Source organism: Pseudidiomarina halophila (assembly GCF_003987215.1).
GTDB lineage: Bacteria > Pseudomonadota > Gammaproteobacteria > Enterobacterales > Alteromonadaceae > Pseudidiomarina > Pseudidiomarina halophila.
Map to the genome: position 1 here is coordinate 744173 of NZ_PIPW01000001.1, position 57671 is coordinate 801843.

The following is a 57671-nucleotide window of genomic DNA, read 5'->3' on the forward strand; positions in this document are numbered from 1 at the left end:
CTTGCAGGAGCCACTATCGTCGCTGACCCTGCTGAGATCTTTGCCAAAGCGGATATGATTATCAAGGTAAAGGAACCGCAGCCAAATGAATGTATGCAGTTGCGTGAAGGCCAGATCCTGTACACCTATTTGCACTTAGCACCAGATCCAACGCAAACCGAATTATTAGCAAAATCTGGCGTAACAGCGATTGCTTACGAAACCGTTACTGACCGCAACGGTGGTTTACCGTTGTTGGCACCGATGAGTGAAGTGGCTGGCCGTATGTCAATTCAGGCCGGTGCGCACAATCTGGAAAAGGTTAATGGCGGCAGCGGCGTCTTATTAGGCGGCGTACCTGGCGTTGAGCCGGGTAAAGTTCTGGTGATCGGTGGTGGTGTTGTCGGTACTCAGGCTGCCAAAATGGCCGTTGGCATGGGCGCAGAAGTGACCATCCTTGATCGTTCTTTACCGCGTTTACGCCAGTTGGATGATATCTTTGCCGGTCGGGTTAAAACAATTTACTCCACTGTTGATGCGATCGATCATTTCTCACGCCAGGCTGATCTGGTTGTTGGTGCAGTCCTTATTCCAGGTGCCGCAGCACCTAAATTGCTGACTCGTGAACACCTGAAAAACATGAAGCCAGGCTCAGTTGTTGTCGATGTTGCCATCGACCAGGGTGGCTGCTTTGAAACTTCTAAAGCGACCACGCATCAGGAACCAACCTACATCGTTGACGACATTGTTCATTACTGTGTGGCAAACATGCCAGGTGGTGTGGCCCGCACTTCAACTATCGCGTTGAACAATGCCACCCTACCTTTTGGTATAGCACTTGCAAACCATGGTCTTGCTGCAATGGAGAACAACGAGCACCTGCGCAATGGTCTGAACATGCACAAAGGTAAGATCACCTATAAAGCAGTTCATGACGATCTGGGTGAGAAACTCGGCCTTGAGTATCAGGATCCGTCTGACGCCATTCGTGGCTAAGTCCTTCTGGTAGAAAATGGTTACAGTCAGAGACCCGCACAATGTTTGCGGGTCTCTTGTTTGTGGCCGTTGTAATCCATACAATCGTCCCCTATGTATATAAGCATGTCACAAACAAATTAAATAATAACGGAGTACATCGATTATGGCAGACGCCAAACATTGCCGCCTTCTTATTCTGGGCTCAGGCCCCGCCGGCTATACCGCAGCCGTATACGCTGCGCGCGCTAACCTTGATCCGGTGATGGTAACGGGAATGCAGCAAGGTGGTCAGTTAACCACCACCACCGACGTCGAAAACTGGCCGGGCGATGCTGAAGGACTAACCGGCCCCGATCTCATGGTGCGCATGCAGCAACACGCGGAAAAATTTAATACCGAAATCGTCTTTGACCATATCAACAAAGTCGACTTCAGCAGCAAACCGTTCCGTCTCTATGGTGATAGCCATGAATTTACCGCAGACGCGGTGGTCATCTCTACCGGAGCATCGGCGAAGTACCTTGGTCTGGACTCTGAAGAAGCCTTCATGGGTAAAGGCGTATCTGCCTGCGCGACCTGCGATGGTTTCTTTTACCGGAACCAGAAGGTATGTGTCGTTGGTGGTGGTAATACTGCGGTTGAAGAAGCGCTTTATCTGGCCAATATTGCCAGCGAAGTGCATGTGATCCACCGTCGCGAGCAATTCCGCGCTGAGAAAATTCTGGTCGACCGGTTGATGGATAAAGCGGCAAACGGCAATGTCACTCTGCATCTGAACAAGACGCTCGATGAAGTTTTAGGCGATGACAGCGGTGTAACCGGTGTGCGGATTCAGGATACCGAGGACGGCAGCTTGTCAGAGCTGGAGGTTATGGGTTGCTTTATTGCCATCGGGCATCAGCCTAATACTGGTATTTTTGACGGTCAGTTAGAAATGCATGACGGCTATATCGTAGTCCGCTCAGGTCTCACCGGGAATGCGACAGCGACCAGTGTACCCGGCGTATTCGCTGCCGGTGACGTCATGGATCATGTCTACCGTCAGGCGATCACCTCGGCAGGCACCGGCTGCATGGCGGCACTTGACGCAGAACGCTATCTCGACGCCCTGACTAAAGCCTGATCAGCAGATGTTTCGCTTAGCGGCGGATGATTTTAGTTTTCCACGTCCGGAACTGGCGTTACGCGATCCTAATGGTTTACTGGCGATCGGTGGTGACCTGCACCCCGATCGCCTGATAAACGCCTACCGTAACGGCATTTTCCCCTGGTTTGCCGATGACACGCCACCCTTATGGTGGAGCCCCGACCCACGTGCTGTCTTTAGCCCGCAGAGCTTGCATCAAAGTCGCAGTATGCTGCGCTTTCGGCAACGTACAGACTTTAACGTAACTCTGAACTACGACTTCACCCAGGTGATTAGCGCTTGTGCGCGCGCTCATGAGGCAGGTCCTGAAGGAACCTGGATCACTCCGGCACTGCAGCAGGCATTTATTGAGCTTCATCGCCTGGGACATGCTCATTCTGTTGAAGTTTGGGCGCAGGATGAGCTGGTCGGTGGCATGTACGGCGTCGCCGTTGGCAACCTGTTCTGCGGCGAAAGCATGTTCCATCAACGAAGTAATGCGTCAAAGCTCGCATTGCTGGTATTTGCCGAGCATTTTTTCGCTGCTGGTGGACAACTTATCGATGCTCAGGTTGAAAATCCGCATCTTAAACGCCTTGGAATGCGGGAAATCCCGCGCCAACAATTTCTCCATCAATTGCGTTTAAGTTTGCGTACAACTCCGGCTTTAACGGCAGAATTTTGGCAGGCGCGGCCATTGCCACATAAATCAAGTGGTAATTGTCGCTGAAAACAGCTAGAATTCTGACCACTTTTTCTAGAGCATTTGCTTTTAACTGAGAAATCGAGGATTTGAATGGCAAAAGAAGACAGTATTGAAATGCAAGGCACGGTTCTGGATACCCTGCCGAACACCATGTTCCGCGTTGAATTGGAAAACGGTCATGTGGTGACGGCGCATATTTCCGGGAAGATGCGCAAGCACTACATCCGTATTTTGACCGGTGATACCGTCACCGTGCAATTGACGCCCTACGACCTGACCAAAGGTCGCATTGTCTTCCGCGCGCGTTAATTATCGCCGCCGCCGTTAGCCCGTGGTTGAACCACGGGCTTCACGCTCGCTTACCTTCAATTTCAGCGCATCATTGACGACGCTAACGCGAACATTGCCACCGTTGGTAAGTTTGCCAAACAGGATTTCGTTCGCTAACGGTTTCTTCAGGTACTCCTGAATCACCCGCGCCATTGGCCGCGCACCCATCGCTTTGTCATAGCCTTTTGCTGCCAACCAGGCATAGGATGCATCGTCCAGCTCCAGACTGACTTGTTTACGGTCAAGCTGCGCCTGCAATTCGGTCACGAACTTATCGACCACCTGAGTAATAACTTCTGTGGAAAGGTGATTGAACCAAACCACAGCATCCAGGCGATTGCGAAACTCCGGACTGAAGGTGCGGTTGATTTCCAGCATCGCATCGGGCGCATGATCCTGTTGCTTGAAACCAATGGACTGACGCACTGTTTCCTGCACACCAGCATTGGTGGTCATCACCAGAATCACATTGCGGAAGTCTGCTTTGCGACCGTTATTGTCCGTTAAGGTACCGTGATCCATCACCTGCAATAAGATGTTATAGATATCACTGTGCGCTTTTTCGATCTCATCCAGCAGCACTACTGAGTGTGGGTGCTTGATCACCGCTTCCGTTAACAAGCCGCCCTGATCAAAACCAACGTAGCCTGGCGGCGCACCAATCAGCCGACTGACGGCATGACGTTCCATGTATTCCGACATGTCAAAACGTTGGAATTCAATGCCCAGAGCTTTCGCCAGTTGCTGGGTAATTTCCGTTTTACCTACGCCCGTTGGCCCGGCAAATAAGAATGAACCTATAGGTTTATGCTCTTCGCTCAGGCCTGAACGGGACAGGCGAATCGCTGACGTAAGCTGGTCAATGGCCTGATCCTGACCGAAAACCACAAGTTTCAGATTACGATCCAGCTGTTTCAGCAGTTGCTGATCAGAACGGGAAACGCTCTGCTCAGGAATTCGGGCAATTTTGGCAATAATCTGTTCAATATCGCCTACCCCAACGGTTTTTTTGCGTCGTGATGGTGTGACCAGGCGTTGGCTTGCTCCAGCTTCATCAATGACATCAATAGCTTTGTCCGGCAGGTGACGTTCATTTATGTAACGTGCCGACAGCTCTGCCGCAGCACGAATCGCATTCTGCGTGTAACGAATACCGTGATGCTCTTCGTAGCGTTCTTTCAAACCCATCAGGATTTTAGTGGTGTCGTCTACAGACGGCTCAACCACATCAATTTTCTGGAAACGCCGTACCAGCGCCCGATCCTTTTCGAAAATGTTTTTGTACTCACCGTAGGTGGTAGAACCGATACATTTCAGTTCACCACTACTTAGCAAAGGCTTGAGCAGATTGGAGGCATCTAATACCCCTCCACTTGCGGCTCCCGCCCCGACAATGGTGTGGATCTCATCGATAAATAAAATCGCATGTTCATGGGCCTGAACTTCTTTCAGTAACTGCTTGAACCGTTTTTCAAAATCGCCCCGGTATTTGGTACCGGCCAACAAGCCGCCCATATCCAGAGAATACAAAGTAGCGTCTTTCATCACCTCTGGCACATCACCCTGCACAATGCGATAGGCTAAACCTTCAGCGATTGCGGTTTTACCAACGCCTGCCTCGCCCACCAATAGTGGATTATTCTTGCGGCGACGGCAGAGCACCTGCACGCAGCGCTCAAGTTCGCTGTCACGGCCAATAAGGGGATCAATAAGTCCACTACGCGCCCGTGCATTAAGATTGGTGCAAAAACGTTTCAGGTAACTCTGTTGCTCTTCTCCGGCAGCTTCTTGCTGTTCTGTCTCATCCACATCCGGACGAATGATCGGATCGTCAACTTTTGAGAGTCCGTGCGACAGAAAGTGCACCAGATCAAGCCGGGTGATATCGTGTTTATTCAAGAGGAATACGGCGTGGGATTCTTGTTCACTAAAAATCGCCACCAATACGTTTGCCCCTGTGACTTCACTGTTTCCCGATGATTGCACGTGAAATACCGCGCGTTGCAACACGCGTTGAAATCCTAACGTAGGCTGGGTATCACTTTCCGAGGATTCCGTATCAAAACAGGGCGTACTGCGATCGATGTAAGACAACAGTTCCTGCTTTAGTTTGGTAAATTCCAGTCCGCACGCGCGCAAGGCTTTTGAAGCTTCAGGGTTATCAAGAAGTGCCAATAACAGATGTTCGACCGTCATCAATTCATGACGGCGGTCACGGGCGATGCGAAAGGCATCATTTAAAGTAATTTCTAACGCTTTATTTAGCATATAAGCACTCCTCGACTACGCCAGACGACTACGCATTCAGGCTTTATGCCTGTTCCATGGTGCACAGCAACGGATGCTGATGCTCACGTGCGTACTGGTTCACTTGTACTACTTTGGTCTCTGCGACTTCTGCAGAATAGACCCCGCATACCGCTTGGCCTTTATAATGAATGGTCAGCATCGTGTCGGTTGCACGTTCCTCATCCATTCGAAAAAATTTGATGAGCACCTCAATCACAAAATCCATCGGGGTGTAGTCATCGTTATTGAGAATGACCTTGTACATGGGCGGTGGCTGCAGTTTTTGCTTCTCGCTTTCACGGTCATGGACTGCGCCCTGCTGATGTTGGTCCATACTACTCATAACGTTTCTTTACCTATATATAGCCACAAAATTGGAATTTCGCTCACCGAAACTGAAATTAACGACTTGGTCGTACATTAAATAATCAAATTTCGACTTGACTCTGTACAGAACTCACCTAGAGTAAAACATGGCGTTAACAATTGGCTTTTTCAATGGCTCTGCTGTTGGCGCTATTCTAACAATAACTAAATAGTAAATGCAGAATAAAGGAAGTAGAAGTATGGCAACCGGTAAAGTGAAATGGTTCAATAATTCCAAAGGTTTTGGATTCATTGAAGCAGAAGACCGTGAAGGTGATATCTTCGCGCACTATTCAACAATTGAAATGGAAGGTTATCGTACCTTAAAAGCAGGACAAGATGTCGAGTTCCAACTCGAAGAAGGTCCTAAAGGTCTTCATGCCACGAATATCACCCCCGTGCAAAAGTAAGATCACGCAACGTTTCGTTGCAAAAACGCCAGCAACCGCTGGCGTTTTTTATTATTAACTATCTATACCATTAACTATCTATACCAAAGTAACGTCGCAACTGATCACGGAGATTTGGCGGCGTGCCGTGAATGGTAAGCTTATCGCTGTGCGGATCGTACTCGACCCGTTCACTTAACAAGTCCTGATCGAAGGAAACACTGAGTCCACCGCCCTGCCCCTGGAATTTCACCAGTTTGCGCATAGTTGAACGATCCGTTGGAAACTCATCAACTAATGCACGCTCCTGTTGGGCCTGATTGAAATCAGCGAAACTACGTTCGCGCGGCAGTGACTCACTAAGTTGTTCGGACAAGTCTTTTACCCGCACTGGCTCGCCTTGCTGCCACTGATTGTCACAGATCTCGTACACCGACTTACGTAATTGGCGCGCTTGTTCTTCCTCCAGCTGCTCTTCCTGCGCATATCGGGTAACGCTATCGACCAGCTGCTGCGACTGCTTCTTCGGATTTAGACCTTCGGCGCAGCCGAGGAAATCAAGAAAGAAATCGGACACTTTGCGTCCGGCACGACCTTTGATAAAGGAGATATAAGTAGTTGAGTCCGGTTCTTCATGCCACTCGCGTAAGTTAATCGATGCCGCCAGCTGAACTTTACTTATCGCCAGTTGTGAGGAGCGATCGACGCTTAGGTCGGGAGCAATAGTGACACCGTCCTGACTTGGCAGGAATGCAACCACCAGAAAATCCTCACCGCGCTCTGCATAGGTGGCCAACAGCAAGAAGCCTGGTTCCAGAATACCGTAGTGCTGTAACTGCTGATGCAGCAGTTTGGCGGCCTGTTGCGAGAAGTCTACAAACTCCAGCTCATCCTTGCGCCATTGCGCCAACAGCTCGGGGAAATCACTCTTTAAAGTGGTTTCCTGCTCGTCCTCGGCGGTCAGAAAGCGTGCATAGCCTTTGCTTGGCTTTGCCTGGTAAACCTCGGTTAGCTCGTCCAGCAACAAACCGACTTCGTCGTTGATAGCGAGCGTACTGGGTGCAACACGCAGTCCGATTTGCCCGTCGTTGGTGTAAAACTGGTGAATAATGCTGTGCTTAACATCTGCTTGCATGGTGCTACTACTGTCCTTCTGCAATCCCTGTGGTAAGATTGCGCTCATTCTAACATGTGAGGAAAGTTTTCGATGCCGATCGTTTCAAAATATGCCGTCGAGCAACAAGAGAAACTACTTAATGACGTTCTGGAAACGCTGCAAAACGAAGAAACTCCTGTTGATCTTGCCCTGATGACCCTGGGTAATGCAGTAACCCATATCATTGCTGAACACTACTCACCTCAGCAAGCACAGCAAGTCGCTGAACAATTTGGTAAAGTACTGCTACAATCTTTAGGGAAATCAGCATAAGCTGGTTTAACTTAAACGTTAAAGCTACTCGCTTAGGGCAACTATGATACAACGGAGACAGCGTCGCGATAAAATAGCTCGACTGATCAGTTGGGGCCATTGGTTCACCTTTTTCAATATCCTGATTGCTCTCGCTATTGGTACGCTGTACATCGAAGCAGCAGAGACACCAGCCACTTTTCTCGGTGGGGTTTATCTGATTATCAGCTGGCTCGGTCACTTTGCCTTTTTGCCCTTTATTCTGTTTATACTGCTCATCTTTCCGTTTTGCCTGATTATTCCGTACTCCCGTGTGTTACGCGGTATCGCGACACTGGTGGCGTCCTTTGGCCTGATTGCACTGGTCGCCGATGCATTGTTTTTCCGGCAGTACGGCTATCACCTCAACACCTACTCGTTATCGCAACTCGCATTAGACGCTGAGGCAGCCTTTGCGGGTGCCAGCTTTGTGCTACTTTTGAGTATGCTGTTATTGTTTGTAGTGTTGCTGGTGTTCGAACTGGCGCTGGCAAATCTCGCCTGGAAACGTTTGGATCGCTTACGCGCGCATCATTGGGGAGCCTCATTTAGCGCCGTCTTTGTGCTCTGCTTTTTAACCAGTCACAGTATCCATATTTGGGCTGATGCGGTGTTTTACACGCCCATTACTAAGCAAGATGACTTATTTCCGGTGTCCTATCCAACTACTGCCCGTACGCTGATGAGCAAACAGGGCTGGTTAACTGAAGAACGATTACAGGCGACCGATAAGTTATTACGTGAAACCTCAAGCATTGAACTTAATTACCCGCCCCGACCGCTGATGTGTGCGCGCCTGCCACAAGATCGCAATACCCTGTTCGTGGTCTTTAATCATTTGACCAAAGCACAGCAACAGCAACTGGAACTGAGCCTACCGGAGTTGCAGAGCTATGCCAGTCCGGTACTTGGCCAAACTAGTACTCAGGCCGGTATTTTTGAGCTGCTTTACGGCTTGGCGGATATCTACGCACCACCGGTGATCAAAGCAGAACAACCTCCTGCCTACTGGCGACAGTTAAGCGATTATCAGGTGCGCTTTGAAATCCAGGGTGATAGTGCAGCATTTGCCGTTCCTGACTTTCTGCTAGAAAGCGACAGCAGCGGCTACCGGACGCGTATCGATGTGGCGCTGAGTGCCAACGTCGATGCCGAGTTAGTGGCACAGATTAAGCAGGCGCTGGCAACCGAACAACAGGTGGTGATTACTGCGTTGACGCCTAATCAGGGACTCGACCATGACGCTGAGGGTTACGCAATGCACCGCCTGCAGGTGCCACTTTACCATTCGCCGGGATTGAATTTTCAGCCTCAGGATGTGGTGATTCTGACCGATCTCATGCCCACTATTGTCAACGGTTATATGCACTGCTCGGAAGGTGTCCGCGCTTACGCAACAGGGCGTAATATTGCTGAACCCGACGCCCGCGAGTTTCCGGTGATGACCAGTTTTGGCCGTGATTTAGTTATTTACGACCAGCAGACTACCTCTATTATTAACAGTAATGGCAGCATGCGCTCGTTTGATAACATAACCTTCGAACCGCGGCCTAATGTGTCGCCTGCGACCCCGGTGTTGGTTGACGGATTAAAACACCTGCAGCGCTTCAGCCGCAAATCTGATGAATAAATAGGCGTTCGTCTCCGGTTGTGCATCGGAGAGCTTGAGTAATTGCCAAAAACCAGTAATATAACGGCCTCGGTCGGCGTGTAGCGCAGCTTGGTAGCGCACTGTCATGGGGTGTCAGGGGTCGGAGGTTCAAATCCTCTCACGCCGACCACTAAATACAGAAAGGGGTATAGGTGCATGCCTATACCCCTTTTTTATCGATCAGTTCCAGGATATCCCTTCTGGCAACCGCCGCCAGCCTCCTAAAGTAAGCCAACGCCTTTAGTTCATCGGTATTCCCTATTGCATCATTCGTTTTATATCGCTTTTATCATCCAAACTAATCCTTAAGATGCGACGCAATTGAAATAGCGTCGTACGGATGATTGACTATACTTTATGTGTAGTAGTCATCTGAAGGAGAGAGAATGACAACTGAGTACGAAAAGGAACGTCTGGCCCGCTTACGCAAACTGGACTTATTGGATACCTTGCCGAGTGAAAGCTTTGATCGTATCACTCGCATGGCCAGCCAACTGTTTGAGCTGCCCATTGCTGCAGTTTCACTGACTGATCAGGATCGCCAGTGGTTTAAATCACGTGTTGGCGTTGAACACTGGGAAATTCCCCGTGAAAAAGCGCCTTGCGGTGAAGTTGCAGACTGCGCTGATGTCGTCATCATCAACGATATGTTGGCCTCGGATCATTACAAGGACAGTGTGCTGGCAGAGTCCGGCATTCGTTTCTACGCGGGGGCACCGCTGGTTACCCGTGATGGTTTCTCGCTGGGTGCAATGTGTGTACTAGGCACAGAGCCACGCGAAGTTACGGAGCAGGAATTAGCTGCTTTGCAGGATCTTTCAAGTATGGTCATGGCGCAAATCGAATTGCGTCACGCTGTCGGACGGGTGGACTCAGGTACCGGGCTGCCGAATTACCTGCAATTCGTTGAGGACCTTGAGGATTTGGCACGCGACTACCCGGATAAGGCCTATTTCGCACTCAGTACTGAGCTGGTTGATCTTAGTGAAGCCAGCACTTTGCAGCGGGTGATGGGTCCCTCCTACCTTGAAGATCTGTCCATTGCTGGCAGTCAATTAATGCAGGAAGTGCTCAACGATGAAACCCGTATTTACCATATCGGCCCTGGTCAATTTGCCTATATCGACTCCGGCTCACGCGACGCTGTACTCAAACAGGCGAAAGAGTTGCAGCAAGCGCTGCTGAGTATTCGTTTGCAAGACACGTCTCCGTTTATGCTGCGTCCGGTGGTTGGAGTTGCCCCGTTTAAACTCGGTGTAAATCCACCGGGGAACATCTTGCGTATTGCCCACAGTGCTTCTCGCGATGCGCGTAGCAAAGAAGAAGCCGTGGGCTGGTACAACAAAGCATCGGACCAATCCCATCAACGGCGGTTTGGTCTTATTGCTCATTTTGCCGAGGCGCTTAAAGCGGATGACCAGTTGTATCTGGTGTACCAGCCCCGACTCGATGCAGTCTCCGGTGAGTGTGTCGGGGTTGAGGCGTTAATCCGCTGGGACCATAATCAGCTGGGAGCGATTTCACCGGCCGAGTTCGTGCCCTTGGTTGAGAAGACACCTTTGGTCAGAGAGCTGACTGACTGGGTGCTACGTCAGGCCATCCACCAGGCTGCGCAGTGGCATCGGGAAGGTAAAAAACTGACTGTATCAGTGAATATTGCGGCAGCGAACCTCGATGAGAAAGGCTTCTGCGATCGGCTGCTGGGCTACCTCGAAAGTGCGAAATTGCCACGTTCTGCTATTGAACTTGAGCTGACCGAGAACAGCCTGATGAAAAATAGTCGGGCAGCCCGACAGCAACTCGAGTGTCTTGGCGCCAGTGGCATTTCACTGGCGATTGATGACTTTGGTACCGGTTACAGTAGTCTTGCGTATTTACAAAACATCCCGGCGCAAGTCGTCAAAATTGATCGCTCATTTATTGATGCGCTTGAAGAGGAAGAACGTAACCAGAAGCTGGTTAAATCAATGATCTCGATGACCCATGATCTCGGCTACCGGGTTGTCGCAGAAGGCGTTGAGACAGCAGCAGCCTATGAAATGCTGCAGCAGCTGGGTTGTGATGAGGTCCAAGGTTATTTCTTCGCTAAACCACTGCCGCAGCGGGACTTTCAGCATTGGTTGGACGCGCGTCGCTAGTGACGCGCGGTTCAACCATTAACCCTTAGCTTTATCAGTTACAGTTAACTGATGCAGGTAGCTGGCCAGATCCCGGGTGATCTGGTTTTTGTCCAGACCCGGTTGATCCTGTAGCACCGGGCTCAGAATTTCCTCAATCGTACGGAACGCGTCGCGTGACAAGCGGTGCTCTTGCGCTACGGTCACCGCATCGGTGGCGGCATGCCCACGCTGACTAAGTTGCTCGAGTAAATAAAGCTGACGCCCGGTAATTGTAGCTAAAGTGGCAGCATCCACCCCAAGTTCGCGCTCGCCCTGAATACGTTGTCTGAGTTTTTCGCCAAAATGGCGCCAACTCTGATACAAACCACCCGCCGCGGCGCCCAGCGCAGCGGCCAAGCCCAGACTCATACCGCCAACCATTAAATCTATTCCAGCGCCTGCTGCCGCGCCAGCGCCTACACCAAACCCGGTATCTTTGCTCCAGACCTTCAGCGTGTCACTGGCAAACAGATCGTCATGCCATTGACCGGAGCCAATATCAACTAACTCAAATACTGCGTCATCAGGTAAAAACGCAAACCGTGCCAGTAGATCCTGTACCGCAGCGTGCTCACGCTGCCGTACCCGTTCCTGCAACGCCAGAATTTCACGTTTTACAGCGTCTTCTGGCAGCTCTAAGGGCACTTTGTGCCGCATTGCCGCCACGTCTGTCAGTAACTCAGCAATGGCCAGCAACGCTCGTTGCCGACGTTCCTCACGTTCACGCTGGCGTTGCTCAATCAGTTGTTGCAATATCTTTTGTGCCGCGGGCAACACCACTGCCAGGCTTTGCAGCAATTGTTTCTCTCCGCCTTCCGGTGGCGTCACTGTGTCAAAAGCCACCACCACGTGCAGATTTAGTTTGGTTAAGGCAGCCTGCCAGTCCGCCTGACGATTATTCTGCGCCGCAGTAAAGTTCAGTACCGGCAACAGCGGCTTGCCACAGCGGGCCAGTACGTGTAACTCATCCTGATACTTCGGTAACACCGGGTCGCGGCAATCGATGACGTAAAAAGCGGCGTCCGACTGTAACAGTTGCCGTAATACTTTGGCCTCTTGCGCATACAGCGTCTCGGCCTGTGGGCTTTCCAGCAAGCGCCGGATCTGCGCCGGACCATCGTGGCGAAACTGGTCACCGTAGGTTTCAATTTCTGCATACAAATCCGAGCCTGACTCCAGTCCCGGTGTGTCAAAGAAACTCATAACCTGAGTTGAACCCAGCCATACCCCCTGCTCCAGCACACTGCGGGTGGTACTGGGACGTTGATCGACTTCGCCGAATTCACGGCTTTGCAATAAAGTCCGTAGCAATGAAGTTTTGCCGGCGTTGGTGTGGCCTACCACGGCAATATCTAAAATGGCGTCAGAGCGTGACATAGGGCACTCCATGTTGGTTCAACAAGCGTTGCCACTGGGTCAGATAGGTGTCACCTTCAAGGGCGATAAGCTGTACTGACAGCTGCATGGTAAAAGGTGCAATTTGCGCCAGGAAACGCAGACTGCTGCGATCCGGGGTTAAATTTGCGGCAATCCGAAGTTCAACCTGACGTCGTGCTTGCTTGGCTAACGCCGCCAGAAAAGCCTTTTTCTGTGCATGGCTGTCAAGCACACCAAAGTAATGATCCGGTGGTTGCTCAAGCCAGCGCGCGTTGGCCTCGTAATCAAGACTGGCGCTAATGCGTCCTTCACCGGTATCAGCGTAATTCATCACGACCGTCTCATGGGTGGTGCCCTGATCCGCGTCGACGACCTGTGGCCGATGGTTCTGCTTATGTATCGCCTGTAACACCGCGATATGCCCTGAGGCAGCGCAATCTAAATGCATGCGTTGCAACCTTAACTGATACCAAATCAGACTTGCCAGCACTAACAGCGCACGCGGCACTACCGCATAAATCAGCACACAGGCCGCCAGCCAGCGGCCGGCTAAATTGGCAAAATTGCCAGCGGAGTCGCTTTCGCCCGGCATCGGCACGGTTATGCCCAGTATTAAGTCAGGAAGAAAATTTAAGCTTTGGGCAATGGCTGCCAATTGGGGTTGTTGCAGAATGGTAGTGGCCCAATGGAACTGGTAGTCATTGAAACTCAGATAAAGTAATAAGGTCAGCCAACTGCTCAAACTTATCAGCAGCCAGAATCCATGGGAAGCGATCGCCATCAGTGGTGCTAACAACCGCTGTTGCTGCACATGCTGCAACCAGGCCTGGCCCAGTTGCTGGCGTTCACCAGGGGAACCATGGCTCGCCCCGGCCTTACCATTCAGCCACTGCATAACATGTAAGCCAATGGCAGTAATACCGTGAGGTTCGTTCGCGCGTAATGTGACCAGCAGCCAAAGCAACAACATGGCCAGATTAGGCAACAACAACAGCACCAGGGCAAACAATAAGGAGAGCGGTTGCGGTTGTGCCAGCACAGTTTGCGACGCAACAATGCCAAGCACCACTGCGATGAATGCAGCGATAACTGTTAACAGCCTGCGGCTGCGCTGCCACGCGGCCAGTTGTGAGGAGACCCCGCGACGTTCAGCGATCTTAACAGCGCGGGTCAGCAGCTGTTGCTGGTCGTTTTGATCGGATTCAAGCTCGCCCACATCAAACGCCTGCAACTGCCTGGGCAAGTCGTCCTGATCATGCATACGTTGGTATTCAGCCAACCAAAATTGTTCAAATCGCGAAAAAACCAAGGAGGTCCTTCCCTGTGCAATGGCGGAAGGTTTAAGATACTGGAGCGAACAAATCAGGTAAAGGGGCTTTTACGCTCTGTTACAATCGCGTACGTGCCTGACAGCTCGCTGTCTGTAGTTGCGGGTCGACGGCAACATAGTGGCCGTGAGGACATTCCAACTTAAGCTGGGTGGGATCTTTTTCCGTTGCTTTGCGTTTTAATTCACCTGCAACCTGGCCTAAATCCACATCGGGCATCAAGTGCGCACCGAACCCACCATAGAAGTATTGGTAAAATGCCGCCGCAAAAATTGCTAATATCAATAACTTGCGCATTTTCTTCTTAACTCCACTAAAAACAACGGGGATACCGGGTTATTGTACCTCCCGTTACTTTAATAGCAGTGAATAAAAAAAATACAAATTTATCCGTAAATTTTAAGTAAAGCCTGGCTTATAAGCTACTTTGCTCGCCGGGTTTCGAGGCACTGGAATCATCAGTAAGTTTTACCGCTGTTCCATAAACCAGCAACTCTGCAGCACCTTGCGCCAGTAAAGAAGTGGTAAACCTGCTGCTGACAATGGCGTCAGCGCCCAGCGCACGAGCTTCGTCGACCATTCGATCGAGCGCTTGCTCACGGCTTTCTGCCATGAGCTTGGTGTAATCATTAATCTCGCCACCAACAATATTACGAAACGCCGCAAGTATATCGCGACCAATGTGCCGGGCTCGAATGGTATTACCACGCACAATACCGCAGGTTTCGGTGATGATTTTGCCTGGAACGGTTTCCGTCGTCACAATAAGAATCGATTTCATAACTGTACCTTTTTATATTTGTCATTCTTCGCGATTACGTAGCGTTGCCGGGCGACATAAGCAAATAATACCAATAACCCGACGCTGGTGCTCACGATCGCAAGTTTCACCCAAAGCGGCAAGGTTTCATCAAGCATAAACTGATAAATCGCGTAAGCAATCAGCGGCAACACACCGGCTGCCAGCAATGCCCAGCCGAATAAAGGCCAGAATCGCGCGCCACTGGTCACTTCCCTGGATTGTAACGGGTGACTGATGGCACGACCTTTTTGCAGCTCAATTTGCACCGCCGCCAGTTCGTCAAAGATTTGGCGACACCTGTCACAGTGGTTTAAATGCTGTTGCAGATGCTGTTGCTGCTGCTGGGTTAGTTCACCGTCCAGTGCGCCGCTAATCAATGGTTCAAACACTGCACATGAATTGTCATTGGTGATCATTTAAATTCTCCCCACTACGCTTGTTAAATTCATCACGTAACGCCAGGCGGGCCTTATGCAAACGCGACATAACAGTGCCCTCAGGGATGCCCACAATTAACGCAATATCCTTATAGCTGCAGTCGTTTAATTCGCGTAATACGATTAAATCGCGAAGCTCAAACGGCAATGCTGCCAGCGCCTGATAAACACATCGGGTAGTTGCCGTGCCTGGTGCTTGCAAATGCTCTTCCGGCAACGTCAGTGCAGCTAACGGCGTGTCGTCGGTAAACTTCTGCTGTTGCCTTAACTGATCGATACACTTGTTCCGCACTACCTGAAAAAACCAGGCTTTCGTTTTGTCCGGCGCCGGAAAGTTGGCAGTGGTTAACGCAATTTCGAGTGCGTCCTGAACAACATCAGCAGCATTCTGCGGGCAGCGTAACAGCTGCTCGCCAAGTACCCGAGCGCCCGCGGTATGCGGCGCAACGCGCCGTAAACGGGTGGCCCTTTGTTGCGCTTTTTTCTTTGACACTAGCTCCGCCATGATCCCTACCTGATTACGTGTTCCTTTATTAAGACGAAGCAAGGCCATAATTTATTCTCAGTTTTTCGCATTAGTTTTTTACTCAGCGATAAAACCACCCGACTGCCGCGCCCAGAGACTTGCATACAAACCATCATGTGCCAGCAGCTCGGCATGGGTACCCTGTTCAACAATTCGTCCTTCGTCCATCACGACCAGGCGATCCATGGCAGCGATGGTGGACAAACGGTGGGCAATGGCAATAACGGTTTTACCTTCCATCAGACGGTACAGGTTTTCCTGAATGGCGGCTTCAACTTCTGAATCAAGTGCTGACGTTGCTTCGTCAAGGATCAGGATCGGCGCATCTTTAAGCATCACCCGCGCAATCGCGATACGTTGACGTTGCCCGCCGGAGAGTTTTACGCCCCGCTCACCAACATGCGCCTCATAACCCCGGCGACCGGCGGCATCCTCAAGATCGGCAATAAAGGTCGTTGCCTCCGCACGCCCTGCCGCTTGTTCTATCATGTCCTGATCCGCATCAGGTCGGCCATACGCAATGTTGCCGCTTACCGAGCGGTGCAACAAGGAGGTATCCTGGGTAACCATGCCGATTTGCGCGCGCAGACTATCCTGAGTGACTTTGGCTATGTCCTGGCCGTCGATAGCAATACTGCCTGAATTAAGCTCATAAAACCGCAGCAGCAAGTTGACCAGCGTTGATTTACCGGCTCCGGAGCGGCCCACCAGGCCAATCTTCTCACCGGGTTTAATGTGCAGGTTAAAATCACGAAGTACCGGTTTATCATCGGAGTAATGAAAATTGACCTGGTCAAACGTCACCTCCCCGTGGGTCACTTTCAAGGGAGCAGCTTGTTCGTCATCTTTGATCACCTGAGGCACCGATATCGTTTTAATACCATCCTGCACAGTGCCAATATTTTCAAATAACGCCGAAACTTCCCACATGATCCACTGGCTCATGCCCCACAGCCGCAACACCAGACTCAATGCCACAGCGATGGCACCGACCGTAATGAGCTCATCAACCCACAAGCTTATAGCGAGTGCCGCGACACTGAACAGAAGCAGTGAGTTCAGCACATACAAACAGGTGTACAGTTTGGTGACCAGACGCATTTGCCGGTGTACGGTGCCAAGAAATTCGTTCATGCCTGCTTTGGCAAAGGCACTCTCCCGCTGTGCATGAGAGAATAACTTTACCGTTTGAATATTGGTGTAACTATCAACGATACGTCCGGTCATGACAGAGCGGGCATCTGCCTGCGCAGCCGCCACTTTACCGAGCTTGGGCACAAAATAACGCAGCAACACCACATAACAGCCAAGCCAGGCCAGCAGCGGCAACGCCAGACGCCAGTCTGCGGTGGCAACAATAACCACGGTACCAATGAAGTACACGCTGACGTAATTGAGTACATCAAACAACTTGATAACGCTTTCACGTACCGCCAGTGCCGTTTGCATCACCTTGGTGGCAATGCGACCGGCAAACTCATCCTGATAGAACACCATGGATTGTTGCAACAGGTAGTTATGCACCAACCAGCGTATCCGCATGGGGTAATTACCAAGCAGTGACTGGAAGGTAACTAATGAATGCATCACCACTAATGCTGGCAGCAGAATTAACACTACCGCCGCCATGCCAATCAGGTACCACAACTGATCACCAACAAAGCTCTCGCGCGACTGTTCACTCAGCCAGTCGACAATATTGCCTATAAAGCTGAACAACCAGACCTCGGTGATGGCAATTGCCATCATTAACAGACCTGCAATAAAGATATAAAGCCAGGCACCCTGAGTGTAATACCGGCAAAACGCAATCAATCCCTTCGGCGGTTGTTCGTGCGAGGGAGGCGGGAATGGATTCAAACGGTTTTCAAACCAGCGAAACATAACTATCCTTTAGCTAAATGATCGAACAGCAACTCGACCTTGGTCGAATGTCATAACCGCGTCTGTCTGCCGTATCATGAAGCAGTTAATTTGTAAGCCTTTGACTTCATAATAAACGAAAAAGGTACCACATGAACGCTATTTTACTGATGTTGCTTGGTTTAGGTGGCATGTTTCTGGGCTATGTTTTCTACTCGAAATACGTCGCTGAAAAGATCTATAAGCTGGATCCGGACTTTCGTACCCCCGCCCATGAATTCGAAGATGGCATTGATTTTGTGCCAACTAATAAATATGTGCTTTGGGGGCACCACTTCACTTCCGTAGCAGGGGCTGCCCCTATCATTGGTCCCGCAATCGCGGTCATTTGGGGCTGGGTACCCGCATTTTTATGGGTCATTTTCGGTACCATTTTCTTTGCCGGTGTGCACGATGCTGGCGCTATCTGGGCCTCCAGCCGTAATCGCGCCCGCTCTATCGGTGCGCTAACCGGAGACGTTGTCGGTAAGCGTTCGCAATCGTTATTTATGATTGTTATTTTTTTAGTGCTTCTGATGGTCAATGCGGTCTTTGCCACAGCGATTTCAGGCTTACTTATTAACTTCCCCAGCTCCGTAGTCCCCGTTTGGGGCGCTATTTTTGTCGCACTGATTATCGGTCAGATTATTTTCCGCAAATGGATGGGGCTGGGAACAATATCCATACTCGGCGTGCTCGCTTTATATGCCATGATTTTCGTTGGCCCGGCAGTCCCCTTAGCCTTGCCGGAAACGGTGATGGGCCTGTCGGATAATGCCAGCTGGATCCTGATTCTGTTCTTCTACGCTGCGATTGCATCATTATTGCCGGTCTGGATGTTGTTGCAGCCGCGCGATTACATTAATGGTTTGCAGCTCTTTATCGGCTTGTTCCTCATCTACGGCGCGGTACTTATCAGTGGTCCGGAGCTGGTTGCTCCGGCATTTAATACCAACACACCCGAGGGTACGCCGTCGCTGGTTCCGTTACTTTTTGTCACCATTGCCTGCGGCGCGATTTCCGGATTTCACGGGCTGGTGGCCTCGGGCACGACTTCCAAACAACTCGACAAGGAAACGGACGCCCGCTTTGTCGGTTACTTTGGCGCTATTGGTGAAGGCTCGTTATCGCTGGCAACCATCATTGCCGTTACCGCGGGGTTTGCGACGCTTGCTGACTGGCAGGCGGTTTATCACAGCTTTGGTCAGGGCGGTGTTTCCGCTTTCGTCTCCGGTGGTGCGCAAATCCTGCAACAGGGTTTAAGTCTGGATGTGGAGATTTCTGAAACTCTGCTAACAGTGATGGCAGTATTATTTGCCGGCACGACGATGGACACCGGGATACGCCTGCAGCGCTATATTTTTCAGGAATGGGGTGGCATTTACAACATTAAATGGATGGAAAAAGCCGCGCCTGCAACGCTGCTGGCCGTGGGTTCATGTTTAATTCTTGCGTTCGGCGCTGGTGGTGCCGATGGTACGGGTGGACTGGCAATATGGCCACTTTTCGGTACCACCAATCAATTGTTGGCAGGACTAACTCTATTGGTTATAACGACTATGTTGGTGCGGCTCAAACGACCCATGTATGTCACCCTGCTACCCTTACTATTTTTGTTAGTGATGACCATTTATGCGCTGCTCATTCAGCTGAAAGGTTTCTATGACGACGCCAACTGGTTCCTGTTCAGCCTTGACCTGCTGGTGTTAATCGCAGCCATCTGGATTGCCCTCGAATCAGCCAGCGCTCTGACCCGCATTCGTCGCGAGAATGCAGCTGATCAGGCGGGAGAGAATGCAACCGAGAACAAAGCGAACCGCTCATGAAAATTACCGCCATACGTAACTGGCTCTCACGAGCGAATAAACTGGCTAATGAGTACTACAATGCCCCCTACCGCGCTGCGGTAGCGCGGGCAAAACGCGAGCAGGACGATCTCTTCATGCTCTACGTTTACGCCGAGATGATGGGCATTCCTAATCCCGCAAGTTACTACACCCTGGAGCTGCAGCCCCTATTGCTGGAACAATTTCACGAATGGCATTTGCGCATGGGCATGGAACATTCACCTTTTGATGAGTTCAGGTGCTGTTAATGGCGGCTCCAGAGTTTCTTGCGCAGCTCCCCCCCATTGTCTTTATCGGCGGTAAAGGCGGTGTCGGTAAAACCTCAGTTGCTTCTGCGCTGGCACTAAAGCTTGCCCGCAGTGGAAAACGTGTACTCATTGTTTCAACGGATCCGGCACACAGTTTAAGTGATGCGTTTGACATCGCTATCGGTGGCCAGACAACGTCCATTGAGACAGATCTTGATGCCCTGGAGATCGATCCGGATGAACAGGTAAACGCGCACATTGAAAATGTGCTTGCCAGCATGAAAGATCTGGTCAAGCCAACCTTATACCCGCAAATTGAAAAGCAGATGAAACTTACAGCGCAATCACCGGGAACCCAGGAAGCGGCATTACTTGAGTCAATCGCTAAAATCATCGATCAACGAACCGCAACGGGCTATGACCACGTACTCTTTGACACCGCGCCGACGGGCCATACCCTGCGTCTGTTGATCCTTCCTGAAGCGATGTCTGCATGGACGCAGGGATTGATGCAGCACAGTGAAAAAGCGCAGCAATTACAGGGCGTCGTCGATCATTTAGCATCCGCCCGGCAAACCGCCCCGCAGCACCCGATGGCCGAACCGCGACAACACGGAGTTGCCAACTTAAGTGATCGCAACGCGAAAATTGCTGAGCGATTGCGTGAGCGGCAACAGCTGTTTCAACGGGTGCGCAGCACCATCAAGAATACTGACGAAACGGCTATTCTTTTAGTTCTGACGCCAGAAAAGTTACCCATATTAGAAACACAGCGGGCGGTAAAACAACTGCATGAGCACAACCTGCCACTGGCAGCACTTATCGTGAACCGCAACCTGCCGGACTATCTGTCAGACCAGCGACAAGGTGAATTTCTGTTGCGACGCAAACAGCAGGAAAACATCTACCATGAAAAAATTGAGCAGTGCTTTGCGCGGGAGCTGAAAACTTACCTGCCGCTTTTCCCAACAGATCTTGATGGCATAAGTGGCTTAGAACAGTTGCTGCAAGCACTAAAAGACTGCAACTTCCACAGGTCAGTTTAAAACCACGAGCAGATAAATAGCGATACCCACAGCAAGTACGCCCCAGCCAAGCCGTTGCTGATGTTGCTCCCACCAGTTCAGAATACGCTCGCCAAGCCAGATCACCAGCAGTGCCAGACCGTAATAACGGATGCCGCGGGCGATGAGAGCTGCCAGAAAAAATAACAGATAAGGATAATTTGAACTACCAGCTGCGAGCATCCCTACCTGAAAGGGTATCGGCGTTATACCGACCAGCAGCAAAGTTGCAAAGCCATGTTCGCTAAAGTCCTGCTGAAACTCTGAGAACTCAGCGCTAACACCAAACCATTCAATTAACCATTGCCCGGCGGTATCGAAAAAGAACACGCCAATAGTGTAGCCAATAGTGGCGCCCACAAGACACCCGGCCAAAGCTACGGTCGCGATGGAAAACCAACGGTCACGCTCATGAATTAGCAGTGGGATCAGCACCAGCTCCAGTGGCACCGGCAAAATAATCGACTCCAACATCGAAAGCAGGAAAATCATCCAGAGGATATGATTGGAGTCGAGAATACGTGCCAACCACTTGTTGGCACGTTGGTCGTCAGGAGTGCGCATTATTCGCCGAATGCACCCGCCGGACCAGGAAATACCACAGGGCTTTCAAAGCCGTCTTTACTGACACTGGCAACGCCAAAGAAATAATTATCAATGACGATATTCTCAAGCGTGTATTCGTTTACCAGGCCAACATCACGACTAAACTCCCAGTTAGGCGCATCGGTATGACGCCAGTACACCCGATAACCGGCGATATGATCACCTTCATCGCCGGCAGCAGCCTGCCATTTCAGGGTCGTGCTGGGGCTGACGGCACCGGCAATGCTGACATCCGCTGGTGGACTTGGTGCCCAGGCCATACTGGCTAAAGAGACGGCATTAAGCGCAGTCAGTTTTGCCGCATAATCAAAATCAACACCATCCAGGGTATCGCCATATTCAATCCCGTCTTCGACTCTTAAATCCTGATGCTGGCGATTGTAATTCTCGTTGGTTTCCATGATCCGCACGCCCGGAAAGCCCAGATCATTAAACGGACGGTGATGGCCCCCGCGGCCAAATCGATCGAGGCGGTAAATCACCATGGTATCCAGGTTTGGAATATAACGGTCGGCCATCCAATCGATGTAGCGCGCCAGGTTACGACTTGGGGAATCAACTTCACCACCGGTGTAACGACGACGCCGCGCTTCTTCTTCGGTCTCATCCATGCGTGTGCCTTCAGCGAAAATACGCGCAGTGCTGTTGTTGATCACGCCATTGACACCTTCAATATTGCCAATCATATCGTTATTCAACACGGCTTTAATGCGCCAACCATCAGCCTGGGCCTGTTCCGCCATAATTTTACCACCGAACAAGCCTTGTTCTTCCCCCGCTAAGGCTGCATATACAATAGTGCCGGCGAACTCATATTGACTCAGAACCCGCGCTGCTTCGAGAGTACCCGCTACACCCGAGGCATTGTCATTGGCGCCCGGCGCATCAGAGGTGGCGTCCATAACATCAGAAACGCGTGAATCGATGTCACCGGACATAATGACATAACGGTTGGGATCAACGCTGCCCCGTTGCACGGCAATGACGCTCACAACTTCTGTGGCATTGGGGATCCGTGCTTCGCCACTAATCACGTCAGACTGGAAGTAGACTTCCAGGCAACCGCCGCAGGCCGCTGAAATTTCCTCGAACTCGGCTTTAATCCAGCGCCGTGCCGCACCAATTCCCCGGGTGTCAGATTCGGTTTCTGAAAGTGTATGGCGGGTACCAAAACTCACCAGTTTAGTAATATCCTGCTCAATACGCTCGGCAGAAACAGCCCCGGCAATCGCGTGCAGGCGTTCCTGATCGTTATAGGTTATTGTGTCTGCTTGTACGCTGCTTGCTAGCGTAAGCCCAAACACGGTCGATAGAACTATGGATTTCATAGGTGAACCTCTTATTCACAATCTTCTGGAGTAAAGCGCAAAGTAAACAGATTTAGTTCGTTCTGATCTAAATAACGGAACTCAACAAAATCAGCCTCTTCCCGATAGAATTTTAATGCCTCGCCCGTACAATACTCGCGCAGCATAGCGGGCCTGACCTGCTGTTCAAAATCATTTTCATCATGCACGAAGCGATCCACACGAATCAGTGTGTAGTAGAAACGCATACCATAATTTGCTACTTCAGCGCGATCAAAACGCGTTTGTTGATCGAGCATACGCGGTAAGTCACGGTTTAGCTTACCGGAAAGTTCCAGCAACTCCTGATAGAGTTTACTGCGTTGTTTCGAACCGTCCCGTTGCGCGGTGCTGTGCCATAGCCAACTTGCCAGACTACCGATAATTAATACGATAATTGCTGCAACCAGACTCTTTTTAAACGTTGCTGACATAAACTTTTACCCTTTAAAGCACGTAGCACTCAATGAAGTTGAGATTTCCACTTACAAACATTCATGTATGTATGTATAATTACGGCCATCTATACAAGCTCACTAAGCTTTACGCAAAAATTCAAAAAATGAGGTAGTCATTACATGCGTCAACGTACCCTATCACCACTGGCCATTGCAGTCTTTAGCAGCGCGATGCTGATTGCCGGTTGCAGTGATGCTGAACAGTCTGACCCGCAACAACAACAGCAACAGCAGACCGTCGGCGTGGTCACGCTTGAGACCCAATCTCTTGATTTAACAACAACGCTACCTGGCCGTGCCACTGCGTATCGTAGCGCAGAAGTTCGCCCGCAAGTAAGTGGTATTTTGGAACAACAACTGTTTACAGAAGGCAGCGACGTTGAAGCGGGCCAGTCACTCTATCGCATTGACCCGGCAATTTATAAAGCCGACCTGGCTGCAGCAGAAGCTGCGGTAGCGCAAGCGCAAGCCACTTTGAGTGCAGCAACCGCACGGTTCAAGCGGTTTCAGGACTTACTGGCTGACAACGCTATCAGTCAGCAGGAATTTGACGAAGCTGAAGCCGCCTACCTGGAAGCGCAGGCGCAACTCAAAGTTGCTGAAGCACAGCAACAACGTGCCGCTGTGAACCTTGAATACACAGCAGTTAAAGCTCCGATTAGTGGACGCATTGGACGCTCGGTCCTCACCGAGGGCGCACTAGTGAGCGTCGGTCAAAGCTTGCCATTAACCACCATTCACCAGCTGGACCCGATTTATGTTGATATTCAGCAAAGCAGCGAAGCGTACCTGGAGATGCAGGAAGCTATTGCCGCGGGTCGTATTCGGGTTGATGAGAATAATCAGGCAAAGGTAAAACTTTATGCCAACAACGGTACTGAAGCGATCGCCGAGGGCAAATTACTATTTAATGAGGTGACGGTCGACCCGTCGACCAGTTCGATTGCACTGCGTGCCCAGTTTGATAATCCACAACGCCGCATTCTGCCGGGTATGTTTGTCAACGCGGAGATCGCCACCGGTACTCTTACCGATGCCCTGCTCGCCCCGCAGACTGGCGTGTCCCGCGATCCGCGCGGGCGGGCTGTGGTGTTGCTGGTCACATCTGAAGGTAAAGTTGAGCAACGTTACATCGAGGTAACCGAGACGTCCGGCAGTCACTGGATTGTTCGGTCAGGACTTGAAGCGGGCGATAAAATCATTGTCGAGGGCCTGCAAAAGGTCCAACCCGGAGCGACAGTACAAACGGAAGAAGTGAAATAAGATATGGCTAAGTTTTTCATCGATCGTCCGATCTTCGCCTGGGTTATTGCCATTATTATTATGCTCGCTGGTAGCTTGGCGATAACGCAATTGCCAGTAGAGCAGTACCCACAGATTGCGCCACCATCGGTGCAGATCAATGCCACCTACCCGGGTGCGACTGCGGAAACACTGGAAGAAAGTGTTACTCAGATTATTGAGCAGAACCTTAATGGTATTGATAATTTGCAGTACTTCTCGTCGACCAGCGATTCAGCGGGCAATACCAGCATTACACTGACCTTTGCCGCCGGAACGGATCCCGATATAGCTCAGGTACAGGTGCAGAATAAAATACAGCTGGTGGTGCCATTATTGCCTCAGGCCGTGCAGGATCAGGGGATTATCGTCGCGAAATCCAATGATTCCTTTCTGATGGTTCTGGCATTAGTATCTGATAACCCGGAATTCAATCAAATCGATCTGGGCGACTATATTGCCAGCAATATTCAAGATCCCATTGCGCGTACACCGGGCGTTGGTAATGTGCAATTGTTCGGCTCTCCCTATGCCATGCGTATTTGGTTGGACCCACAAAAATTAACCCGATTTAGCCTGACCACTGAAGACGTTGTGTTAGCTTTACGCGAACAGAACAACCAGGTGGCTGCGGGTCGACTGGGGGGTACGCCAGCCGTTGAAGGGCAGCGCCTGACCGCGTCTATTATCGCGCAAACTCGACTCGAAAGCGTCGAGCAGTTCGAAGAAATCCTGCTGCGGGTAAACAACGATGGCTCAGCTGTGACCGTCGGTGACGTTGCTCATGTTGAGCTAGGGGGAGAAAATTACGGCACTATTGCCCGCTACAACCGTCAGGCAGCCTCAGGCATTGCCATCAATCTGGCGACGGGCGCTAATGCCCTAGATACTGCAGCAGCGGTGAAAGAAACTGTGGCTGAGCTGGAGCAATTCTTTCCTCCTGGTGTTGAACTCGTTATACCCTATGACACTACTCCTTTCGTCGAGATTTCCATTACTGAAGTGGTTAAGATCCTCTTTGAGGCTGTAGTTCTGGTATTCCTGCTGATGTTCATTTTTCTGCAGAACTTACGCGCTACGTTGATACCGGCACTTGCGATTCCAGTGGTATTGCTGGGTACCTTCGGCATTATGTCGGCGTTCGGTTTCACCATAAATACCCTGACCATGTTTGGTATCGTACTGGCGATAGGTTTGCTGGTTGATGACGCCATCGTGGTGGTCGAAAACGTCGAACGGCTGATGAGCGAAGAAAAACTCTCGCCCCGCAAAGCCACGATAAAATCGATGAAACAGATTACCGGGGCGCTGATCGCTATCGGCCTGGTCATGGCCGCGGTGTTTGTTCCTATGGCGTTCTTCGGTGGCTCAACCGGAGCAGTTTACCGGCAGTTTTCCATTACCATTATCTCGGCGATGGCACTGTCAGTCATGGTGGCAATTATCTTCAGCCCTGCTCTGTGCGCGACCATTCTCAAACCTGTTGATCATGAAAAACAGAATAAAGGGATCCTCGGCGCCTTTAACCGCGGTCTGAATCGACTGATCGAGCGTTATACCGATTCGGTACAAAGCATTATTAAGCGCAGTGTCCGTTTCATTTTCATTTACCTGGCGCTGGTCGTTGTGCTTGGCATTATGTTTGTGCGCATGCCAAGCTCCTTTATTCCTGACGAAGATCGTGGTGTATTTTTAACTCAGATGCAGTTACCAGCAGGTGCAACCCAGGAACAGTCATTTGAAACCATGCGCAAAATCGAGGATTACTACCTTGATCAAGCGGAAGGTATACGCTCGGTATTCTCCGTTGTTGGCTTCAGCTTTAGTGGCCAGGGACAGAATTCGGGTCTGGCGTTTGTACGCATGACGCCCTGGTCCGAGCGTACTACACCGGAATTACAGATAGATGCCATCATTGGTCGCGCTATGGGTCATTTGAGTCAAATCCGGGAAGCCATGATCTTTGCGTTTAATCTGCCTTCCATCCCTGCTCTTGGCAATGCAACAGGGTTTAATTTGTACCTGCAGGATCGCGGCGGGCTGGGTCATGAGGCGTTATTGGAAGCACGCAATGAATTGCTCGGGATGGCAGCACAACAGGAAGAGTTGACTGGCGTCCGACCCAATGGCCTGGAAGATACCTCACAATTTCGCATCGATGTAGATTTCCAAAAGGCCAAAGCACTGGGTCTGTCTATCAGCTCGATCAATGCCACACTTAGTTCGGCCTTTGGTTCGACCTACGTTAATGACTTTATTGATCGCGGCCGGGTGAAACAGGTTTATATTCAGGGTAAGGCTGAAAGTCGTATGGATCCTGAGGACCTTAAGCAATGGTACGTGCGCAACGATGAAGGCGAAATGGTTCCTTTCTCAGCCTTTGCCTCATCAAGCTGGACCTTTGGCCCACAACGACTGGAGCGTTATAACGGTGTGCCGGCCATGAATATTCAGGGGCAAGCAGCCGAGGGATACGCATCAGGTGCTGCCATGATGACCATGGAACGTCTTATCAGCCAACTGCCTGACGGTATCGGCTTTGAGTGGACCGGTATTTCACTTGAAGAAAGAAAGTCCGGTGATCAGGCGCCGTTGCTCTATGCCTTATCGCTCCTGATCGTGTTTCTCTGTTTAGCAGCATTGTACGAGAGTTGGTCGATTCCATTTGCGGTAATGCTGGTGGTGCCGCTCGGCATCCTGGGTGCAGTTATTGCTGCGACCATGCGTGGACTGGAGAATGACGTCTACTTCCAGGTAGGTCTGTTAACCACCGTCGGTGTGTCGTCCCGTAATGCCATCCTGATCGTTGAGTTTGCCAAAGATCTGCAGGCTCAGGGTAAGGAGTTGCTTGACGCGACACTCGAAGCCGTGCGTCTGCGGCTGCGTCCTATTCTGATGACCTCATTGGCATTTACCTTTGGTGTGCTGCCCCTGGCGTTATCAACCGGAGCTGGTGCGGTCAGCCGACAAGCCATAGGTACAGGTGTTATTGGCGGAATGCTGGGCGGAACCATTCTTGCGATCTTCTTCGTCCCACTCCTGTTCTATATTGTTCGGCGCACTTTCCCGCCGAAGGAGCGTGAAGAAGACTAGTTGCTGCAACCACTGTCATGCTATGGTTATCTCATGTTTACCGGGGTAGCCATAGCTTATGATTTATCGATACTTCATTCTTTGTCTTGCTGCCGGCGCCCTGCTTATTGGCATCCAGGCGCCCAATTTACTGACCCAGTATAAACAACGCCTCGCTGCACAATACGCAGAGGCCATGGTCTATTACCGCCAGTATCAGGCTATCGCCGATAAATATTATGATGGCGAGATAAGTGGTCTGATCGAGGATCATGAAGCGAGCCAACAACCGGCCTTTCAGGCCGAAGCTGCAATTATTCGCAATCTGGTGCAGCGCGTGCAAACCTTCGAACAGCAACAACGCTATTTCCAGACGGATTATCCACGCCAGCTATGGGCTTTAGCCTGGCGACATGATGAAGAATTAATGACTGGCACGCTGGAGCATTACAGTTTCAATGTGCCGCTAAATCAACAAGCCATAGCGACTGGGGCATTATTTGCGTTGGCGCTGGTGGTGCTGTTCGACACCTGCGGGGCGGCTTGCAAAGGGATGTGGCGGCGGCGCCGCCGGCATCGTTATACTAGTCGTCGTTCTTAACCGAATACTCGCCGTCAATGACTGAGCTGTCATTCTGGTTGTCCCGTTGTTCGCGCTGACGTTCATGGCGTTCGCGCGCGTCCCGCTGAGCCTGTTGTGCGGCTTTGTTAAATTGCCACATTTGCTTGATTTGACGCCGCTTCCGCCACAGTACCGGTAACAGTAGGATCCAACCGACCAATAGGAAGATAAGACCCAACCCCAGTGCTACCAGCAACATGATACCCAGCAGTAACCAACTCAACACCACCATAAAAGGATTGGCACCGGGTTGCGGTGTCATCTTGTTTTTCCATTGGCGAATATAAATCATCATAATAACGGACTACTCACTATTTCTGCTTCCTACTAGTTACTATTGAGGCGAGCAGCCAAAATTACAAGGTTCGGGCACGTTTATCCTGTAACAATTTAAGAATAATACTGGTCAAATTGACGATATTGAAAATCGTCCCAGACACACTACCAACAATGATCGCATAAATAAGCCCTAATGACTCCGCTAACAAAAACCAACGGCGGATCCGTTCGGGATCATTCAGTTTTATCGAGCCAACGGTGAAAATAATCGACGAGGTATAGGCGATCCAGATGGACCAGTGGCTCGGTTCAGTCGAAAAGGTAACAGCTACACCACTGGTCGAAAACTGTAGCGAAGCAATAGGAAACAGCCATTCTATAAAAAGAAAGACAATATTAAGGGCAACAAACCCCCACAGTACCCATGGCCCCTGCCAACGCAGTGCAATGAAGTTTCGCAGTACCGCGATACCGGTAACGATACCCCCTGCTATTGCATCCAGCATGAAGAAATGGATCGATAATGCGCCCAGTGCCAGAGCCGAAACGATGCGATAACGATCTGCAGTCGGTTGCCGGTAGGCAATAAAGTTAGTTATTAGCGCCATGAACCCAAAGAGTTCAGCTACAGAAATAAAGCTCAATTTCTAATCCCTTCTAAGCAAAAAAACGGCGGCCACCTTTGCAAGTCGCCGCCGTTTAACGCAATGAACTTAGCCGTTACTGGCGTTCTTCTGCAGTTGCGTCACGAATTGCACGGAACTCGTTACCTTCGTACCAGTTTGGCCAGGCTTCGGAGTTTGCTAACTCGTTACCAATCCAATAGTACAACCAGAGATCTTGTTGCACGCCGCGTAAATCCCACTCCGGATCATATTCATCCGCCGGTTTATGGTAAGCAACCTGTACGTATTCAGCGCGCTTTTCTTTACCGTATTCAACGCCAAATTCGACGTGATCATTACCGCCTTTTGCGTACAGCATGGGTACACCGCGTTTGGCCAGATTGAAATGATCTGAACGGTAAAATGAGCCGGCTTCAGGCGTAGGCTCAGGCGCAACATAACGATCCTGCTGCTCAACATAGCGAGCTAAATATTCTTCCAGCTCCGAGTTGCCATAGCCTACCACCACCATATCTTTCATCGGGCCGTAAACGTTTAGTACGTCCATGTTGATACCTGCAACAGCTTTACTTAGCGGTAGCATCGGATTGTTGGCATACCAGTTCGAACCAAGCAAGCCCCGCTCCTCTGCGGTAACCAACACGAACACCACAGAACGCTCGGGCTGTGGCTGACTGGCAAAGAACTCAGCCAGAGCCATAACTCCTGCTGTGCCGCTTGCGTTATCCTGAGCACCATTGTAAATCTGGTCATCACTGGTAATTGGATTCATGCCAAGATGATCCCAGTGCGCCATATAAATAATGTGCTCTTCAGGTCGTTCGCTGCCTTCGATGAAACCAATCAAGTTTGGTGAGCTGAGGTATTCAAAATCCGATTTCACGGTGATTGACATCGCCGTATTCAATGCTACCGGGGCAAAGTCTGGCTGTTGCGCTTGTTCTCGCATCTCCTCATAGGAAGACCCGACACGGGCAAACAATTTATCTGCTGCCTCCTGCGTGATCCAACCCTCAATTTGGGTGCGATCCATATTTTTATTGTCACGCGCTAAATCGAATCGAACCGGAGAACCACCAGCGATGACGCCCCAGCCATAGCCTGCCGGACCCGTCTCGTGAATAACGATAATTCCTGCAGCACCCTGACGGGCGGCTTCTTCAAATTTGTAGGTCCAACGACCGTAATAGGTCATTGCACGGCCATTGAAGACCTCTTCGTCACCTGAGTCGTAGCCTGGGTCATTGACCAGAACAACTACTGTCTTACCTTCGACATCAAGCCCCTGATAATCATCCCAACCAAACTCAGGTGCGACAATGCCGTAACCGGCGAATACCATCTCGCTGCCTTCAAGGCTAACTTCTTCCTGCACACGCGGTGACCAGGCCATCATATCCTGTTTATAAGAAAAAGCGCCCAGATCGCTGTCACTGAAGTTCATTTCAGACACGCTGTATGGTGTCATTTTCACTAATGGAACTTCCTGACGGTAACTATTGGCTTCCCCATCGTAGGGCTTTAAGCCCCAATTGCGGAATTTGTTTTCAATAAATGCGACGGTCAGTTCTTCACCTTTGCTCGCTGGCGCCCGTCCTTCAAACTCGTCAGAGCTTAAAGTTGCGAGATACTCACGATAGTTTTCGTTGAAACTATAAGGGTCGACTTCCATTTGTGGATGCATCGACGTTTCGGGTTCACTTGCGGGCGAGCATGCGACAATAAGCAAGCTGGCAGCAAGCACCGAGAATTTTCTCATCGGTCGTTCTCCTGTTTTTCGCATTGTTGTAATTGAGTTCCTTGCTGGATACCCTGTTCGGCAAAATATCCAGCGGGCATTTCAAGTGCGCCCCAATAACTCACACCGGGACGATAAGCTGGGCAATTACGCGGATTAACGCTTGTACACGGGCGCATCGTAAAGGTTTTTACGACCTTTAATGATTTGTCGAGATAAGCGATATCTAGTGGGATTTTAGTGTTAAACATCCAAAAGCCAGAATAGCCTGGTCGTTCCTGATCGTAGACAAACCACATACCCTGGTGTTCGGCCAGACTTTCACGGTGCATTAAGCCACGCTCACGTTTGGCGAAAGTATCGGCGATCTCGACAGTCATGGCTGGCTGTCCAGTTGCACCACAAAGCTTCACCACTTCATACTGACACACTGCGTCTTTATCGGTGGAACATTCCCCTTGCGCCAACGCCCGTGGTGAGACACTAAATAAAGCTGCAATGAGGCCGGCGAAAATGAAAGTTCGAATAAGCACGATCAGCAACCTTTTAAAACAAAACGGATATCAAGTATGGCCTGATTCGCAGGGAAAAAAAAGCCCCTTTCCGGGGCTTTAACGTACAAAGTAAAAAGATGCTATTCAATTAGCATTGATGCATGTTCAATCTATTAACTAATTTGCTTCGGAAATAGTTACATCAGTCACAGCTTCTTCGCCATCGACGTTCACGTTTACAGTTCCGTTGAAAGTTATATCATCATTAGCTTCTGGATCGTCTTCAGTTTGACAACTCCAGGCCGCAGTATAATCTCCAACAGCAACATAGCCGATAGAGAAATCGTATACCGAGACACCATCAAAATAAACCGCTGCAACAGCATAGGGCTCATTTGTTTCTGATCCACCCACATCTGCCAAAGTAGAGATATCCAAATCGCTTCCCTGGTACAAGTAAACAGCTGCCACAGGTTCTGTAACATCACCCGGAGCTACGGTACATGAATTTTGGATTAATAAAGCTTCTGCCACCGTACCTTCTATATGGCCAACCTCTAAATTATTAACTAAACGAACACCGCGAGGCTTTAAGAAATAGCCCGCCTGGCCGACAGGATTTACTAATGCCTGGCGTAAATCAAACTCCACCGTATAAGCTACGTTACCGCCGGCATCTAGGGTTAAGCTGTCAAACTTAAGTTCATTTGAAGGTACGCTTAACGGGATCTGCTCTTCGCCAACCTGGACATATGACCCTTGGGCCATAATTAAGCGTAATTGACCGTAAGTTCCAGCTTGAACCTCAGCGCCAGAAATCAACGCAGCAGAGTCTGAGCCCGTGTAACTCATTAAATCAACACCAAAGGTGTTAGGCACAACATCGCCATCGCCGTCTTTACATACATCGTTCGCTGCGACAGTATTGCCGGACTCACCCACTAAGAATGTTAATGGTTCTCCACCATTACCGACCAGCTCGACAGCACTAAAGCAAGCGATAACTGCATCGGCACTATCCACTGGAGCATCACTAACAGAGAGTGAAAATTGTGTTGGTTGATCATCTTCACTGGAACCACCGCAAGCTGCCAGAGATAAAAGCGCGGATCCCACCAAAATGTGGCGTAAACTATAGATGTGTTTCATCTTTCTGACCCTCATATTTGTTACAAATTAACGTTGACTACAAGTATGATCGATAGCCCTTGGTTTACAAGTCGCTTTACCCTTAACTTACAGTTTGGTTAAGTTTCTGATTACATGTGCGTTATCAACAAACGCAACAAAGTTAGCCTAAATTGATTAAATGCCCGCAGAAGCTTAAAGTAATCAATTAAAATATACATCAAGAACTCATGAAGGTACCACCAGAATGGCAGAGCAAGGGCCAGGTGCTCAATTAGCGGACCAGTGTCTGGTCAATCAACTTAAACGCGTGACAGCTATTGGCGGCGGCCACGGCTTAGGCCGCGTATTAGCGAGCTTGCAATTTCTGCAAAGCCGCCTGGTAGGTATAGTTGCGACCACCGACAACGGCGGTGCCAGCGGCTTGCTGCGCCGATCACATCAGACCATTGCCTGGGGCGATATTCGCAACTGTTTGTCACAATTAGTTGAACAGCCGCTGGCCGCTGACGTACTTAACTATCGCTTTACTGATGACCCTACCCTTGCCGGGCATAACTTCGGCAACCTGCTTCTGCATACCCTTAACCAACTGAGTGCGCGCCCCCTGGACGGCATTCAGCTGCTTAGCCGTCTGCTCAACGTCAACACCCGACTGTTACCTATGTCGGAGTCACCGGTCGATCTGGTGGCCGATACTCAGGAAGGACTGGAATGCTTTGGCGAACTGCTGGTCGACCAACTTCATCATATGCCGCAAATCCTGCGCTTGTCGGCACCGGTTACAGCAACCCCTGAAGCGTTACGTCAACTGCGCCGCAGTGATCTGATTATTATTGGTCCCGGCAGTTTTCTGACCTCGATCATGCCGCCGTTGTTGGTGGACAAAATTGTGGAAACCATCGCTTCTAGCAAGGCACCTGTCATATTTATTGATAATCTGCTACCTGAGTATAGTCCAGCGGGTGAATTGCCGTTGAGTCAGCGCTTAGACTGGTTAACGTCAACCATCGGGCATGACATTATTGATCTGGTGATCACCAATAATGCCGACGCAGGACTGACGACACCGCATATCAACAGTATTAAAGCGGCCGCGGATGCTCCGCAGCGACATGATAAAGAAAGTTTACGCAACGCGCTGAACCTTGCTCTAAAGCAACTCAACGCTGCCCGACCCCCAAACTAAGGGAATCAACAATGAAAAAAACCTTAATCGCCGCCTTGTTCGCCGTCGCCGGTCTTGGCACGGTGCAGGCTGATACCAACTCGCTCGGTCTTGACACGGATTACCGTTCAGCGACACCGAGTGTCGAAAGCGTCCTGGGTTATCCCATCGGCTCACGTATCTCCAGTCCTGCTGCAATGTACGACTATTTTAATGCGCTGCAACAAGCCCATCCTGACCAGGTTAAGCTTTTCAATTATGGCGAAACCTGGGAAGGCCGCCCGCTTTACTATGTAGCGATTTCCAGCCCAGAAAACGTAGCAACTCTGGGTGATTTTAAAGAAGGGATGCAGGCCCTGGCTAACCCGCAGAGAACCAGCGCAGATGAAGCTCAGCGCCTTATTAATGAGCTGCCCGCCAGCATCTGGCTGTCCTACGGTGTTCATGGTAATGAAATTTCTTCACCCGAGGCAGCAATGCTGACCGCCTGGCACCTCCTGGCAGCAGATGATCAAGCCACGCAGGACATGCTGGCTAACACCGTCGTGTTTATTGACCCTATTCAAAACCCTGATGGCCGCAGCCGCTTTGTCAGTCGCTATTATATGAACACAGGAATGGAACATAGTGCCGACAGAATTTCCGTTGAGCATAACGAGCCATGGCCAAACGGACGTAGCAATCACTACTTATTTGACCTGAATCGGGACTGGATCGCTCTCACCCAACCAGAAGTTTCCGGACAAGTTGAAGAGTTGCTGGAAACCTACCCACTGATTTTTGTTGACTTGCATGAGATGGGCGGTGATCAAACCTATTATTTTACCCCTGAAGCACGCCCCTACAACCCGCTTATTGCCAAAAGTCAACGCGAGTCCCTGTGGACTATCGGGGAAAATAACGGACGCTGGTTTGATGAACAGGGTTTCGATTACTTCACCCGTGAGATTTTTGACGCCTTCTACCCCGGTTATGGTGCCAGCTGGCCGCTTTATCACGGCACACTTGCCATGACCTACGAAATGGCATCTGCACGTGGCCATAAATTCCGCACCGAAGATGGCGAAATTCTTACCTACGGTGACGGTGTTCAGCGTCACTTTATTGCCTCTCTTGCGACCATCGAAACTGCCAGTAATGAGCGTAAACGCTTATTGCAGGACTTTTGGAACTACCGGAATCAAGCTATCGAAGAAGGCAAAGAAAGCGATGAGCGTTATATCGTCATCGATAGCAAACAAGATCCTGCTGCTAGCAAGCGTCTGGCTGGATTATTAACTCAACATGGCGTACAGGTACAACAAAGCGCAGAAAGTTTCGAAGCTTGTGGCGTTGACCTAAGCGCTGGCAGTTACGTAATCGATACCGCGCAACCTGCTCATTTCATGGTCAGAACTCTGCTTGATGAACAAGTTAATATGGCACCTGACTTTCTTGCTGAGCAAGAGCGTTTACGCAGCAACAACCTGCCTGACCAAATCTACGACGTGACCGCCTGGTCACTGCCACTGATGTTTAACCTGGAACAACAACGCTGTGCGCGCCTGCCGCGGGTAGAGCTGAGTCAGGTTTCCGGTGAACTGATTGCACCTGGTGAACTGACGAATCCTGATGCCGAGGTTGCTTTTGTCGCAGCCTGGGGTGATATGAACTCAGGTCGTTTACTTACTGCAGCTTTACGTGATGGCCTGTCGGTAAAACAAAGCGATTTAGCCTTCACGTTTAAAGATGGCACCCGCTATCCAGCCGGCTCACTTATCTTCACCCGTGCGGATAACCCTGATGATTTAAGTTCACGTCTTGCTGAACTGGCAATAGCCTCGGGCGCCAAGGTCCACGGTGTCGATACCAGCTGGATTGTCGACGGTCCGAACTTCGGTTCAAACAATGTCCAACAAGTGCATGCACCACGTATCGCATTGGCCTGGGATGAACCTTTTAGCAGCCTCAATGCCGGCCACACGCGTTACCTGATCGAACGTAAGTTCGGTTATCCGGTCACCGCGATACGTGCAGACCAGTTGCGCCAGGCGAACCTCAGTCGTTACCAGGTGCTGATTTTACCTACCAGTTACGGTTCACTGACCGAGGCCTTCGGTGAGCAGGGTCAGAAAAACCTGACTCAGTGGGTCGAACGCGGTGGTGTATTGATTACGTTTGCCAATGCAACCAAGTGGGCTGTGGAAGCTGACTTATTGGCGAGTGCCTTAGAAAAAGAGGCGAAGACAAACGACATCGAAACGCCTACGGAGAAACGTGTAGAGGGTTTACTGCTAAACAGCGCCGAGCATTTGCATCAATACGTTAATGCAGCGGATGCCGACCCGTACTGGACCTCTGGTGTACTCACCAAGCTGGATGTCGATCAGGAGCACTGGTTAACCGCGGGGGTACCGGATTCTGTTATCAGCCTCACCGTGGGAAATCAGATCTTCCGACCGCTAACTATTAATAACGGCCGCAACCTGATGACCTACGCTGCAGCCGATGAATTAGCGGTGAGCGGCTATCTGTGGGCGGAAAACAAGCAACAGCTTGCGTATAAACCTTACCTGATGTGGCAGCCACGCGGCCGCGGTATGGTTATCAGCTTCACTCAGGAACCGACCTACCGTGCCTACCTGGACGGTCTTAACGTGGCCTTGATGAACGCCATTTTCGGCGGTGCATCGCACGCCCGGCCACTGCGCTAATCCAGGCATCTGGATAGCCAGTTCGGCAACAAAAAAGCCCGCAATCGCGGGCTTTTTCTTTATTCGCAAATCGTTTTTTTATTCGGTATCGGCACTGATTCGTGAGGCCACTGCACCACGTTGATCTTTGTACTTAGCATCTTGCCGCTTACTGTAAGGGCGTCCACAGGGCTGATCAAGCTGCTCAAAACTCAACGCACCAATTTTCATATGTGGGCGCAACGCAAGCGGTAACTTGCCGCTGTTAAAAAATTCCAATACCACCTGGCCTGACCAACCCGGATCAATGCGGTGAGCGGTCACATGCACCATCAAGCCTAAACGCGCAAGTGACGAGCGGCCGTCGAGCCAACCCACCATATCTGCCGGCAGCGTGACACTTTCATGGGTAACAGCAAGTGCAAATTCGCCGGGATGGATAAAGAACGCCTGCTCCGGCTGTAAAATAATCGCATCGCTCATGACCTGAGCAATCGCGCGTTCAATGTCCTCGCGGGGCCCACTGATGTCGATAAACGGTGCAGCATGGTCCTGCAGCACCCGAAATTCATTACCAAGATGTATATCCACGGTAACGCCGCTGATATCTGCGCTTAATGGACGCGGCTCAATGCCGATGGTACCGGCATCCAGGTAGTTTTCGATTTGTTCATCAGTTAAGCGCATGTTCTGTCTCCATAAAAATGTAGGTTCACTATACCGGTTTTTTTGCTTGCTGATACAGTTGTGCTGCTACCGCTGTGGCCATCTCTCTGATGGCTGCATTGAGCGGATGCTGCGGCTCTGCTGTTAACAACGGCTGACCTTGATCAAGCGCTTGTCGGATTGGGCTCGCAAGTGGCAACTGAGCAAGCAGCGGTACCTGATGTGATTCAGCGGTTTTACGGCCGCCATGCTGACCAAAAATGGCTTCTTCGTGACCGCACGCAGGACAATGGTAATGGCTCATGTTTTCAATCAAACCGGTTAATGGAATGCCGACTTTACGGAACATGGCGATGCCCTTCTCGGCATCCGCTAAGGCAACGTTCTGCGGTGTGGTGACCACCACCGCCCCTGTGACCGGCAACTTCTGCGCGATGGTAAGCTGGATATCACCCGTGCCTGGGGGTAAGTCGACAATCAAATAGTCCAACCGTGGCCAGGCGGTGTCGCGAAATAGCTGCTGCAGGGCCGCACTGGCCATAGGACCGCGCCAAATTGCAGCATCTTTACTGTCGGCAAGAAAACCCAGTGAACTAACGTAAACACCATGGCGCAGGTGCGGTTGCATTTTATTCTGGTCGTTGATTTGTTGCTTTTCATCAGCGCCGCCCAACATGGTCGGCAGTGACGGGCCGTAGATGTCGGCATCAAGTAAACCGACGCTGGCACCATTTTCTGCCAGGGCTACTGCCAACTGGACGGCTACCGATGATTTACCCACGCCACCTTTACCTGATGAAATCACGATGACATTGCCATAAATTAACGGCAGCTCAGGTTGCGAATTGGGTAACTTTTCCACCTGACAGTCAAGCTGCCATTGATAGTGACCTAGTTGTGCATCCTGCTGCAGCTTCTCGAGTACCTGAGGCCCGGCTGAAAAGGGTAAGCTCAGACGGGCTTGTTGCCCTTGCCTGGAAAACCACGCCGCGGGTAACGGCCCTTCGTAGCCAGGGATACGGAATTGTTGCAACTGCTCGCGCTCTGCAGCAGTGAATGTCTCATCGTTTTCCGGCGCTGATTTTTTTCCGAGCCATTTACCCAACATTCGATTCTCCAATTCTAGCGTTAACGCCGCATGATACGGTGACTGTATGTGGATTGCCAGTGCTGTTTCAGGTACACTTCGAGCTTTCAGAAACTCGTAAGTTATTGGACGAAATACATGACCACAGCAACGCGTAAGATTCTTGTCACGAATGCGCTGCCGTATGCAAATGGACCAATTCATATCGGTCACATGCTCGGCTACATACAAGCTGATATTTGGGTGCGTTTTCAAAAAATGCGTGGCCACGAGTGCCATTACATGTGTGCTGACGACGCGCACGGCACCCCTATTATGCTGAAAGCACAGCAACTAGGCATTGAGCCAGAACAAATGATTGCCGAGATGAATCGCGCCCATCAGGCGGATTTCGCCGATTTTCATGTTGCTTTTGATCATTATTATTCGACCCACAGCCCGGAAAATAAAGAGCTGGCTGAGCTTATTTATACCCGTTTACGCGATGCGGGCCATATAAAAACCAAAACCATATCTCAATTGTTTGATCCGCAAAAAGAAATGTTCCTGCCTGATCGCTTCGTTAAAGGCGATTGCCCGAAATGTGGCGCAGCGGATCAGTATGGCGATAACTGCGACGTCTGCGGTGCAACCTACGCCCCGACGGAGTTAAAGAACCCTGTTTCTGCGGTTTCGGGGGCTACACCAGAGTTACGTGACTCAGAACATTACTTCTTCGATTTGCCCGCTTTTGAAGCGATGTTGAAGGCATGGACGCGCTCAGGATCCTTGCAGGAAGAAATGGCCAACAAACTAAACGAATGGTTTGAGTCAGGGCTGCAACGCTGGGACATCAGCCGCGATGCGCCCTACTTTGGCTTTGAGATCCCTGATGCTCCGGGCAAGTACTTTTATGTCTGGCTCGACGCGCCTATTGGTTACATGAGCAGCTTTAAACACTACTGCACCACAACGGGTAACGCCGATTTCGAGAGTTACTGGGAAAAGGACAGCACTGCCGAGCTGTACCACTTTATCGGCAAGGACATCATTTATTTCCATAGCCTGTTCTGGCCAGCCATGTTGAACGGCGCTGATTTCCGCCAGCCAACCAATGTCTGGGCCCATGGTTTTATCACCGTGAACGGCACCAAGATGTCGAAATCAAAAGGCACTTTTATTATGGCGCGCACCTATCTGGATCATCTTGATCCCGATTACCTGCGCTATTATTTCGCCGCCAAGCTGACCAGCAGAATTGACGACCTCGATTTGAATCTGACTGATTTCACCCAACGGGTGAACAGCGATTTGGTCGGTAAAGTGGTGAATATTGCCAGTCGCTGCGCTGGCTTTATTCAGAAAAAATTTGATGGCAAGCTCGCGGCCAACATCAACGAAACCGCCCTGTTAGATGAGTTTCAGGCAGCGGCGGCGACCATCGCAGAATCTTACGAGAAACGTGAGTTTTCGCGGGCAATGCGCGACATCATGGCGCTTGCTGATAAGGCCAATTTTTATATTGCTGAAGAAGAGCCATGGCAGCTGATCAAAGATCCTGCTAAAGCAGAGCGGGTGCATGAAATTTGCTCCATCGGCATTAATTTATTCCGTCTGCTGATGATTTATCTGACCCCAGTGGTTCCTGAACTGGCGCAACGTGTGCAGGCTTTCCTGAACGAAGAGTTTAACTGGGACAGTCACCGCAATATTCTTAAAGACCATCAGATTCAGCCGTTTAAGGCATTGCTACAACGCATTGATATGGAGCATGTAGAGAAAATGATTGACGCATCAAAAGCAGCTAATACTGCGGCAGCGCCTGCCCCGGCGAGCAATGATGAATTAAAAAATGACCCGCTTAGTGAAGAGATTAATTTTGACGACTTCGCCAAAGTTGACTTGCGGGTGGCACTGATCGCCAACGCTGAACACGTTGAAGGCGCTGACAAATTATTGAAGCTTACCCTCGACCTCGGTGGCGAAACACGCCAGGTGTTTGCCGGTATAAAATCAGCCTATGATCCAGCGACTTTGATCGGCCAGCACACGGTGATGGTGGCAAATCTGGCGCCACGGAAAATGCGCTTTGGTTTGTCTGAAGGCATGGTTCTGGCGGCCGGTCCTGGTGGTGAAGAGCTCTATATTCTGAATCCTCACGAAGGTGCCAAGCCTGGCATGCGGGTCAAATAGTAAATGACTGCTACCGTTCATTTAAAACCACAAAAGTGTAAATCGTTGCGCCGCTTGCATCCATGGGTGTTCAGCGGTGCGATTGCCAGAGTCAAAGGCGACCCGCAGCTTGGCGACACGGTCAGTGTGCATAGTGCCGAAGGCGACTGGCTTGGCGCTGGTGCCTGGTCACCGCACTCGCAAATCCGTGTGCGGATCTGGAGTTTTCAGGCGAACGAAATCATCAATGAAGACTTTTTTAAGCAACGCATTGGCGCAGCCAAAGCCTTACGCGAAGGCTTAGCTATTAATAGTGACGCCTGGCGTGTGGTCGCCGCTGAAGCCGATGAGCTTCCCGGCGTTACCATCGACAAATACGGTGACTGGTTGGTCTGCCAACTGTTAAGTGCCGGCGCAGACAGCTGGCGCGAGGCCATTGTTGCCGCCCTGCGCGAACATTTCCCTGAATGCAGCATCTACGAGCGTTCCGACGTCGACGTCCGCAAAAAGGAGGGGCTGCCCCTTGTGGATAAGTTGCTGTACAGCGCTAGTAGCGAGGGTCCGCCGGACATCGTTTGGATCCATGAAAATGGACTCGAACTTGGCGTTGATCTGAAGCAAGGTCATAAGACCGGCTATTATCTGGATCAACGTGACAGCCGTCACGCGGTGATGCGCTATGCTGCGGGCAAACGGGTCCTTAATGCCTTTAGCTACACCGGCGGGTTTGGCTTATTTGCCGCCCAGGCTGGCGCCCGTGAGGTAGTGAATCTTGATGTCTCGGCACCCGCCCTGGCGCAAGCCGAAGCAAATCATACCCGTAATGGTTTTGACGCGGCACTGCTGGACAACCAGCAACAAGACGTGTTCCAGGCGTTACGCGATTTTCATCATCGTGGAGAACGCTTCGATGTGATCGTGCTCGACCCGCCTAAGTTTGTCGACAGTAAAGCAAACTTAATCAGTGCCTGTCGGGGTTACAAAGACATTAACCGCATGGCGTGTAAGATATTAAATCCGGGTGGTACGCTTATCACCTTCTCCTGTTCGGGCTTGCTCAGTGCTGAATTATTTCAAAAAGTGGTTGCCGATGCTGCACTGGATGCCAAACGTCCGCTGCACATTATCGAACGACTGTTTCAGGGTGCCGATCACCCGGTACGGACAAATTTCCCGGAGTCTCTGTATCTTAAAGGGCTGGTACTGCGCGGTTGAGTTGACTAATATGAGGCTAAGCTTTTGAGTCACAAGAGGTAACTTATGACAGATACAACAATTTTCGACAAAATCATCAATCGGGAGATCCCCGCAGATGTGGTTTACGAAGATGACATCAGCCTGGCGTTCAAAGATGTTAACCCACAGGCACCGGTGCATTTACTGATTATCCCAAAAAAACGAATTGCAACGGTGAATGATATTGCCGAAGACGAACGTGAGCTGGTTGGCCATTTATTCGTGGTAGCGCGAAAAATCGCGGTGCAGCACGGCTTTGCCAAAGACGGTTATCGCCTGGTCATGAACTGTAATGAAGACGGCGGTCAATCGGTGTATCACATCCACTTGCACCTGCTCGCAGGAAAAACTCTCGGTTGGCCGCCCTACGCCAACGCTGAGCCCAAACAAGGCTAGCTCTCTATGCCCGCAGAGTTATGGTGGCGACTAGGATGTTTTGTCGGGGTACTTGCCACCATGCTGCTGTGGGAACGCCTGAAGCCAAAACGCCAACCGCAATTACCAGCTAAGCGCCGCTGGCCAGCGAATCTCGGTATCGTCGCCGTCAATACCATCGTCGTCCGACTTTTGATCCCCGCTGGCGCAATTGGCGCTGCGTTGTGGTCAACTGAGGCTGACTTCGGTCTGATGCACTATTTTGACTGGCCCCTGGCGTTAACTGTGGTAATTGGATTTCTGCTACTCGATTGTGCGATTTACTGGCAGCACCGCATCTTCCATCAAATCCCTATACTCTGGCGCATTCACCGCATGCACCACGCCGACACCGACTTTGATACCACCACTGGATTACGCTTCCATCCACTGGAAATCGTCCTGAGTATGCTGATTAAAATTGGTATTGTCGTGCTCTTTGGCATACCTGCCATTGCGGTGCTGATCTTTGAGATATTGCTAAACGCGACCTCCTTGTTCAACCACGGTAACGTAGCATTGCCAAGCCGCTGGGAATGGCCGGTGCGCCGTTTAATTGTGACCCAGGAAATGCACCGCATTCATCATAGTCAGCTGCCCGCTGAAACCAACAGTAATTACAGCTTTAATCTTTCGGTCTGGGATCGGATCTTCCGCTCTTACACTGCCCGCCCGCAAGCTGGCTCCGATGGCATCAAGATCGGCCTTAAAGAGTATCCGGCTTTGCCGCAAAGCACCAAACTCAGCTACCTTTTGGCAATTCCCTTTCGACAACCGGAGGCAACTGACGCAACGTCTGAAAACCAAGATAAAGACGAGTCAACGCCGTAAGCCAACACAGCCCTGCGAAGATTAAACCGGTAACGGGAAAGGCTGCCGGCCACAAACAGAAAACGACAAATGCCAGAATAGTTTCAAAACCTTCGGTTATGCCACCCATGTAATGCAACGACTTGTTGGGATAGTTAGGGTTGACGATGCCATGCTTGCCAGCCAGTACCGCAAACGCAAGAAACGTTGCGGCTGTGCCCATAAAACTAAACATCAGTAAACCAGCTACCACACCAAAAGTACCGGGATCCGCCAGTAAAAATCCAAATGGCACGGAACTGTAGAAGATAAAATCCATGACGCTATCGAGATAGCCCCCGGCATCAGTAGGCTGGGTATGCCGTGCAATCGCCCCATCAAGACCATCAGAAAGCCGATTTAGTAAAATACAGAGTAACGCCAGGTCGTAACGTTGCCAGGCGAGCGCCGGCAGTGCGCCAAGTCCGATAATAAACCCCACGATAGTGACGGTATTCGCTCCGACTCCCAGCCGCACCAAAGGCTTAGCTACGCCATCAAGCACAGGCCGTAGCCGGCGGTATAAAATTGCATCAATCATTCGGAAACTCCTTCTGGCCAGCTCACATGCTGGTCCACATACGTCAGATCATCTGCCTGGTGACTCACAATAATACTGCTTATCCCGCGTTGTTTGAGGAAAGCGAACGTCCAATCCCGAACCTGTTGACGGCGTTGGCTATCAAGCGCATTAAAAGGCTCATCCAGCAGCACCAAAGCAGGTTCGGCAAGTACCGTACGCAGCAATCCTATACGTGCCCGCTGACCGCCACTGAGCTGCCCTGGCAGGCGATCAATAAAATCGGCCATACCTAACAGCGCTAGTTGGGATGCAATCATCTGGTTCTGCTCAGCACGACTGACGTTTTTCTTTTGCAGGGCAAAGGCTAAGTTCTTGCGGACGCTGTAGTGCGGAAACAACGGATTATCCTGCAGCAAGATACCTATATTACGGTCCTCGATGGCAAGCTTACTTATCTCTCGATCCCGTACATAAAATTCACCAGTCAGCTTTACGTGCCCCACCGCTTCGCCTAATAAACAGCGTAACCAACTCGATTTACCGCAACCGCTCGGCCCCATGACTCCAGCGCTCTGCCCTTTTGCTAAAATGATATCGGGTAATGCCAGGGTGGTTCCGCTCTCCTGCCAGTGCAACAGCTGCTCACGAAAACAGATTTCAGGTGATTCAGAACTCATCGTAACACTCTCTTTTTACGGGTGATCTGGGTTAGCATGAGCGCGCTGAAGGCAATCAGCCATAACAAAGTGGCATAGAGTGCCGGTAACTGCCATTCGCCACCACTGCTTACCGCAACCAGTTCAGTGGTCAAGGTCGGTAGACGTCCGGCACTTAGCAGCAAGGTCGGTACATACTGCGCCACACTAACTAAAAAGGTCACCATGAAGCAATGCGCCAGGGCACTATGCAATAAAGGGCGTTTAAACCACCACCAACTGTGCCAGTACCGGTAACCCAAACTGCGGCCCACAGATAAATGTATCTGCGTTACCGCGCGCTCAGCCGGCGCATAAACCAGATAGCCATAGGCAAATGAAAACCAAACATGCGCAACAAGAACGCTGATATAGGTTGATGACATGAATGTTGACCAATCACTGGCGAGCCAGGCCACCACCAAACTGAGCTGTGGCACAAATAACGCCAGCAGCAGCCAGGCATCAGCAAGCTCATAACTACGGTAGCGCTGCCACTCGCGCAGCCAGACAATCATTAAGGTCGCCAGTGTTGCGGTTGCCAGCGCAAGACCAAGGGTGGTTGTTGCAAGGGTAAGCGCGTCACCGCTGCGCTCAAGCCAATGCTCAAAGTTCCAGACTTGCGGTAAAACCTGCGGATAGAACCAACCACGCCCCAGACTAAGAGCGACTAAAGCGACTAAAGCCATACAGCTAACCACCACGAAAATCCCCCGCGCAGTGAAGCTGAACCAGTGGGTTGCAGCGGCAGCTATGCGGGTGACAGCTGGCTTGACCCGGCTCCCGATGCGCCATCCGATCAGTTTCGTTAAGCTGCGTTCCAGCAAGTAAAAAGCAACCACCATGACCACGCCGAAAGCAATAAGTAGCCAGGTCCCCTGTGCGGCAAGACTTTGACTTACGGCATCGAACTGCAACTGCCAACTGACAATCAGGGGTGCCAGTAAGGGTGGATTCAATGGTCCGGCAACCTGCGCTAAATCCACCACCGCGACACTGTAAATTGCCACAGCAAAGAGGATCAACCGCATCGCCCGTAACCACGCCGGAAATACCACTAACCACCAGCTTCGGTCCGGCGCAGTGCCCAGCGCCTGACCTTGCAGTAGCCATTGCCGATAAGGTAACTGGCCCAGTTGCTGACGACCCATCACCACTAAAAACGGCGTTTCTTTAATGACCAGAATAGTGATCAGGGTGACCAATGACTGCTGTTCAAACCAGGGCAACGAAAACGGCAGTAAGCGATCAAACCAGCCATACGGCGTAAACAGCCATAAGAAGGCAATGGCAAAAGCCAGATGCGGTGCCGCAAAGGTTATTCCTACGTCATTTCTGGCCGGATTCAGCGCAACCGCATCACGGGCCATGATCAACGAGGCACAGGCCAACGCCAGCAAGCTGCTCAGCAGACCGACCAACAGTGTTTTACCGACAACGGTTGCGATTCCCGGGTAGTCCCAGAAGCCAGTACCAGTTAAAGGCAGTGCCATCGGCAAACCCTGTCCCGCGAACCACCAGGGCGCAAGTAATGCGCCCCCAGTCAGTACCAGGCCCAGAACCCACATCGCTTGCCGAATCATCGCTGGTACCTCTGCAGCCATGCTTGCTCAAGCACAGCTGTCCATTGCACATGAGGCTCAGGATGACTGGGGAAAAGTGTTACATCTGTTGTCGCTGTGGATGGCTTGATAACCATAGGATCGCCCCAGCCATCAAGAGCAGCTTTGCGTTGCTGAGCCTTTTCACTAAGCAGAAAGTTTATAACCTTCAAGGCAGCAGGATGTTGGGCACTGGCCCGTGGAATAGCAAGGTAATGAAAATTGGTTAACGCGGTAGTACCCAGGCTCACTGCTCGTGCTGCCGGCGTCAGCCTTAACTGTTGTTGCAGTGCAGGGATCTCGTTGGGATTGAAGGTTACAGCGTTATCTAAAGTGCCGTGATTTAACCATTGGCGTTGTTGTGCGGCAGACCCCGGAAACTCCCGTCCCTGACGCCACAGATGTGGATGTAACTGATCCAGGTAACGCCAGAGTGGTGCCAACACCTGTTCGATCGACACTGTCTTCGGATCCCGTTGCAGTAACTGCGGCTGGTCGACTAATTCATAGGCTAAAGCTTTTAGCCAGCTGGTACCGTGGAAGGACGGCGGTTTTGGATACGACAAGCGACCCGGAAAATTTTTTGCGAGCTGCAAAAATTGTTTGGTCGTAAGCATACTGTCAGCGCCGATGTCCGTTAGCAATGCATCGCGGACTACCAACTGAAATTGAGCTATGCCCCAGGGTAATTCCTGCCCATCGACAGCAACCCCAAAGTCAGTCTGCCAATTGAGGTCATCACGGAGTAAGCTGGTATTAGGTACCTTCGCGGGCAATCCGGTAAGCAACTTGTCAGCTTCTTTTAATACCTGAAAGTTTTCACCATTGATCCATAACAGATCGATTTTGCTGGCTGCCGGCGTCCGTTCGGCCAGCAGTAACGCGACCGCCTCGCCAATATCAGCAACTTTCACATGCTGTAAGCGAATCCCCTCTTCAGCCGCCAGCTGTTGCTGCACCCAGCGCAGGTAGGCATTTACCGATTCCGAACCGCCCCAGGCGTAAAAATAGACCACCTCCTGCTCTGGAGCTTCCGACTCCGGCGCTGCAGCACTGGCTGATACCGTCAACGGCAGACCACACAGCACGAGTCCGAGCAACAACCTAGACAATGCCGCTTTGCTGAACAACCAGCAGTTAAGGGGCGACTCCTTGAGTAGCAACGTAAGTGACAACGTAAATGACAACGTAAAGTTCCGTAACTGAATGGTGTGCCAATAGTTATGTATTTGCCGTACGTTGATCTAGAGTATAGTGATCTGCGTAATTAATCTATAACCAACAATGGAGCTTGTCATGTTAAAGAAAATCGGATCATTGCTAATTATTATAGGTTTTTTGGCCGCTTTTATGTTGTTAGTGGCAGGCCCGCTGTACCGCTGGCAACTACTTGATCTTGGCATTGCGTTTACCTTGTTGCGCTGGGCTGCCTATGTTGGTGTTGCAGCTGTTGTCCTCATCATTATCTATTTAATCTGGCAGCGCCCGCGCGGTGGCCGTCTGGCCCTGCTTACCGTTGCTGCTATTGCAGGCACGATAAGCTTCTATCTGCCTTATCAGCAGTTACAGACCGCACGCAGCGTTCCGCCTATTCATGACATATCTACAGACCTGCAGCAGCCGCCTGAGTTTGCCGCCATTGCGCCTTTACGTGCCGATGCACCGAATCCGTTACCCTATCCGGGCGAAGAAACTGCTGAACAACAACGCAGTGCTTATCCTGACCTTGGACCAATCTATTTTTCACAAGATCTGGAGCGGGTATTTCAGGCCGCGTTAACGGTAGTTAACGATATGGGCTGGCAACTTGTCGCCAGTGACCTTGCCGAAGGACGCATTGAAGCGACTGCATCAACCTTTTGGTTTGGCTTTAAAGATGACGTGGTGATTCGGCTGCGTAGCGAAGATCAACAAACACGGGTTGACGTCCGCAGTAAATCACGGGTGGGCCGCAGCGACGTCGGTAAAAATGCGGCACGTATACGTGACTTTCAACAACAACTACAAGGAATTCTATGAGGTTAATTACGATAGCTCTGTGGTTCGGGCTAGCGCTGACCAGCACCGCAACCTTCAGCCAATCGAGCGATGAAAAGGTCGCCACCTTTGCTGGCGGTTGTTTCTGGTGTGTTGAGAAAGCGTTTGAGGATGTCCCGGGTGTGCGCGAGGCTGTCTCCGGCTATGCCGGTGGCACCGAAGTCGATCCGAGCTACGAGCAGGTAGCTGGCGGACAGACGAGCCACACCGAAGCGGTACAGGTTTATTATGACCCCTCGGTAGTCAGCTATACAGGATTGCTGCAGGCGTTCTGGCGTATGATGGATCCGACGGATCTTGATGGTCAGTTCGTTGACCGTGGCCAGCAGTACCGTCCGGCCATCTTCTATCACAATGAACAGCAACGCGAAATTGCCTTGCGCGAACGGGAAAAGTTACGCGAGCAAAACCGCTATGAGGATCCTGTTGTGGTACCTGTTGAGCCATTCACAACCTTTTATCGGGCAGAAGACTATCACCAGGACTACTATAAGAAGAGTTCGGTACGCTATTGGATTTACACCCGTAACTCTGGTCGTTTCCAGTTCACCGAAAAAGTCTGGGGCGACGATTACGACGTCGATTTTCGCAAATTTGAGGATAAACCAGCTATGAGTGACGCAGAACAGCCACAAGCAAGTCTGGATTTCAGCGACTATCAGAAGCCAGCAGATGAAACCCTGCGCGAACAATTAACGCCGTTACAATACTCGGTATCACAACGCGGTAAGACCGAGCGTGCGTTCAATAACGAGTATTGGGATGAAGAACGCGCCGGGATTTATGTCGATATTGTCAGCGGCGAACCACTGTTTTCGTCTGCCGACAAATTTGAATCTGGCACGGGTTGGCCAAGCTTTACTAAGCCAATTGATGACAAATTTGTAGTCACCAAAACTGACCGCTCCTGGTTCATGACCCGCACCGAAGTTAAAAGTCGCTATGCAGACTCACACCTGGGGCATGTCTTTGAAGATGGTCCGGAGCCCACCGGCTTAAGGTATTGCATGAATTCCGCTGCCATGCGGTTTATTCCATTAGACGACATGGCAGAAGAAGGCTACAGCGAATACATTGATCAGGTGAAGGACTAAGTTTAGTCTTGTTCACCCAGAGCTACCCCTTCGCGGCGTGGATCGGCGCCGCCCAACAATTGCCCGTTCGGTAAGATGGAAATACCATGCAAACCGCTATTTAGCCCAGTGACCCGCACGTTATGACCCATTGCTTTTAATGCTTTAGCGAGTTCAGCCATTTCAGTGCCCTCTTCCAACGCCGTGTAGTTATTAAGGTTGGTAACATGCGGCTGGTCGATGGCTTGCTGCATATTCATATTCCAGTCAAGCACACCCAATAATGTCTGTGCCACATAATTGATGATTCTCGCGCCGCCGGGTGACCCTACCACGTGTAGCAGATCATCACCCTCAGCATCAAACACCATGGTTGGCGCCATTGAACTTCGGGGGCGTTTGCCACCTTGTACCCGATTGGCGATAAGTTCCCCATTGACTCGGGGTTGTAACGAAAAGTCAGTGAGCTGGTTATTTAACAGGAAGCCACTTGCCATCACCGACGAGCCAAAGCCCATTTCGATGCTGGTAGTCATGGATACCGCATTACCGTTCGCGTCGACGATCGAAATATGACTGGTGTTAGGAAATTCCGGCGAGCGATCATCAGCAAAAGCATAATTTGCAAATATGCCCGGTTCGGCATGGGTAAGGTCACGATTACCTATCTGACGCGCACGGGACGCTAAATAGGCCTTTTTCAGCATATCCTGCACGGGAACCGTGACAAAATCGCTATCCGCGATATAACGATTGCGGTCGGCAAAGGCAAGCCGGGAAGCCTGAGTAAAGTGATGGGCTGCCTCTTTGCTGACAGGTTGCCACTGGGCAACCGGGAAGTTCTCTAAAATCCCGAGGATTTGCAATACCGTCAAACCGCCGGAGCTCGGTGGCCCCATACCACATACAGTGTAAATACGATAAGCGTTACACACGGGTTCGCGCACTACAGCCTGATAATTTGCGAGATCTTCAAGGGTCAGCAAGCCAGGTGCGAGCGCGCTGGTTTGCACTGCATTTACAACCTTTTCAGCAATAGGTCCGCGATAAAATGCATCGGCACCCTGCTCCGCAACTAAGCGCAGAGCCCAGGCGAGCTCAGGGTTTTGTTTTAGCGTACCAGCTTGCAGTGCTTGTCCGTCGGGGTAGAAATACTCTTTCGCAGGACTTAATTTTCGTAAACCGGGGTTCAGATCCATTTCCAATAACATCTGTAACCGCCTGGACACTTCAAATCCCTGTTCAGCAGCTTCTATAGTAGCGCTAAAAAGCTCTTCCCATGGACGCTTTCCCCAACGGTTATGCGCAACTTCAAGGCCCTTCAGAACACCGGGTGCACCTACAGAACGGCCACCAACAACCGCATCCCAGAAATCTTCCGGTGGTTTACCATTGGCATTTAAGAACAGAGTTTCGTCAGCATTGGCTGGCGCTTTTTCCCGTGCGTCAATCGTATAAAGATGTTCTTCGGCAGCATCCCAATACAAAATAAAGGCGCCGCCGCCAATACCTGAAGACTGAGGTTCAGTAAGGGTTAACATCGCCTGAACTGCGACGGCTGCATCGATCGCTGATCCGCCATCCGCCAACACAGCGCGACCTGCTGCGGCCGCCTCAGGCGTTGCTGCAGCAACCATATATTCGTTGGCATAAACGGCATTTTTATCAACCACGCCTGTTGCGGCTTCGGGTTCGCGTTTATCGCGTTGATTACCTTCAGTGATTTGAGGCGAACAGGCCCCTAGCGTAAAGCTGGTAAGCAAAAAAACTGCTAAAGCGGTAGATTTCATGCGGTGATTCCTTTACGGCCAGACAACCAGCAGTCTGATTCATTGGCGTATTTACAGATGATAAACTCCTGCCTATCATAAAGCCCTCGACCACTTATCACAATGCGCGAAGCACTAACTCGACCTATGTCTAATAAAATGCAAGTCATCCTATGTGGGGCATTGCTCTGCCTGATCAGTATCTGGGCGTACTTTTACCAATTCGAGTCGGCACAGTTTCTCAGTCGCTTCGATTATCATGCTGAGCAGATCTGGCAGCAACCCTGGCGTCTGGTCACCGCCCATTTCCTGCATTTATCGACCCTGCACTGGGTCGGAAATGTACTTGCTTTTGCTGGGGTAACCATTGTTTTTGCCCGTCACTTTACCGTTCGTACCTACCTTAATGCGCTACTGATTCTTACGGTCGGTAGCGCTGCATTGCTATGGTTTGCCGGCTACCAACAACGGTTTGTTGGCTTATCCGCGGTGGTTCATGGCTTGTTAGTAATGGGCATTCTGTTGGAGTATCGTGGTGATGACACACCAGCACATAAACGCCTGCTGCTGCTGGCACTCGGCCTCTTGCTGGCGAAGTTAGCCGCAGAATGGCTAGGCTGGTGGACAAGTCCGTTAACGACTGGGCAAGATGATCAACTCTGGCAATTGCATGGCGCCGGTATTATCTGCGGCATCCTTGCCTGGTGGCTCCATAACCGGCGATTGGCGAAACTTGCCCAGTCGTAACAGCAGAACAGTGGCTTAAAATCAGAACTCGATACGCTCTTTATTAAGTTCCAGTAAGCGGGGACCTATCCCCTTAATCTGCATCAACTGATTGATATCACTGAAACCGCCTAACTGTTCCCGCAGGGCAATAATTGCTTCTGCGCGTTTTTGTCCGACACCGGTCAACGCCATACTTAGCTCAGCGGCGGACGCGGTATTCAGATTAACCTTCATCACCGCCTGCTGAGCAGCTGCTTGTTGCGTTGGTTGAACCGTGGGCATGGCGTAAGCACCAGGCAGCAAAGTTGATCCGATGACCAGCGCAGATAATGCTGTTTTCCGTAACATTTTAAGCTCCTTAGTTGTCACTGCGAATGCAGTACTAAAAGCTTAAATGGATGCTGACCGGTTAGCTAATCACAAACACGGATTATCCCGTAAGCGATGCCTGTATTGCCGCGAGAGCTGCAGCCGGGTCATCAGCCTGAGTAATAGGCCGGCCAATAACTAACACCTGAATGCCTTGCTTTGCCGCTTCTTCAGGAGTCATAACCCGTCGTTGATCACCTTGTTCAGCGCCTGCTGGTCGGATACCCGGGGTGACCAAGACAAAATCCTTGCCGCATTCTTGTTGGATCATTGCAGCTTCTTGCGCCGAACAGACCACGCCATCGAGCCCCACCCCCTGCGCTAATGCCGCCAGGTACTTAACCTGTTCAGCGGGTTGTCGTTGCACGCCTACTTCGGCGAGATCACTCGCTTCCATGCTGGTGAGTACTGTCACCGCTATTAGAAGCGGCGGATTTGGATAATCCGCAAGTGCATCACGTGCAGCCACAAGCATCCGCCGCCCGCCCGATGCATGCACATTGATCATCCACACGCCAAGGTCAGCCGCAGCGCGCACAGCTTTCGCTACGGTGGTCGGGATGTCATGGAATTTTAAGTCCAAAAACACACGAAAATCACGCGCCACCAGCTCGCGGACAAACTCCGGCCCTGCTGCGGTAAATAATTCCTTACCAACTTTTAGCCCGCACTGCTCCGGGTTAAGTTGTTCGATAAGAGGCCATGCAGCTTCGGCATTTGCATAATCAAGCGCAACAAAAACAGTCGATTGCTGTGTCATCTAATCTCCATCTAATCCTGTTATCGGTTTAATTTCACCCCAAACCCGGCACGAGGGGCAGTGCCAATACAATGTTTTGCCGGAGAAGCCACAATGGCGGCAGCGATACTTGGGCCGTTGCTGCATCTGTTGTTGCACAAGACGTTGCAACATCATTAAGCTGTCGCGCGCCTTCCCAACATCAGCTGCGCGAATATGGAAGTCCATGAGTTGGTGAAAGCCTTTCATGGTTGGGTTGCGTAGTAACGCCGATTGCATAAACTTTTCAGCTTCTTCGATGGTTCCGGCTTTGGCGATCGCCTCAGACAACAGCATCGCGGCCGCGGTTGAATTGGCTTCGCTCACACATTTATGCAGGAAACGTACGAAACCGGCTTCATCCTGTTGACTGGTAAAACAGGCATTTAAAATCGGTAGCGCCTCAGGAATAAACGCCGGATCCGCATCAAGGATACTCATCAGCATAGTTTGTGCTTTCGATACTTCCCCCTGTTCGAACCACATACGACCTAAGGAAAGTGCCGCCCGAACGTTATCTGGATCGTGTTTACGGGCTTTTAAATAGTATTTTTCTGTTGCTGCAGGTTCGTTCTGCAAATTTGCCAGTTCACAATAAAGTTGCGCCACTACCGGTTCTGTACTGGCATCGTTGCGGGCTAACTTTAGTGCTACCTTTATTGCTTTGTCCCATTCATGGGTGGCTTCATAAAGTTCGAGCAGGTAACGCTGACAAGGCTCGGCGAATTCTTTGTCCGTTTGCAGCGCCAACAGCATTTCTTCAGCGCGATCAAATATACCTGCTGCCAGGTAATCCAAACCCAGTTCAAACATTGCATGACGGCGTTGCTGTTCACTGATTGCCGGACGGGATGTCAGGTTCTGGTGGATTTTTATCGCCCGATCGATCTCGCCACGACGGCGAAATAATTTACCCAGTGCCCAGTGGGTTTCCAAGGTATCGGAATCCACATCTAATAATTCAATAAATAAATCGACGGCTTTATCTGGTTGATCGGAGAGAAGCAGGTTAAGACCTGTAACATATTGCTTTGAAAACTCTTCCTGCTCGCGGCGCTCTTCATTACGGACACTGTTGCGCCCCATGAACCAGCCATACGCTGCAGCTACCGGTAACAGCAGGAACAGCAACTCAAGCATCGGCAGAATCCCGTGCTACCAGTTGTTTGCGCAGTTTTCGGTTTTCATTTTTTAGTACCCACAGGCGGCCCAGCATACTTAGCAGGCCCAGTAAGAATCCGAACAGGATAAAAACACCGGTCAGAACTGAAACGGGCAGCGTAATCTGGCCAATGAGAAAATCAAAAGGAATCGCTTGTTTGTTCAGCGCGCCAAAGGCCACAGCTAAAACAAACAGCAGTAAAAGGGGTAAGCCAATAAAGATAAATCGCAGCATTGCTGGGTCCTAGCAGTCATAAAAAAACGGCATGCTTTACTATAGCATGCCGTTTTGCTGAACTCGACGCGAAAATGGCGCCCGTCTAACTAATGTTGTCTACGCGTTCGCGTAGCTCTTTACCAGGTTTGAAATGGGGAACATGCTTGCCCTCCAGTTCAACCTTGTCACCAGTTTTCGGGTTGCGCCCAACACGCGGTGCGCGGTAATGCAGTGAAAAACTACCAAACCCTCGAATCTCGATTCGATCGCCACCAGCAAGCTGCTGGGCCATTTGTTCGATAAGCTCTTTCACCGCATCCTCAACCTGACGCGGAGAAAGCTCGGGATACAATGTCGCTAACTGTTGGATCAGCTCCGATTTTGTCATCTTAAGCTCCTCTTTGTTGCGTCGCTACCGAGCACGCTTAGGTTCTTAGTCGTCGTTCTTAGCCGCTTTGAAGGCTTCAGCCATTGCGTTACTAAAGTCAGCATCGTCTTGCTGCTTAGTATTCACAGAATCTAAGGCTTCTTTCTCTTCAACTTCGTCTTTCGCACGAATCGACAGGCTCAACGTACGGTTCTTACGATCCACGCCCATAAAGCGCGCTTCAATGTCGTCACCTACTTTCAACACAGTGCTCGCATCTTCAATGCGGTCACGTGAGATGTCAGCTACGCGGACGTAACCTTCTACGCTGTCAGCCAGTTCAACTTTAGCGCCCTTGGCATCAACTTCGATGACCTTACCAGTAACGATAGCACCTTTTTTGTTCGCCGCCAGATAATTGTTGAACGGATCTTCTTCTAGTTGCTTGATACCTAGAGAAATACGCTCACGCTCTGCGTCGACTTGTAAGACCACAGCAGTGACTTCTTCGCCTTTCTTGAATTCACGAACAGCTTCTTCACCTGGAGCGTTCCAGCTGATATCTGACAAGTGAACAAGACCATCGATGCCGCCGTCAAGACCGATAAAGATACCGAAGTCAGTAATTGACTTGATCTTACCGCTGACTTTTTCACCTTTGTTGAAGTTCTTAGCGAACTCTTCCCAAGGGTTAGGCTTACATTGTTTCAGGCCAAGTGAAATGCGACGACGTTCTTCGTCAATTTCAAGAACCATAACTTCAACCACGTCATCAAGGTTTACAACCTTAGATGGGTGAACGTTTTTGTTGGTCCAATCCATTTCTGAAACGTGAACCAAACCTTCTACGCCTTCTTCGATTTCAACGAAACAACCGTAGTCAGTTAAGTTAGTCACACGACCTTCAAGGCGGTGCCCTTCTGGGTAACGCGCTGCGATATCTGACCATGGATCTTCGCCAAGCTGTTTCAAGCCTAGTGATACGCGTGTGCGTTCACGATCAAATTTCAATACTTTAACGGTGATTTCGTCACCAACGTTCACAACTTCACTTGGGTGCTTAACGCGCTTCCAAGCCATATCTGTGATGTGCAACAGACCATCGACGCCGCCTAAATCAACGAACGCGCCGTAATCAGTCAGGTTCTTAACAATACCCTGAACTTCCTGGCCTTCTTGCAGATTTTCAAGCAATGCATCGCGCTCAGCACTGTTTTCAGTTTCAATAACAGCACGGCGTGAGACCACAACGTTGTTACGCTTCTGGTCAAGCTTGATAACTTTGAATTCTAAATCTTTATTTTCCAGGTGTGCAGTTTCGCGAACTGGACGAACGTCTACCAAAGAACCTGGTAAGAACGCACGTACGCCACCAAGGTCAACTGTGAAACCACCTTTAACTTTACCGCTAATGATACCGGTAACAGTTTCCTGGTCTTCGTAGGCTTTTTCCAGTTGTAACCATGCTTCATGACGCTTAGCTTTCTCGCGTGACAAGATTGTCTCGCCGAAGCCGTCTTCTACTGCGTCTAGAGCTACATCGACCTGGTCGCCGACGCTGATTTCAATTTCGCCTTCCGCATTGCGGAATTGCTCGACTGGAATAGCACTTTCAGATTTCAGGCCTGCGTCAACCAGGACAACGTCACGGTTAATAGCAACGACAGTACCTTTTACGATAGAACCTGGGCGAGTTTCGACCTCTTTTAGGCTTTCTTCAAACAGCTGTGCAAAATTTTCTGACATATGAGTTGACTTACTTCAGTTAAGTACATCCATCAAACAATCCGGTGAGATGGGGTTGTTAAAATCAATCTGTTCGCATCCTTACTACAGACCCCTAAGCTGGCAACAATTACGAGGTTGCCTTCTCAGTATTGGTGAGCTTGCCATGGGCAAACTGCAAGATTTGATCCACGACTTCGTCAATGCTCAAATCTGTTGAATCTACATACAGCGAATCCTCAGCAGCCTTCAATGGGGCAACCGAGCGATTCATATCGCGTTCATCACGTTCTTTGATTTCGGCGATTAATTGGTCGATTTTAGCAGTAAAACCTTTCTCGAGCAATTGTTTGTGGCGCCGGTCGGCCCGTTCTTCAGCAGTCGCGGTAAGAAATACCTTTGCCGCAGCATTTGGAAACACCACAGTACCCATATCACGGCCATCAGCGATCAGCCCAGGTAACTCGCGAAAGGCCCGCTGGCGGCGCAATAAGGCTTCGCGCACGCGCGGTAAGGCGGCGATTTTGGATGCCATATTACCGACCGCTTCAGTACGGATAGACATGGTCACGTCTTCGCCTTCAAGAATGATGTGCGTCAAGGACTTTTCATTCTCAACTTCAAACTTAACATCAAGGTTGCTGGCTAAGGCGACCAAACTCTCTTCATCGTCTGGGGCGAAGTCATGATGCAACGCCGCCAAAGCTAATACCCGATAGATAGCGCCGCTATCGAGCAAGTGCCAGCCCAGTTGGTCCGCCAGAATACGGCTTACTGTGCCTTTACCCGCCCCACCAGGGCCATCAATCGTTATTACGGGAATCGATTCGGTCATAACATCCTCTACCAACTAAAAGCGCCGCAATTATACGGATCTGGCAGAAAATTGCACCTTTATTAGGTAATGCGTTGTAGTTCGCTGAAATAATTTGGGTAGGTTTTCGCACAACACTCAGGGTCTTCAATCGTTACCCCGGCCTCACTGAAACCAAGCAGCGAGAAGCACATCGCCAGGCGGTGGTCATCGTAGGTCGCGATTTGGGCGTGCTTTATCTGTGCCGGAGGGTCAATGATCAGGTAGTCATGACCTTCTTCAACCCGTGCCCCGGTTTTCCGTAATTCGGTCGCCATCGCATGCAGTCGATCGGTTTCTTTAATGCGCCAGTTGGCAACATTGCGAATCGCCGTACGGCCTTTGGCAAACAACGCTAAGGTGGCAAAGGTCATGGCTGCGTCCGGGATGGCGTTTAAATCGGCATCGATGCCAATTAATTCGCCCCCGTTTACCTCAATGTATTCGTCATGCAGCGTGGCGCTGGCACCCATCTTACGCAGGTAATCGACAAAGCCGATATCGCCCTGAATGCTTTTACGTCCGACACCCTCGATACGCAAGGGACCACCGCCCAGAACCCCGGCTCCAAGCCAGTAACTTGCAGCGCTGGCATCCCCTTCAATCCAATAGGTTGTGGGTGAGCTATAGCGCTGTCCGCCGCTAATAGTGAAGGCTTGGCGCTCGTGTTGTTCAATCTTGATGCCAAAATCGCGTAACATTGCCAGAGTGAGCTCAATGTAAGGCCAGGACACCACCTCACCGGTCAAAATGAGGTGACTCGGTGCGGAAACTAAAGGTAATGCCATCAACAATGCAGAAATGTATTGGCTCGAAGCGCTACCATCAACGTGGATGGTGCCGCCTTGCAGAGGTTTGTTGATCTGCAGCGGCGGAAAACCTTGTTGCTTTTGGTACTCTACAGCCGCACCGCCTTCTAGCAGTGCTGCT

56 protein-coding genes and 1 tRNA gene (2 of these 57 running past the window's edge) are annotated in these 57671 nt (G+C 50.7%); 24 read left to right on the top strand and 33 right to left on the bottom strand.

Going from position 1 to position 57671, the window contains the following annotated elements:
* The 4 genes from ald to infA form a co-directional block, all read left to right on the top strand.
* Positions 1–975 carry the 3' portion of an alanine dehydrogenase gene (gene ald, locus CWI69_RS03565; RefSeq protein ID WP_126761944.1) on the top strand. 153 nt of this gene lie to the left of the window's left edge, so the window shows 975 of its 1128 coding nt (coding positions 154–1128); its start codon lies beyond the left edge, outside the window; it ends in the stop codon at positions 973–975.
* Positions 976–1120: 145 nt separating this feature from the next.
* Positions 1121–2080, top strand: a complete 960-nt coding sequence (gene trxB / locus CWI69_RS03570) for a thioredoxin-disulfide reductase (RefSeq protein WP_126761946.1) — start codon at positions 1121–1123, stop codon at positions 2078–2080.
* 7 nt (positions 2081–2087) lie between these two features.
* Positions 2088–2813, top strand: coding sequence for a leucyl/phenylalanyl-tRNA--protein transferase (gene aat / locus CWI69_RS03575; protein WP_126761948.1), 726 nt, complete (start codon positions 2088–2090; stop codon positions 2811–2813).
* Between the two features lie 66 nt (positions 2814–2879).
* Positions 2880–3098 (top strand): translation initiation factor IF-1, encoded by a 219-nt coding sequence (infA, locus tag CWI69_RS03580; RefSeq protein WP_008489926.1) that lies wholly within the window; start codon positions 2880–2882, stop codon positions 3096–3098.
* Positions 3099–3113: 15 nt separating this feature from the next.
* On the opposite strand, the gene clpA is transcribed toward infA, so the two are convergent.
* Together clpA and clpS are read right to left on the bottom strand one after the other, a co-directional pair.
* The gene (clpA, locus tag CWI69_RS03585) at positions 3114–5387 is read right to left on the bottom strand and encodes an ATP-dependent Clp protease ATP-binding subunit ClpA (RefSeq protein ID WP_126761950.1); all 2274 of its coding nucleotides are present in this window, start codon (positions 5385–5387) and stop codon (positions 3114–3116) included.
* 43 nt (positions 5388–5430) lie between these two features.
* A complete protein-coding gene (gene clpS, locus CWI69_RS03590) occupies positions 5431–5742 on the bottom strand; it encodes an ATP-dependent Clp protease adapter ClpS (protein ID WP_377094586.1) in 312 nt (103 codons plus the stop codon).
* A 232-nt stretch (positions 5743–5974) separates the two neighbouring features.
* Between clpS and cspD the strand changes: the two genes are divergently transcribed.
* Positions 5975–6184, top strand: coding sequence for a cold shock domain-containing protein CspD (gene cspD, locus CWI69_RS03595; protein ID WP_126761954.1), 210 nt, complete (start codon positions 5975–5977; stop codon positions 6182–6184).
* Positions 6185–6254: 70 nt separating this feature from the next.
* Here cspD and yejK read toward each other — a convergent pair whose 3' ends face one another.
* Positions 6255–7346: a nucleoid-associated protein YejK gene (yejK, locus tag CWI69_RS03600; protein WP_241971020.1), complete on the bottom strand. Its 1092-nt coding sequence runs from the start codon at positions 7344–7346 to the stop codon at positions 6255–6257.
* Between the two features lie 24 nt (positions 7347–7370).
* Here yejK and CWI69_RS03605 point away from each other — a divergent pair, with 24 nt between their 5' ends.
* From CWI69_RS03605 to CWI69_RS03620, 4 genes are all read left to right on the top strand, one after another.
* Positions 7371–7592: a YejL family protein gene (locus CWI69_RS03605; protein WP_126761956.1), complete on the top strand. Its 222-nt coding sequence runs from the start codon at positions 7371–7373 to the stop codon at positions 7590–7592.
* Positions 7593–7635: 43 nt separating this feature from the next.
* Positions 7636–9240, top strand: coding sequence for a DUF3413 domain-containing protein (locus tag CWI69_RS03610; protein ID WP_126761958.1), 1605 nt, complete (start codon positions 7636–7638; stop codon positions 9238–9240).
* A 74-nt stretch (positions 9241–9314) separates the two neighbouring features.
* Positions 9315–9391, top strand: a tRNA-Pro gene (locus CWI69_RS03615).
* Between the two features lie 256 nt (positions 9392–9647).
* Entirely contained in the window at positions 9648–11399 is a 1752-nt protein-coding gene (locus tag CWI69_RS03620) for a sensor domain-containing phosphodiesterase (protein WP_126761960.1), read from the top strand.
* Between the two features lie 18 nt (positions 11400–11417).
* Here the strand turns inward: CWI69_RS03620 and CWI69_RS03625 are convergent, their stop codons facing one another.
* From CWI69_RS03625 to CWI69_RS03655, 7 genes are all read right to left on the bottom strand, one after another.
* Positions 11418–12797: a GTPase/DUF3482 domain-containing protein gene (locus CWI69_RS03625; protein WP_198678876.1), complete on the bottom strand. Its 1380-nt coding sequence runs from the start codon at positions 12795–12797 to the stop codon at positions 11418–11420.
* On the bottom strand, positions 12784–14106 hold the full coding sequence (locus CWI69_RS03630) for a DUF2868 domain-containing protein (RefSeq protein WP_126761964.1): 1323 nt from the start codon (positions 14104–14106) through the stop codon (positions 12784–12786). The genes CWI69_RS03625 and CWI69_RS03630 overlap by 14 nt, the downstream gene beginning before the upstream one ends.
* A gap of 79 nt (positions 14107–14185) precedes the next feature.
* A complete protein-coding gene (locus CWI69_RS03635; protein ID WP_126761966.1) occupies positions 14186–14422 on the bottom strand; it encodes a hypothetical protein in 237 nt (78 codons plus the stop codon).
* A gap of 118 nt (positions 14423–14540) precedes the next feature.
* Positions 14541–14906 carry a YbjQ family protein gene (locus CWI69_RS03640; RefSeq protein ID WP_126761968.1) on the bottom strand — a complete coding sequence of 122 codons (366 nt, stop codon included), beginning with the start codon at positions 14904–14906 and terminating at the stop codon, positions 14541–14543.
* On the bottom strand, positions 14903–15343 hold the full coding sequence (locus CWI69_RS03645) for a zf-HC2 domain-containing protein (RefSeq protein ID WP_126761969.1): 441 nt from the start codon (positions 15341–15343) through the stop codon (positions 14903–14905). The genes CWI69_RS03640 and CWI69_RS03645 overlap by 4 nt, the downstream gene beginning before the upstream one ends.
* Positions 15330–15869 (bottom strand): RNA polymerase sigma factor, encoded by a 540-nt coding sequence (locus CWI69_RS03650; protein WP_157984233.1) that lies wholly within the window; start codon positions 15867–15869, stop codon positions 15330–15332. The genes CWI69_RS03645 and CWI69_RS03650 overlap by 14 nt, the downstream gene beginning before the upstream one ends.
* A 78-nt stretch (positions 15870–15947) precedes the next feature.
* Positions 15948–17774 (bottom strand): ABC transporter ATP-binding protein, encoded by a 1827-nt coding sequence (locus tag CWI69_RS03655; protein ID WP_126761973.1) that lies wholly within the window; start codon positions 17772–17774, stop codon positions 15948–15950.
* A 131-nt stretch (positions 17775–17905) separates the two neighbouring features.
* On the opposite strand from CWI69_RS03655, the gene CWI69_RS03660 reads away from it, so the two are divergent.
* The 3 genes from CWI69_RS03660 to CWI69_RS03670 are packed head-to-tail and all read left to right on the top strand — an operon-like array spanning position 17906 to position 20933.
* A complete protein-coding gene (locus CWI69_RS03660; RefSeq protein WP_126761975.1) occupies positions 17906–19618 on the top strand; it encodes a carbon starvation CstA family protein in 1713 nt (570 codons plus the stop codon).
* On the top strand, positions 19615–19887 hold the full coding sequence (locus CWI69_RS03665; RefSeq protein WP_126761977.1) for a cory-CC-star protein: 273 nt from the start codon (positions 19615–19617) through the stop codon (positions 19885–19887). Before CWI69_RS03660 ends, CWI69_RS03665 begins: the two co-directional genes overlap by 4 nt.
* Positions 19887–20933, top strand: coding sequence for an ArsA family ATPase (locus CWI69_RS03670; protein WP_126761979.1), 1047 nt, complete (start codon positions 19887–19889; stop codon positions 20931–20933). Before CWI69_RS03665 ends, CWI69_RS03670 begins: the two co-directional genes overlap by 1 nt.
* Here CWI69_RS03670 and CWI69_RS03675 read toward each other — a convergent pair.
* The 3 genes from CWI69_RS03675 to CWI69_RS03685 are packed head-to-tail and all read right to left on the bottom strand — an operon-like array spanning position 20925 to position 23337.
* Positions 20925–21515 carry a YqaA family protein gene (locus tag CWI69_RS03675; RefSeq protein ID WP_126761981.1) on the bottom strand — a complete coding sequence of 197 codons (591 nt, stop codon included), beginning with the start codon at positions 21513–21515 and terminating at the stop codon, positions 20925–20927. The genes CWI69_RS03670 and CWI69_RS03675 overlap by 9 nt on opposite strands.
* Positions 21515–22885 carry a M28 family metallopeptidase gene (locus CWI69_RS03680; protein WP_126761983.1) on the bottom strand — a complete coding sequence of 457 codons (1371 nt, stop codon included), beginning with the start codon at positions 22883–22885 and terminating at the stop codon, positions 21515–21517. The genes CWI69_RS03675 and CWI69_RS03680 overlap by 1 nt, the downstream gene beginning before the upstream one ends.
* Before the next feature lie 11 nt (positions 22886–22896).
* Complete coding sequence (locus CWI69_RS03685; RefSeq protein ID WP_126761985.1) at positions 22897–23337, bottom strand: hypothetical protein; 441 nt, start codon at positions 23335–23337, stop codon at positions 22897–22899.
* A gap of 144 nt (positions 23338–23481) precedes the next feature.
* Between CWI69_RS03685 and CWI69_RS03690 the strand changes: the two genes are divergently transcribed.
* The 3 genes from CWI69_RS03690 to CWI69_RS03700 are packed head-to-tail and all read left to right on the top strand — an operon-like array spanning position 23482 to position 28315.
* Entirely contained in the window at positions 23482–24624 is a 1143-nt protein-coding gene (locus CWI69_RS03690; RefSeq protein ID WP_126761987.1) for an efflux RND transporter periplasmic adaptor subunit, read from the top strand.
* Between the two features lie 3 nt (positions 24625–24627).
* The gene (locus CWI69_RS03695) at positions 24628–27735 is read left to right on the top strand and encodes an efflux RND transporter permease subunit (RefSeq protein ID WP_126761989.1); all 3108 of its coding nucleotides are present in this window, start codon (positions 24628–24630) and stop codon (positions 27733–27735) included.
* A gap of 58 nt (positions 27736–27793) precedes the next feature.
* Positions 27794–28315, top strand: coding sequence for a DUF2937 family protein (locus tag CWI69_RS03700; protein WP_126761991.1), 522 nt, complete (start codon positions 27794–27796; stop codon positions 28313–28315).
* Here the strand turns inward: CWI69_RS03700 and CWI69_RS03705 are convergent.
* From CWI69_RS03705 to CWI69_RS03725, 5 genes are all read right to left on the bottom strand, one after another.
* On the bottom strand, positions 28299–28598 hold the full coding sequence (locus tag CWI69_RS03705; RefSeq protein WP_126761993.1) for a LapA family protein: 300 nt from the start codon (positions 28596–28598) through the stop codon (positions 28299–28301). The two genes, CWI69_RS03700 and CWI69_RS03705, sit on opposite strands and share 17 nt — an antisense overlap.
* Positions 28599–28692: 94 nt before the next feature.
* Positions 28693–29259 carry a YgjV family protein gene (locus CWI69_RS03710; RefSeq protein WP_275070077.1) on the bottom strand — a complete coding sequence of 189 codons (567 nt, stop codon included), beginning with the start codon at positions 29257–29259 and terminating at the stop codon, positions 28693–28695.
* A gap of 76 nt (positions 29260–29335) precedes the next feature.
* Positions 29336–31000 carry a M28 family metallopeptidase gene (locus tag CWI69_RS03715; protein WP_126761995.1) on the bottom strand — a complete coding sequence of 555 codons (1665 nt, stop codon included), beginning with the start codon at positions 30998–31000 and terminating at the stop codon, positions 29336–29338.
* Positions 30997–31512 carry a DUF192 domain-containing protein gene (locus CWI69_RS03720; RefSeq protein ID WP_126761997.1) on the bottom strand — a complete coding sequence of 172 codons (516 nt, stop codon included), beginning with the start codon at positions 31510–31512 and terminating at the stop codon, positions 30997–30999. The genes CWI69_RS03715 and CWI69_RS03720 overlap by 4 nt, the downstream gene beginning before the upstream one ends.
* A 138-nt stretch (positions 31513–31650) precedes the next feature.
* Positions 31651–32622 (bottom strand): DUF4382 domain-containing protein, encoded by a 972-nt coding sequence (locus CWI69_RS03725; RefSeq protein WP_126761999.1) that lies wholly within the window; start codon positions 32620–32622, stop codon positions 31651–31653.
* A gap of 226 nt (positions 32623–32848) precedes the next feature.
* Here CWI69_RS03725 and CWI69_RS03730 point away from each other — a divergent pair, with 226 nt between their 5' ends.
* Entirely contained in the window at positions 32849–33790 is a 942-nt protein-coding gene (locus CWI69_RS03730; protein WP_126762001.1) for a gluconeogenesis factor YvcK family protein, read from the top strand.
* 11 nt (positions 33791–33801) lie between these two features.
* Positions 33802–36462: a M14 family metallopeptidase gene (locus CWI69_RS03735; RefSeq protein WP_126762003.1), complete on the top strand. Its 2661-nt coding sequence runs from the start codon at positions 33802–33804 to the stop codon at positions 36460–36462.
* Between the two features lie 78 nt (positions 36463–36540).
* Here CWI69_RS03735 and dcd read toward each other — a convergent pair whose 3' ends face one another.
* Positions 36541–37128 carry a dCTP deaminase gene (dcd, locus tag CWI69_RS03740; RefSeq protein WP_126762005.1) on the bottom strand — a complete coding sequence of 196 codons (588 nt, stop codon included), beginning with the start codon at positions 37126–37128 and terminating at the stop codon, positions 36541–36543.
* Positions 37129–37156: 28 nt separating this feature from the next.
* Positions 37157–38215: an iron-sulfur cluster carrier protein ApbC gene (apbC, locus tag CWI69_RS03745; protein WP_126762007.1), complete on the bottom strand. Its 1059-nt coding sequence runs from the start codon at positions 38213–38215 to the stop codon at positions 37157–37159.
* Between the two features lie 117 nt (positions 38216–38332).
* Here apbC and metG point away from each other — a divergent pair, with 117 nt between their 5' ends.
* From metG to CWI69_RS03765, 4 genes are read left to right on the top strand one after another with little or no spacing between them, the layout of a single operon-like run.
* Positions 38333–40366 carry a methionine--tRNA ligase gene (gene metG / locus CWI69_RS03750; RefSeq protein ID WP_126762009.1) on the top strand — a complete coding sequence of 678 codons (2034 nt, stop codon included), beginning with the start codon at positions 38333–38335 and terminating at the stop codon, positions 40364–40366.
* Between the two features lie 3 nt (positions 40367–40369).
* The gene (locus CWI69_RS03755; RefSeq protein ID WP_126762010.1) at positions 40370–41560 is read left to right on the top strand and encodes a class I SAM-dependent rRNA methyltransferase; all 1191 of its coding nucleotides are present in this window, start codon (positions 40370–40372) and stop codon (positions 41558–41560) included.
* Positions 41561–41605: 45 nt separating this feature from the next.
* Positions 41606–41977 carry a histidine triad nucleotide-binding protein gene (locus CWI69_RS03760; RefSeq protein ID WP_126762012.1) on the top strand — a complete coding sequence of 124 codons (372 nt, stop codon included), beginning with the start codon at positions 41606–41608 and terminating at the stop codon, positions 41975–41977.
* A 6-nt stretch (positions 41978–41983) separates the two neighbouring features.
* The gene (locus tag CWI69_RS03765) at positions 41984–42826 is read left to right on the top strand and encodes a sterol desaturase family protein (protein ID WP_126762014.1); all 843 of its coding nucleotides are present in this window, start codon (positions 41984–41986) and stop codon (positions 42824–42826) included.
* On the opposite strand, the gene CWI69_RS03770 is transcribed toward CWI69_RS03765, so the two are convergent.
* Genes CWI69_RS03770 through CWI69_RS03785 form a run of 4 tightly spaced genes read right to left on the bottom strand, consistent with a single transcriptional unit; the run spans position 42738 to position 46850 of the window.
* The gene (locus CWI69_RS03770) at positions 42738–43385 is read right to left on the bottom strand and encodes a CDP-alcohol phosphatidyltransferase family protein (RefSeq protein ID WP_126762016.1); all 648 of its coding nucleotides are present in this window, start codon (positions 43383–43385) and stop codon (positions 42738–42740) included. The two genes, CWI69_RS03765 and CWI69_RS03770, sit on opposite strands and share 89 nt — an antisense overlap.
* Positions 43382–44044: an ATP-binding cassette domain-containing protein gene (locus CWI69_RS03775; RefSeq protein WP_126762018.1), complete on the bottom strand. Its 663-nt coding sequence runs from the start codon at positions 44042–44044 to the stop codon at positions 43382–43384. Before CWI69_RS03775 ends, CWI69_RS03770 begins: the two co-directional genes overlap by 4 nt.
* Positions 44041–45666, bottom strand: coding sequence for an ABC transporter permease family protein (locus CWI69_RS03780; protein ID WP_126762020.1), 1626 nt, complete (start codon positions 45664–45666; stop codon positions 44041–44043). The genes CWI69_RS03775 and CWI69_RS03780 overlap by 4 nt, the downstream gene beginning before the upstream one ends.
* Positions 45642–46850, bottom strand: coding sequence for an ABC transporter substrate-binding protein (locus CWI69_RS03785; RefSeq protein WP_157984234.1), 1209 nt, complete (start codon positions 46848–46850; stop codon positions 45642–45644). Before CWI69_RS03785 ends, CWI69_RS03780 begins: the two co-directional genes overlap by 25 nt.
* Before the next feature lie 109 nt (positions 46851–46959).
* On the opposite strand from CWI69_RS03785, the gene CWI69_RS03790 reads away from it, so the two are divergent.
* Positions 46960–47682: a DUF1499 domain-containing protein gene (locus tag CWI69_RS03790; protein ID WP_126762024.1), complete on the top strand. Its 723-nt coding sequence runs from the start codon at positions 46960–46962 to the stop codon at positions 47680–47682.
* On the top strand, positions 47679–48794 hold the full coding sequence (gene msrB, locus CWI69_RS03795) for a peptide-methionine (R)-S-oxide reductase MsrB (RefSeq protein ID WP_126762025.1): 1116 nt from the start codon (positions 47679–47681) through the stop codon (positions 48792–48794). Before CWI69_RS03790 ends, msrB begins: the two co-directional genes overlap by 4 nt.
* 2 nt (positions 48795–48796) lie before the next feature.
* Here the strand turns inward: msrB and ggt are convergent, their stop codons facing one another.
* Positions 48797–50563: a gamma-glutamyltransferase gene (gene ggt, locus CWI69_RS03800; protein WP_126762027.1), complete on the bottom strand. Its 1767-nt coding sequence runs from the start codon at positions 50561–50563 to the stop codon at positions 48797–48799.
* 126 nt (positions 50564–50689) lie between these two features.
* Between ggt and rrtA the strand changes: the two genes are divergently transcribed.
* Entirely contained in the window at positions 50690–51289 is a 600-nt protein-coding gene (rrtA, locus tag CWI69_RS03805) for a rhombosortase (RefSeq protein WP_157984235.1), read from the top strand.
* A 21-nt stretch (positions 51290–51310) separates the two neighbouring features.
* On the opposite strand, the gene CWI69_RS03810 is transcribed toward rrtA, so the two are convergent.
* The 8 genes from CWI69_RS03810 to aroA all read right to left on the bottom strand — a co-directional run.
* Positions 51311–51619, bottom strand: a complete 309-nt coding sequence (locus tag CWI69_RS03810; RefSeq protein WP_126762031.1) for a ComEA family DNA-binding protein — start codon at positions 51617–51619, stop codon at positions 51311–51313.
* Positions 51620–51701: 82 nt separating this feature from the next.
* Positions 51702–52400 (bottom strand): orotidine-5'-phosphate decarboxylase, encoded by a 699-nt coding sequence (pyrF, locus tag CWI69_RS03815; protein ID WP_126762033.1) that lies wholly within the window; start codon positions 52398–52400, stop codon positions 51702–51704.
* A complete protein-coding gene (gene lapB, locus CWI69_RS03820; protein ID WP_126762035.1) occupies positions 52401–53558 on the bottom strand; it encodes a lipopolysaccharide assembly protein LapB in 1158 nt (385 codons plus the stop codon).
* A complete protein-coding gene (locus CWI69_RS03825; RefSeq protein ID WP_126762037.1) occupies positions 53551–53814 on the bottom strand; it encodes a lipopolysaccharide assembly protein LapA domain-containing protein in 264 nt (87 codons plus the stop codon). The genes lapB and CWI69_RS03825 overlap by 8 nt, the downstream gene beginning before the upstream one ends.
* Positions 53815–53899: 85 nt before the next feature.
* A complete protein-coding gene (gene ihfB, locus CWI69_RS03830; protein ID WP_126762039.1) occupies positions 53900–54184 on the bottom strand; it encodes an integration host factor subunit beta in 285 nt (94 codons plus the stop codon).
* A 45-nt stretch (positions 54185–54229) separates the two neighbouring features.
* The gene (rpsA, locus tag CWI69_RS03835; RefSeq protein WP_126762043.1) at positions 54230–55909 is read right to left on the bottom strand and encodes a 30S ribosomal protein S1; all 1680 of its coding nucleotides are present in this window, start codon (positions 55907–55909) and stop codon (positions 54230–54232) included.
* A 109-nt stretch (positions 55910–56018) separates the two neighbouring features.
* Positions 56019–56723 (bottom strand): (d)CMP kinase, encoded by a 705-nt coding sequence (gene cmk / locus CWI69_RS03840; protein ID WP_126762045.1) that lies wholly within the window; start codon positions 56721–56723, stop codon positions 56019–56021.
* A gap of 62 nt (positions 56724–56785) precedes the next feature.
* Positions 56786–57671, bottom strand: the 3' portion of a protein-coding gene (aroA, locus tag CWI69_RS03845) for a 3-phosphoshikimate 1-carboxyvinyltransferase (protein WP_377094588.1). 389 nt of this gene lie beyond the right edge of the window; 886 of the gene's 1275 nt are visible here — the last part of the coding sequence; the start codon falls outside the window, past its right edge — the gene reads right to left on this strand; the stop codon is at positions 56786–56788.

Bases quoted from the DNA above. Each gene is read 5' to 3' on its own strand.
- CWI69_RS03635 (WP_126761966.1), bottom strand. From the start codon at position 14,422: ATGCGCAAGTTATTGATATTAGCAATTTTTGCGGCGGCATTTTACCAA.
- yejK (WP_241971020.1), bottom strand. From the start codon at position 7,346: ATGAGCGCAATCTTACCACAGGGATTGCAGAAGGACAGTAGTAGCACC.
- apbC (WP_126762007.1), bottom strand. From the start codon at position 38,215: ATGTTGGGTAAATGGCTCGGAAAAAAATCAGCGCCGGAAAACGATGAG.
- CWI69_RS03680 (WP_126761983.1), bottom strand. From the start codon at position 22,885: ATGAAATCCATAGTTCTATCGACCGTGTTTGGGCTTACGCTAGCAAGC.
- CWI69_RS03620 (WP_126761960.1), top strand. From the start codon at position 9,648: ATGACAACTGAGTACGAAAAGGAACGTCTGGCCCGCTTACGCAAACTG.
- CWI69_RS03665 (WP_126761977.1), top strand. From the start codon at position 19,615: ATGAAAATTACCGCCATACGTAACTGGCTCTCACGAGCGAATAAACTG.
- CWI69_RS03695 (WP_126761989.1), top strand. From the start codon at position 24,628: ATGGCTAAGTTTTTCATCGATCGTCCGATCTTCGCCTGGGTTATTGCC.
- CWI69_RS03705 (WP_126761993.1), bottom strand. From the start codon at position 28,598: ATGACACCGCAACCCGGTGCCAATCCTTTTATGGTGGTGTTGAGTTGG.
- CWI69_RS03625 (WP_198678876.1), bottom strand. From the start codon at position 12,797: ATGTCACGCTCTGACGCCATTTTAGATATTGCCGTGGTAGGCCACACC.
- pyrF (WP_126762033.1), bottom strand. From the start codon at position 52,400: ATGACACAGCAATCGACTGTTTTTGTTGCGCTTGATTATGCAAATGCC.
- CWI69_RS03770 (WP_126762016.1), bottom strand. From the start codon at position 43,385: ATGATTGATGCAATTTTATACCGCCGGCTACGGCCTGTGCTTGATGGC.
- CWI69_RS03610 (WP_126761958.1), top strand. From the start codon at position 7,636: ATGATACAACGGAGACAGCGTCGCGATAAAATAGCTCGACTGATCAGT.
- cmk (WP_126762045.1), bottom strand. From the start codon at position 56,723: ATGACCGAATCGATTCCCGTAATAACGATTGATGGCCCTGGTGGGGCG.
- CWI69_RS03655 (WP_126761973.1), bottom strand. From the start codon at position 17,774: ATGTTTCGCTGGTTTGAAAACCGTTTGAATCCATTCCCGCCTCCCTCG.
- infA (WP_008489926.1), top strand. From the start codon at position 2,880: ATGGCAAAAGAAGACAGTATTGAAATGCAAGGCACGGTTCTGGATACC.
- CWI69_RS03735 (WP_126762003.1), top strand. From the start codon at position 33,802: ATGAAAAAAACCTTAATCGCCGCCTTGTTCGCCGTCGCCGGTCTTGGC.
- CWI69_RS03640 (WP_126761968.1), bottom strand. From the start codon at position 14,906: ATGAAATCGATTCTTATTGTGACGACGGAAACCGTTCCAGGCAAAATC.
- CWI69_RS03760 (WP_126762012.1), top strand. From the start codon at position 41,606: ATGACAGATACAACAATTTTCGACAAAATCATCAATCGGGAGATCCCC.
- dcd (WP_126762005.1), bottom strand. From the start codon at position 37,128: ATGCGCTTAACTGATGAACAAATCGAAAACTACCTGGATGCCGGTACC.
- rrtA (WP_157984235.1), top strand. From the start codon at position 50,690: ATGTCTAATAAAATGCAAGTCATCCTATGTGGGGCATTGCTCTGCCTG.
- CWI69_RS03685 (WP_126761985.1), bottom strand. From the start codon at position 23,337: ATGTCAGCAACGTTTAAAAAGAGTCTGGTTGCAGCAATTATCGTATTA.
- CWI69_RS03675 (WP_126761981.1), bottom strand. From the start codon at position 21,515: ATGCGCACTCCTGACGACCAACGTGCCAACAAGTGGTTGGCACGTATT.
- CWI69_RS03660 (WP_126761975.1), top strand. From the start codon at position 17,906: ATGAACGCTATTTTACTGATGTTGCTTGGTTTAGGTGGCATGTTTCTG.
- CWI69_RS03650 (WP_157984233.1), bottom strand. From the start codon at position 15,869: ATGGCGGAGCTAGTGTCAAAGAAAAAAGCGCAACAAAGGGCCACCCGT.
- CWI69_RS03810 (WP_126762031.1), bottom strand. From the start codon at position 51,619: ATGTTACGGAAAACAGCATTATCTGCGCTGGTCATCGGATCAACTTTG.
- CWI69_RS03670 (WP_126761979.1), top strand. From the start codon at position 19,887: ATGGCGGCTCCAGAGTTTCTTGCGCAGCTCCCCCCCATTGTCTTTATC.
- trxB (WP_126761946.1), top strand. From the start codon at position 1,121: ATGGCAGACGCCAAACATTGCCGCCTTCTTATTCTGGGCTCAGGCCCC.
- ggt (WP_126762027.1), bottom strand. From the start codon at position 50,563: ATGAAATCTACCGCTTTAGCAGTTTTTTTGCTTACCAGCTTTACGCTA.
- CWI69_RS03765 (WP_126762014.1), top strand. From the start codon at position 41,984: ATGCCCGCAGAGTTATGGTGGCGACTAGGATGTTTTGTCGGGGTACTT.
- CWI69_RS03700 (WP_126761991.1), top strand. From the start codon at position 27,794: ATGATTTATCGATACTTCATTCTTTGTCTTGCTGCCGGCGCCCTGCTT.
- CWI69_RS03780 (WP_126762020.1), bottom strand. From the start codon at position 45,666: ATGGCTGCAGAGGTACCAGCGATGATTCGGCAAGCGATGTGGGTTCTG.
- CWI69_RS03730 (WP_126762001.1), top strand. From the start codon at position 32,849: ATGGCAGAGCAAGGGCCAGGTGCTCAATTAGCGGACCAGTGTCTGGTC.
- clpS (WP_377094586.1), bottom strand. From the start codon at position 5,742: ATGGACCAACATCAGCAGGGCGCAGTCCATGACCGTGAAAGCGAGAAG.
- CWI69_RS03825 (WP_126762037.1), bottom strand. From the start codon at position 53,814: ATGCTGCGATTTATCTTTATTGGCTTACCCCTTTTACTGCTGTTTGTT.
- aat (WP_126761948.1), top strand. From the start codon at position 2,088: ATGTTTCGCTTAGCGGCGGATGATTTTAGTTTTCCACGTCCGGAACTG.
- CWI69_RS03605 (WP_126761956.1), top strand. From the start codon at position 7,371: ATGCCGATCGTTTCAAAATATGCCGTCGAGCAACAAGAGAAACTACTT.
- lapB (WP_126762035.1), bottom strand. From the start codon at position 53,558: ATGCTTGAGTTGCTGTTCCTGCTGTTACCGGTAGCTGCAGCGTATGGC.
- CWI69_RS03775 (WP_126762018.1), bottom strand. From the start codon at position 44,044: ATGAGTTCTGAATCACCTGAAATCTGTTTTCGTGAGCAGCTGTTGCAC.
- CWI69_RS03715 (WP_126761995.1), bottom strand. From the start codon at position 31,000: ATGAGAAAATTCTCGGTGCTTGCTGCCAGCTTGCTTATTGTCGCATGC.
- rpsA (WP_126762043.1), bottom strand. From the start codon at position 55,909: ATGTCAGAAAATTTTGCACAGCTGTTTGAAGAAAGCCTAAAAGAGGTC.
- CWI69_RS03725 (WP_126761999.1), bottom strand. From the start codon at position 32,622: ATGAAACACATCTATAGTTTACGCCACATTTTGGTGGGATCCGCGCTT.
- metG (WP_126762009.1), top strand. From the start codon at position 38,333: ATGACCACAGCAACGCGTAAGATTCTTGTCACGAATGCGCTGCCGTAT.
- CWI69_RS03645 (WP_126761969.1), bottom strand. From the start codon at position 15,343: ATGATCACCAATGACAATTCATGTGCAGTGTTTGAACCATTGATTAGC.
- ihfB (WP_126762039.1), bottom strand. From the start codon at position 54,184: ATGACAAAATCGGAGCTGATCCAACAGTTAGCGACATTGTATCCCGAG.
- msrB (WP_126762025.1), top strand. From the start codon at position 47,679: ATGAGGTTAATTACGATAGCTCTGTGGTTCGGGCTAGCGCTGACCAGC.
- CWI69_RS03755 (WP_126762010.1), top strand. From the start codon at position 40,370: ATGACTGCTACCGTTCATTTAAAACCACAAAAGTGTAAATCGTTGCGC.
- CWI69_RS03690 (WP_126761987.1), top strand. From the start codon at position 23,482: ATGCGTCAACGTACCCTATCACCACTGGCCATTGCAGTCTTTAGCAGC.
- clpA (WP_126761950.1), bottom strand. From the start codon at position 5,387: ATGCTAAATAAAGCGTTAGAAATTACTTTAAATGATGCCTTTCGCATC.
- cspD (WP_126761954.1), top strand. From the start codon at position 5,975: ATGGCAACCGGTAAAGTGAAATGGTTCAATAATTCCAAAGGTTTTGGA.
- CWI69_RS03790 (WP_126762024.1), top strand. From the start codon at position 46,960: ATGTTAAAGAAAATCGGATCATTGCTAATTATTATAGGTTTTTTGGCC.